Genomic DNA, 40,873 nt, shown 5'->3' with positions numbered 1-40,873 from the left:
GTCCCGATTAGGCTATGTTCACCTACTTCTGTTTCTTCTCTAAGCATTACGTTATGACCCAATTTAGTATAATCTCCGATCTTCACACTGCAGTAAATAACAACCCCAGAACGGATTATGACGTTTTTTCCGATCTGAACTTTTTCCCCCATAACACGATGGAAAACTTCACTTGATCTCATAATCAAATCTAGCTGTGCTACGTCAGGATGACCGATGACGACGTTATCGCCAATATAAGTGGCATCTCCAATTTCGGTTTTTTCATAAATCACAACATTCTGACATAGGCGAACCTTTTTGTTTAACTTGATTTTGCCTATGAGAACACAAAAAGGACCAATGGTTACTTCATCATCGTATTTTACCTTCTTATCAACAAATGCTGTATAGTGGATTTTTGCCGATTGCTCACCCATTTGGTCACCAACATCAGTGTATGGTTGCTAAGGTGATACCGCACCCTTAATCAAATGAAAAACGTTTTGGATCAACTCTCAAACTCTTATGGGGTTTTTCAATATAAGCACGAATAATAGTAAGGTGGTATTAAATATTGATGTTTATTAATAAGAAAATTGTTAACGCGTATGAGTAATAGAGTGAGGATGTTTATAATCCATTCGCAAGAAGACCCCCAACACATGAGGGATAGTTTGCGATGAATTGCTTCACTTTTACAAGGGTCTCCCTCTTGCTTAAATAACTAAGCGCTGCTATTTATCTATTGTTAATATTAATTTTAGTGCACGATGAACTTTTGGTCGGAAAGTGTAAGCCGCATATTCCTGTTTTGGCGATGCAATCCAGCAAGGTACAATATTATGAACGTAAACTTCGAAAAAAGGGATATCAATATGACCTTTAACACTTCTGTTCCACGTTTTTTTAATGCGCAGGGGACTAAAATCTGTGATCAGCGTGCCGATTTCATATTCTGACACAAAATTGGGGATTTCTTCTTCTGGAGACCCTGTAAGCATGTAAAAGGGGATATTTTTTTCTTTCAAGTTTTTCTCTACTTCTTGCAGACCTTTAAGCATGAAATCATCCTGCCTAATAGTCGTTCCTAGAAATTGAGGCACTAAGCAAAAAACAACTGCCAAGGGGTGTTTTAATGCTAACTCTTGAGAGAATAATAGCGCCCAGTTATCATTTACACGTTGGTCTCGGCACATCCAATAAACAACTGGACCTGTCTTCTTTATACCCTTTCGTAAAATGTGAATTCTTTCTTGGTTCATGCTATGACTCCAGATTTCCTCAGAAATTTATTATCAGTTAAAAGGTGGCGGTTTAAATTATCTTTTTACAAAATCGTTCTGATTGCAATATCATAAGAAGTATTTGCAAGTTTTTCTAAAAAATCCCGCTGATTGTTTTTGAATATCACATTCTCGATGGGGCAACAATTCCCATCAATTTCAAGGCATTTCTTAACACGATTCGCACACTATTAACAATTAATAAACGTAAATTCCTTAATTCATCGGTTTCAGCTGCTAATACCGGTATAGAAGCATAAAATGAGTTAAATATCGATGCTAGGTTGTTTGCGTACTCACATACAATGTCTGGACGTAATTCCTCAGCCACTTTCGATATAATTTCTGGAAATAGTGAAAGTTTTTGGACAAGAAGTTTTTCTAATTCTTCATCTACCAAATTGTAGTTGGCTGTTTTAGGAGTTTTTTTTGCTTTTTTAAGAATATTACATGCTCTTGCATGTGCATATTGAATGAAAGGCCCGCTATTCTGCTCAAAATCGAGTACTTTATTCCATGTGAATGTCACAATTTTGGTCGGCACGGCGTTTAAGATAGAATACTTTACAGCACCAATCCCAACTACTTCAGCAATACTTCTTTTCTCATCTTCGGATAAATGCGGTGAACGGGTGTTAACTTCCTCTAGAGCTCTCGTTGTCGCCTCATCTATTAGATCATCAAAACCAATATAACGTCCCCTTCGACTTGACATTTTGAATTCTGGAAGTTTAACAAGTTCATAGGCATAATGAATCTGTCTGCTACCATCTTCACCTAATACATACAAAGCTATTCTTATCTGAAGTTGTGGAAGTGTCTGTTCCTTCCCTATAACATTTATTACGCGATCTGATTGATCAAGTTTCCATTTACTGTATGCTATATCCCGTGTTGTATAAAGAGTCGTGCCATCAGATCTCATTAAAGTCATAGGAGGAATTTCATGAGTTTCTTTAACCCCCAAACTCTCTTTAATATTAAATTCAGTTGCAGCTTTCTCACAATCGAAGACTAATGCACCATCGAGTTCTGTAACAAAAGGTGTCATTTTTAGTTCGTTTAAAATCTTTGTAACACTTCCATCCCAGATGAACGAACTTTCCCAATCATAGCTTTCGAAAGCTATATCAATTGTTTTGAAGGTCTCCTTAAATCCTCCAAGAACTAAATCAACAAGACTTCTGAAAAGTTGAACAGTTTGTTCATCTTGATTTTCATAAAGAGATATGAGGGTCGATATTTCCGCATCTAAGTCGATATTTTCTGAGTTATTACTAATCTGGTCGAAAATACTAGGCTGTGCTTTTTTTAATTCTTCTGCGATTGATTCCCATTCAGCTAAGTCATTTTGTTCCTTTTTTGCCTTCTGAATTTCAGTAAGTGCATTTGTTATTGTGTAAATTGTTCCTACAAATTGGTCTGACTTCATGTCTGAAGGCTGAGTGTCTCTATCTACCATCCGTAGACCTTGTACACATATCGCAACCTGTCGACCAACATCATCGATATATATGTGAGAACAAACATCATGAGATTGTGTTTGCAAAACTTTGACTAGTGAACTGCCTAGAATTGCATTTCGTGCATGACCGATATGCAAAGGAGAATTTGGATTTGGACTCAAGTATTCTACTATAATTTTTTCCTTTTTCTTCGCTTCACTTTTTCCATAACTTGTATCCAGGGTTCTTATTGAGTTTATAACGAGATTTGCAAAGGAATCATAATTTGCAAAGAAATTTAGATAGCCTGCTCCACCTATTACTACTTCTTTTATGAAGCGTGAATTTGAAGGGTTGATATTTTCAATGAGAATTTCTGCAAGATCTTTGGGTTTTTTGTTTATTTTCTTTGCGATATGAAAAACAGGAACTGCCAACTCTCCAAACTCTAATTTAGCCGGAATTTCATGATTGAGTGTTACTGATAGTTCTGGAAAGACAGCTTGAAGGGTTTTCTGTGTAAGTATAATGCATTCCTCTGCGAATTGCCTGTAGGGGGACATGGTCATTACCTCTTAATATGACCTTTTCAATGTTTCTTGAAAAATGATAGTATAGAGAATAAAAATATTCATTAAAAAGAAGAAAGTGGTGGGTCCGGCGGGCTTTTCGAAATGAGCGATTTGCTCAAGACATTCGAACCCGCGATCTTCGGCTGCCGGTAATAGCAAGAAACAGGCAGTCTCCGGCTATCTTAGGCCTGCTTTGTATGGGACGAGGTCATATAAGGCCGGCGCCCCTCGGTCAGCACATTGAAGCGCTGCTAACCTGGCTAGGCCACGGACCCTCATGTAACGAAATATTAGGTGTTTTATTTAATATCTTTCGATCACTCGCCATTTCCATTATTTGAAGTTCTTCCACACCTTTGTCATTTAGAAGAAAGGGAAGTTTTTTTCATATATATTTTGACTTTGGCATTCTCATACTGCAATTCACTGAATATGGGGTAGTGATCTTTAAAATCTTCTTCTATATCGTTCTTTTGTGCCTCATAGTTTTGCGCTCCGACTTTTGCGATGATTTCTTCTCGCCACTCTGTTAAATACTGTCTGATTTTGTCATCTTGAGTTACTACAATGAGGTCAACACGATCACTTACATTAAGTCTGTTTTTCTTTCGAGTAAATTGTACTTGGCGCATGAATTCTCTTACAAGTCTTTCTGAGGCAATTTCATCAGTGATTTCTAAATCGAGGTAGAGGTCAAATGAATCGCTTACCATACCAACTAAATGTTCTGTTGAACTAGGTAACGTTTCAGTTACAAGCACATCTTTTACATTTGCCTCGTGAACGATTGCGGGAATTACTTCTGATATATCACCAAAACCTTCTTTCGATATCACAACGAGTCTCTTACAAGGCCATCTTAATTTGATATTATGCTCATCTCGAAGCGCTAGAGTAAGTTCTACAATTTTTCGTGCGTCTTTCATAGCATTTTCTAGTTTTTCATCACGGAATGATTCGTTAACTTCAGACCAATCGCACATATGGATAGACTCAGGCAAATCAGGATATTGTTCACGAATGAAATTTTGATAGACTGATTCTGCTATTATTGGGAGAACAGGAGCAAACATCTTGGCAGTTTCTGTGAGGACAGTTACAAGGGTAGTAAGTGCAGTTGCTTTGCTTGATCCCGACTCAGAAATCCATGTGCGTTCTCGGATTAGGCGAATATACCATCTACTTATGTCTTCAACAATTAATTCCTGCATAATGGGAATTGTATCTCCCGGGCGCATTGCTTCGAAGGCGCGGGTCATCTTGTTAAGTGCAGAGTGGAAACGCGAAATAAGCCAATTATCTTCTATCTGAAGTTCAGCAGTATCGAGAGAATGGTCCTGTACATTAAAGTTGGACTCTTTGACTCGTGATATTGCGAACATGTAAGTGTTCCAAAGAATATTCAGAATTTTGAAGTAATCCTGTTGAGTTTTAAAATCGAATTTCATATCTTCGCCTGGAGGTGTAGCTAAAGAATAGAATCTAAACGCTTCGGAGCCATACTTCTCAATAACGGCACTGGGTTCAATTGCATTTCCTAAAGATTTGCTCATTTTCCGTCCCTCGGTATCTGCAACAAAACCATGCATATAAACTGCCTCGTAAGGTCTCCTATCGTTTGCTACAACACTTAGACAGATTTGTGAGTTGAACCAGCCTCTAACTTGATCTTTACCTTCTAAAATGAAGTCGGCAGGCCACCAGTAATCGTAGGTTTTAGGATCTTCAGGATAGGGCAAGATAGCCCATGTTGCTGCGCCACTGTCCAGCCAAACGTCTAATACATCGGGTACCCTTCGAAAGGTACCACCACAGGCACAAACCCATGTTACCTCATCAATCCAAGGTCGGTGAAAATCATCAACAGGTTTTCCATACATACCTAATAGTTCTTTTCTTGATCCTATAACCTCAATAGATTCACATGCATCGCAAATCCAGAGCGGTAGAGGTATACCCCAATATCTTTGTCGACTAATGCACCAATCTTGCAGGTTTTCTAACCAGCTCCTAAAACTCTGACTACCTGCCCAATCTGGAGACCATTTAACTTTGTCATTTTCTGCAAGAATCTTTTCTTTTTCTTTCGTTAAATTCAACATCCATTGGCTTGTAGCTTGAAATATCAAAGGGCTCTTGCATCTCCAGCAATGAGCATACTCGTGTTCAACTCGATGAGTCGCAAGAAGCAGACCTTTTCTCCTTAAATCCTCAATTATGATAGGATCTGCATCTTTAACAAATAATCCAGCGTATTTTCCAGCCTCTTCAGTAAAACGTCCAGCTTCATCAAGTGGCGAAAAAGGAGGAAGTCCATATCTTGTTCCTACCTCAAAGTCCTCAGGTCCAGCCCCAGGAGAGCTATGAACGATACCAGTACCTTGCAGTTTCGTTACAAACTCACTGCTCAATAATACAGAATGTGCTTCCGGATATTTTTCATAAAATTCCTGCATAATAGGAACTTCTTCAATGAGCGGATGAATATAACGGAGTCCTCTTTCCCGCAGTATTTCACCTGTGACTTCTTCGATTACCTTGAATTTTTTTTCAAGCATTGCTGAAATAATACCTACTGAGACAAACTTTCCAATGATCCAGATTTCATCTTCAACCTGAGCACGAACGTATTCGAACTCTGGGTGTACCATAACTGCTAAGTCGCTAGGGAGAGTCCAAGGTGTCGTTGTCCAAACTATGAAATATTCATTTGGCGTGTCTCTTAGTTGAAATTTTACAAAAATTGAAGGATCTCCAACTGTCTTATACTCATACTCATGCTTAGCGAGAACAGTTTCACATCTAGGGCAAGAATTCAATACTCTCGTGCCTTTGTATAGAAGATCCTTTTCATACGCTTTCTTAAGTGCCCACCAAGCACCCTCGATATAAGAATCTTTGATTGTCATGTACGGATCTTCCCAATCCATCCACACAGCTAACCTTTTAAATTGTTCTGTCATCTTATTGAGGTTTTCAATCGCAAATGCTCTACATTCTTCAATAAAGCGTTCCACGCCAAATGAAACGATTTGCTTTTTCGTTTCGATGCCCAGTTTCTTCTCAATAGCGACTTCAATGGGTAATCCGTGCATATCATACCCTGGGCGATCATAGACGTCATAACCTCTCATGCGCCTGTATCTGAGGAAGAAATCTTTGATGATTTTATTCCATGCAGTGCCTAAATGAATGCTCCCAGTCGTATAAGGGGGACCATCGCAGAAGTAAAACTTTTCTTTGCCCTTTCGATAATCTTTCGTTTTTTGATAGATCTTATTATCCTCCCAAAATTTCAAAATCGTTTCTTCAATAGATACTGGCGTAAATTTTCTTGACATTTTCAATATACTCTTTCCTCCTAATGACCTTAACAAGTAATTGCTAATTCTTTTTCTTAGAGTGCAGCCTACTTGCCAGTTTTTGAGTTCAATAATCAATAAAATGATTGGGTTCTTGAAATGGGATTAGAGTCCTTTTGTTATTCTTACATGAAAAGGACAAAGTATCATCCATTAATTCATTTAAAATATTAACGCCTTATACAAATATTTCAGTAACTTAAAACGAATTTGAGGTTCACTATAAGCTTGTTTTCAAGCAAATGTCTCTTTTTGAGGGGTTAGACTTCTGTTAAATAATGAAAATATTCTATTAATGTTTACAAAACAACTTTCTCATTACAAGTTGGACAGCTTATAAAAACATCATTTTCGGAGGATCTCATCCCTTCTGCACAGTGTCGATGCATAATGGAGCTACAATGAGTGCAACGAACTTTGCAGTATGATAACGAGGATCCACAGGTAGGACATGATGTGGACCCACAAATCTTGCATTTCGGAGCATCCGGGATTAATATTTCTTTTTCTTCGATCTCTTCTTCATAAAATTCTTTGGTTTCGTCTATGATAGGCAGTTCAATCTCTTCTGTGCCGAATTCTCCCCCTTTTACAATGAATTCTTCGATTTCTTTTTCTCTAGAAGTTTCTTTTGTTTCACTGACGGCACTCTCTTCAATAAGCCCATCTTCTTCAGGTGATGCAAGAAGGTTCTCAGAAAGAGCTATAGATTCAGGCGTATCAATTAGCTCTTCAACTTCTGGTTCTCTAGGAGGTGTGTATGGCTCTTCGGTAGTAATCATCTCTTCAGTAGGACCATAGTATTCGATTATCTTATCTTCGGGCTCTATAATAAATTGTTCTTTTAGAATTCCGAGTTCCTTATTTAGTTGTTCAATTACGGTGTCTTTTTCATTCAACTGGTTATCGGCGCTACTAAGTCGTCGTTTGAGTTGATTAATCTTCGATTCGCGCTCGACAAGTGCTTCTTGAAGTTGTTCAATATGCGGTTTGAGTTCATCTTCTATCTGCTGCGATAATTGTGTTATCACACGCTTTAGTTCGCGTTGTTTTACTTGAAGTTGGTCACGTTCGTTCTTTATTTTCATGATTTCTTCCGTTTTTTCATCGAGATGGTCATTTAATTCTTTTCGAGTCTCTTCGAGAGCTATTACTTTTGCTGCTTGTTCTGATGCAAGTAACTCTAATTCTTCAGTTTTTGTTTTTAACAAAGCAATTTGTTTTTCAGTTTTTGATTTGTGCTCTGATAGTTTCTCAATTTCATCTTTTTGCTGTTTTAATTCCTTATCCTTTTCATCAAGTTCTGTCCTCAAATTTGCGTTAATTCCCTCTTGTTGATTGATTTTTTTGCCACGCTCTGAAAATTTGGTTTCAAATTCACTTAGACGAGGGGTAATGTCCTCTAAAGTTCTCTCAAGGTCATTTATATTTGCACGATATTTTCCGATAGCATCGTCTAAACGAGTGTTTTCATTTTTCAAGATCATTATTTCTTCTTCTCGATTTTTTAGATCTTCTTCTTTGAGCTTTAGGTCTCTTGTTTGCTTCTTAAGTTGATCTTCTAGGGAGACAATTTTTCGAGTATATTCCGAAATCTTGTCTGTTAACATTTCTGTTTTATCTTCTGATAAAATATTGTTTGTTGGTGTATCTTCAGGTTCCAACAGTAATTCACTTGTCTCCACTTGTTCTTCAGGTTCCAACAGTAATTCGCTTGTCCCCACTTGTTCTTCAATTAGCGTATCAAAACTCTCTATCTCAGGAGGAGATAGTTCGTCAACTTCTTCAGCAGCCACGATTCTGGTTTCTATTTCTACTAATTCAGTTTCTTCGGATAGAACAGTATGTGTTCCGTTCATTTTTGGAAATTCCTGCAATGACGTGGTCAAATTGCCATTTATATCAATTTTATGGTCTGCAATGATACTTAATTGATCAGAGGGGATTTCTTCGGGCCTCATTATCCTTATCAGGAGAGGCACAGTAGTAATAAGCAAACTTGTATCCTCTTTCTCAAATATAAACTCAAAAAAGAGTTCAAAATCACTAGGAACTTGACCACTCGGTGCGACGAAACTGACTTTCTGATGCGTTTCATCCCCTTCTTTGAATTTTCTTGGAAATTCTTCAACTTGTGCAAGTTTGAATACCTTTGGCAGATGCTGAAACCGTTTAAAACTGTGGGAAATATGAGATTCTATAGTAAAGAAGACGTTAAATAGTTCTCCGGGGCTAAGCGCGGTTTTTTCAACACTCATTTTCAAAGAAATGGCTTCTTCATGGGCTTCTTCGTTCAAGGAAATACACACTCATTCATTGACCTTATCTATTGCCAGATTCCTCTCGCTTAACTATGAAATTTAAGTTAAGTATAATTTAGTGCTTTCAACATGTTAAAGTATATGGTGATTTATTTGCGCGCGAATTTAAAACTGTTTTTCACCAAATTCGAAAATCTATGTTCAAACAACTAATTAAAGACCTGAATACTCGAAGTTTCTGATAAAGGCAAAACATATTTTAACCACCGTGCAGTTTCTTCTTATAAGAAGAATTCTCGTCTCTCGAATCAAAAAATAAAAGAATGAAAACGATCGGTGATGAATTATGGTAACAGTTCTCGCTCAATTTGCACCGGCTATTCTCATAGTTGCAGGACTTCTTGCTATTGCGTGGTTAAGTGAAAAAATCGCTGAACGTATGGGTAAAGTAGGAGAGGTTTTTGCTGTTTTTGTCAAAATCTTTGCTGCCCTTGGCTTCTTTATTGGTATCTTGTGTGTTGTGACTGGCGTTGTAGTTTGGGTAACTCCTGATACTGCGTTTCCCGCAGGCCAAGCCCCATCATGGCTCGGAGACACTATATTAATTGCCTTATTATTAGTAATCGGTATTGCAAACATTATGAAACCATGGACTGTTGTCCCATGGGCTGCTCTGCTAGGTTTAGTCGGTGGGCTTATCGCTGCTGGTGTCGCGGTCTTTATAATGGTCTCATTAGGCGTATCCTTAGCTAGTAACTGGCTGATCATTGCAATAGTCTTTATAATCTTTGGTGGGATTGTGTTCTTCCTGTTCAAATGGCTTGAGGAGTTGCTGGAGTTTATTGCAAAGGTTCTGACATTTCCCTTGATCTCAGTACCTCTTGGCTTCATTGCAATCGGATACGCGATTATTATTCTCCTCGCCTGATGCAGTCTTCTGTTGTCTAGTGACTCAACAAAACAAATGTGGTTCCTTTACATCCTTTTTTTCTTCTTATTTTGTAAGGAATGAACTGTAAGTAGTTCTCGCGTACGGAAGAGGCGTTTCTGCCGATAAAGTTAAAAACTCAAGATATACTATACTTCTGACAACGATTCCTCTATAAGTTACTAGTCTTAACAAGTCCTTAAAAATGGGTCCGTGGCCTAGCCTGGATGAGGCGCCGACCTTGACACATTGTGTCTAGGGCGTAAGCCTTCGAAGCCGGAAATGCTCTCCCTCAATTCGGAGGAGTGCGTCGACTCATGGGTTCGAATCCCATCGGACCCGCCATTTTGAAAAGGATTTTATGTGCTCCACAAATGCAATAATTTTTCTAAGTTGTTAGCGGAGAATCTTGAAAACATAACTTCAAAATAAGGGTCCGTGGCCTAGCCAGGATAGGGCACAGGCCTCCTAAGCCTGATTGCAACCATCATATCGATGTTGCTGGGCGATCGCGAGTTCAAATCTCGCCGGACCCGCCATTTCCCTTTTAGTTAAGATATTATTTATGAGAACGTCTATACTGCTTCAACATAGCCTTAAATTTTCTGCATCCCGCCCCATAATGCGATTTTTCTCGTAAATCGCCCGCTTGTTGTTCCAGAAAGCGTTCCAAGTGCCACTGAGGGTTAGTTTTTATTGAAGGTTCTGTATGAGCTCTGATCCCAAATATTTCTTCTGATTCAGAAAGCGAGAAAATCCTTAAATGCAATTGTCTATCGTTCCAATAGAAGTGGTATTCAGCCCTTGCATCACGAGAAATTTCTTCATATTCAACAAAACCCATCTTTTTTAACATCGAGTCGATTTTCTTGAGCGTTATGTTCCTCAGAGTGACACAGTACTTCTTTGCAGTCATTGCTAATCGCCTTTTTGCTTTTATCTTAAAAGGATGCTTTTTAATGCTTCAAAAATGTGCTTGTTAGCTAAGTTATAGAATATGAGATATTTTATTATTTTAGTTAAAAAAACATCATACTAATAATTTTTTGACGAATAAAAAATTTTAGAAAAAGGAAGTGGGGATACTAAAATCGATCCACATAAAAGTGAAGTGTAAGAGAGGTCGTCAATAAACCCGTATTCAAAGTCCTTTATATATTTTTTGTTTTGGTGTAAATCTTCCGATAGTTTTTTATTGAAAATTAACACGATCATGTATATATGCTCAATTTATACTCTGATTGATTAACTACTCCCTAACTTTGCATATGATCAGACGCGTTTTATTAAACAACCATTAAAATGCTGCGCTCTTGAGTATCTTAATTGATTAAGGTGTATTAAATTTTTTTTTAGTTCATTCTTAGACTCATTAAAAAAAATAGACAGTTCAAGCGTAGTTTGATACAATTCTTTGATATTAGATTTATCTAGATAGGAAATCCTATTCTAGATCCTTTCCAAAAGGCCAAATGCGCTCTACTAGTTTTCCTCCGCATTTTACACATACATATATCTTGCCTATTTGCCCCTGTCGATCATGTGTGAAGCGCATTCCGACACCTCTCTCGCATAGTATATCCATTTTGCAAAAGGGGCAATAATAATAAATGTTCATCGCTCCATGTTCCCCTTTCTTTTCTGGGCTCCATAAATAATCGCTGCACTGTATACACATCTTTTGTGCGTCGCAACGAAGGTGTTTCGCAATCACAGTCATAATGCTCTCACTTCATTCTAGTTATTGAATCGGTTCAATCTACTCTTATAAATGATCTAAACTGTCCTTAATGAAGGTTTTTATTAACGAAGGTTTTCTAGAGATTTTCTAGAGCGTCTAAAACAAGTTTTTTAAGTTTAACCATTATTTTTTCAAATTTTGAAGTATCAGGACCTCCGCCTATTACTAATCGCTCCTTTTTATTTCCTCCAGCTCCTCCTCCGGCCATAACGCAGGCTTCTTGTATAATTGGTATCAGATCGATCAGAATTGAATTTCCGGATGACCCAACTATAGTAACTTTCTGGTTTTTATTCACTAATATAGCTATAGTTGATGGGTTTTCGTCAGTAATCTTCTTACTTACTTTTATTAATTCTTCTCGCGTTCCTGGAATTTCAGCCAACACTAATGAAATATCATTAATGATAATGGCGTTTTCGATGAGTTTGGGTATCTTTTCAAGAATCAATTCGTCTGTCAATTTTTCAATAAGTTTTCCTCGTTCTTTCCATTCTTCAAAGAACTTAATAGCAGTTCTTGGTACTTGATCTATTGGTACTCGAAGGATTTGAGCGGTTTTTTCAAGTAGTTGGTCTCTTTGTTGCATATATCTTACTGCCGCTTCTCCTGCTGTAAATTCTAGCCTGACAACTCCATCTTGGATTCGTTCAGAACTAATTATTTTGATTACACCAGCCTCGCCGGTTAAACTAAGGTGAAGGCCTCCACAGGCCTCAGCATCCCAGTCTTCTATCTTGATAATCCTGAGTTCCCTACCTCCGCCTGCTGCCCCTCCTTGATAAATTGTAAAGCCATACTCTTGTTCCGCTTCATTTCTTAATTTCCATTCTGTATGAATCGGTTTATTTTGCATAACGGCAAAATTCGCCTTCGCCTCGATTTCTCTCAATTCATCGGCAGATAATGATTTAAAATGTGAAATGTCTAGTCTTGCTCTTTCTGGTGACTTCTCAGCACCCACTTGCCAGACATGAGATCCTAAAAGGGTTCTTGCAGCCGCATTAATTATATGCGTGGCAGTATGATGTCTCATAAGTTCAATTCGACGCCCCCAGTTAATACGCCCTTGTATTGTTCGTCCTTTGTACTCTTGAGGGATGATATCATCAATTTTATGCACTATCACTTTCCCTACGTTTAATACATCTATAACTTTGAACTTATCTAAGGTTCCTGTATCGAACAACTGTCCTCCGCTGGTAGGATAAAACATAGTCTTGTCAAGTACCAATTGATTGCCGTCTATAATCTTCAGTATTCGTGCATTAAACTCAGTTTTGTACGGACCATCGGAGTAATATAGTCTATCTGTGGCATCTAAAGTTTTTACTTTTTGTTCAAGATCCTCTTCAATTAGTTTGGGTTTGTCTATAATCTTTTTTTCACTAAGTTCCTTGAAGAAATCTGCGGGGATTTCCACGGTGGTTCCTAATTTTTGTGCTTCCTCAGAAACTATTTCAGGAAGAATTCCATTAGCTGTGTACCACTCTGTTAGAATCTTACGATCGATTTTTTTCTTCTTTTTGAGATGACGTTTTACTAAAGCACGTCCACTTTCAATGGTTTTATTGTATCGTTGTTTTTCTAAACTGAAGAGTTCATCAATTATTTCTGATGCGGTTTTTACACGCCGATAAGTTTTCTGTAGGTATTCTATATGTTTATGACACATCTCAATAAGATCTAAATTGAAATCAAAATGGCTATTGAAAGTTATTGCCCTTCTAAGAAGCATACGAAGGTTATAACCTCCACCAATGTTGCTGGGGATAGCGCCATCTGCAACTGCAAAAACTAAAGTTCTCATATGATCGACAATTGCATAGACTGCTTCGAGCGGTGCTATTTCTCGCTCCAATTCTACGGGGTCAACTTCCAGTTGATGAGCAATATGCTTTCTAACCGAATCGATATTTTTGACTTCATCAACATCTAATAGCCCTGCAAGTATCACATATTTACCTAGAAGTCGTTGATTTGTGGAAATGCCCACTTCTTTTTTCACAAACTCTAACACAGGTCCAAATGTAGCCTCATATATTGTCGGGGAACCTTGTGTGAAGAATGCAAGACGTTCAAGTCCCCATCCGACATCTATAACGCGGATATCAAGTTGTTTATGAGCACCATTTGTAAATTGGTACTGCATGAAAACATTATTAACGATTTCAAGTCCTTTTGAGAACGCTTCCAAACAGGGGCCGAAATTCCCTCCACCTGCCCACACATCTTCTTTATATGTGAGTTCTTCTTGAGGTATTCGCATTTCTTCTGTCAAAAATTTGAAATTTAGTTCTATACAACGATCCATCCAATATCCTTTAAGATGGTCTGAATTAAAGGCGTGTTGTCCTCCCATGATAAAAGAAGATAAATGACGACCAGTACGTCCGATATTATCTATATCAATAGTTCTTAAGCAGGGTTGTGGAATGACGAGTGGATTTGCTGGCGGATCTACTGTTCCATTAACCACCCAGGGTTGAAAACAGGCTATTGAAGCAATGGTAAATGGAATATCATCTCTCCATCTAGCTACTATAGGATATTCGGATATTTTTGCATGACCATGTCGCTCAAAAAAGTCATTCCAGCGAGCGATTGCTTCATGGAAATCCCAACCGCCATTTAGACTATCTCCAATAAACTGATAGCCCCCTACGCATTGAGTATCTCCACATGATGAGTTCTTTTCAGGATTTAGTGTCCAATAGAAACTTCCACAAACATTGCATTGTTTTCGTGTGAATTCCTTCTCCCGAAATATTTCGACTTCATAGTTATCTCTTGTAAACATTTTCCTGAGTTCTGCTTTCGAAATCGCCATTCTAAGCCACCAAAGGAATTCAGTGTAAAAAGTTTAATCCTACTAAGTTCTTAATATCAAGATTTAAATAAAGTTTCGCGAAGGATCATTCAAATAAATGAAAAACGTACAACTTAATGTTGAAGTAAGGAGTGTATATACAAAAAATGTCTAAATCACCAAGGAAAAAGAAGGAGACGGTATGCCCTGAGTGCGCTGGAACGATGAAATATGATAGATACGTTAGATTGATGGTATGCCAACGTTGTGGGCTAGCAGTCACTCGGGAAGAACTCGATAAGATGCGAGCTGAATTGCGTAAGTTTGCGCAGGTCGAAGATACAGAAGATGAAAAAAGACGCAGTAGGAAGGAATATCTAGACTGGTATTTGGGTCAAAAAGAATAGGATTCGTCCCTCTGTTAATGAAATAATCTGTAACTTTAAAAGCTATATTGTACTTGTTTTAAACGAATTTATGTTTTCGTTGACCTTTCAAATATAAGGTGATAATGATGGTTTGGAGACTTTTACGCCCTGATGCGAAAAAAGTATGGGATGATGATTCAGTTGTAAAAACATTGCTTAAGCGTTATTGGGATATAATAAATGAAAAAACAACTGCTAAATATCTTATTACAAAAAGAATTGATGCAAAAGTTGAGTTAAATGAAGACTTACCAAAACTATGGAATGCACATGAACGGATCAGAAAGAGTTTTAAAAACATGATTCAGAGAATTGACAGCGGAGAACTTGAATATGACTCGCTAGACAACCCCAAAGTATCCTATTTGGAATTGAAAGTAGAACTTGCTCAAAGAATGCTTGAAGAATGCATCTTCTGTGAAAGGCGATGCCGAGTTAATAGGCGAGAAGGAGAAAAGGGAACTTGGTGTAAGTTGGATGAACGTGCACGTATTAGCAGTGCTTTTTTACATCATGGCGAAGAAGCACCGCTTGTACCAAGTGGGACAATTTTCTTTACCAGCTGTAATTTTTGTTGTGTCTTCTGTCAGAATTATGATATATCACAAGTTTATCCAGAGAACGGCGTGGAGATCTCACCTGAAAAACTCGCATCAATATCAAGGAACTTAAGACGCGAAGGAGCACGAAATATAAATTATGTTGGGGGCGAGCCTACTCCAAATCTTCATGTAATTATCGAATCGTTGCAATACAGCGATATTAACGTAACACAGTTGTGGAACTCAAATCTCTATTGCTCGGAGGAGACGATGAAGCTGCTCGATATCATGGACGTGTGGCTGCCTGACCTAAAATACTATTCTGATGAGTGCGCTAAAGAATTTTCAATTGTCCCTAATTATTGGGCGGTCGTTTCAAGAAATCTAAAGATGGCATACGATTATGGTGGTCTAGATCATGGAGAAATAATAATCCGACATCTAGTAATGCCGAACCATGTCGATTGCTGTACACTTCCAATTCTAGAATGGATTGCTGAAAACTGCCCAAAGTCACTTGTGAATATAATGGCGCAATATCGCCCAACACACTTAGTTGGAAGCAATAAAAAATATAGTAGTATTAATCGAAGACCTACTTCAGCAGAAATGGATAAAGCTTACAAATATGCAGATGAATTAGGCATCACCTGGAAACCTGTGAGTTAAAAAATTAAAAAGTAATTGAGAGTTCTTTATAGAGCGAGATTTCTAAACCATTTTTACTATTTCAAACTTCTTAGTTCTAGGATAACTCCTCGGATGCATTTTTTCGCAGTCTTGACATTTAAGGCGTAAATCTACTTTCTTTGATGTTTTTGAAGCCATTTTCGCTTGTGTAATTGCTTTCTTTGAGTACTTACCTTTGTTTCCATATCCTTTTTTATGTCGTTCAGCTCGACGTTGTCCTTTAGAAAGGGTTCTTCTGGCCTTAGATTTCACTTCTGTGACGTCGTGTGTGGTGTGACGACGACAAAAAGGACAGTACGCACGTATAATTGACGGAAATTTAACCATTAGTTTCACCTGAATCGAATTATTTTCTTTTTCGCTCTTGCATCTAATCACGCATGTCTCTTTTTAAGTCTTTTTAAAAAGTAAAGAGACGAATGACTCGTCTCAGAACTACGACGGAACTGGCTGGTTGAAGTCAATTGAGAACTTTTTCTTTTCATCAGTGATTGCATTAGTACCGCCCACTACTTTTAAAAAATCCATTTCTTCCTCACTATCGAACATTAAAGCATGTTGAAGTACTTCCTCAATTCGTGTAACGGTCACAATTTCAATTTTATCCTTGTATTTTGCCTCAAGAATGACATCCTTCTTATTTGCAGTAGGGATAAGAACTTTTTTGAGTCCAGCCTCACATGCTGCTTCTATTTTCGGAGTTACGCCTCCAATAGGGAGTACTTCTCCACGTACGCTGAGGGATCCTGTCATGGCTACTGATTGATCCACAGGGATACCTCTTATCGAGGAAAAGACTGCGGTTGCTACGGAGATGGATGCGCTGTCGCCCTCCACGCCTTCGTGGGTTTGCAGGAATTGGATGTGGATATCATACTTAGACACATCGTCAGAATGCTTTTTAATTAATGCACTGACGTTCTGGACAGCCTCTTTTGCAATATCTCCCAATTTGCCTGTGGCAATAATTCTTCCTTCGTCTGAGCTTAGAGCAGGGACAACTTCTGCTTCTAATGGCAATACGATACCACTTGCACCTATTCGCGGATCACCAATGATCGCTAGCCCATTGACTCTTCCAACAACCTCTCCTTGAACTCTTATTACTTCATATTCTCGTTTCCGTTCGATGTATTTATCGCCAATTTGTTGTTCTAGACTTCGTGCCATTGTTTTCGCATTAATGATATGCTCCGCGGTAACGTGTATGGCGCCTTGCTCACTTGCAAGATCACCAGCCGCCCTGATCAAACCTCCAAGATCTCTTAACATTAACGTTAGATGACCCTTTCTTCCCGCTCTTCTTCTTCCTTCACGAATGATCTCAATGACTGCTTCTTTAGTGAAGTGTGGGATCTTTCCATCTTTTCTTACTTCTTGGGCGACAAATTGCGCGTATGCCCTCCGATTTTCTAAGGTGTCGGGTAACGTCTCGTTGATGTAAACTTCATATCCGTACCCACGGATTCTTGAGCGCAGCGCGGGATGCATTTTCTGGACGGTATCTAAATTACCTGCAGCTATTAGAATGAAATCACAAGGTACTGGCTCTGTTCGAACCATAGCACCACTACTCAATTCACTCTGACCCGTTATTTGGAATTTTTTCTCTTGCATTGCCGTTAAAAGGTCGTGTTGAGTTCTTAATTTGAGAGTTGCAATTTCGTCGATAAAGAGCACTCCTTTATGAGCCTTATGGATCAAACCTGCTTCAACGCGTTCATGCGCAGGGGTTCCAAGTCCCCCGCTTTGAAATGGGTCGTGCCTCACGTCACCTAACATTGCGCCCGAATGTGCTCCTGTTGCTTCGAGAAATGGGGCATACTCTTTTCTGCTATTATCTACAAGCAACTTTGGAACGAGTTGCTCAGATCTTATCTTTACCTGATTTATGATCAGAAATGCCACCAGGGCCACAAATATGCCCATAAGCCATTGTCCAGTCATGAACGCTAGAAGTATAATAACTGCTGGGAGGATTATCGAGATAAAATTGCGGAGACCTTTTGACTTATTTGCTCTTTGTAGGTGGTAATGCACTATTTGTTCTCCAGATCCCGCCGGCACGACGACTACCTTCGGAGTATTTGGATCTTTTCTATTTGGTATAGCTAGAATATCTTCAAGTTGTTCTTTTGGAATAAGTTGTGCCATTGCAGCTCCTAACATGCTTTTTCCTGTACCGGGGGGACCGATTAAAAGGACGTTTCTTTTCTTAGCTGCAGCTTTTCTAATGACAGAAACGCCTCTTTCTTGACCTATTACTTGAGCGATTAATAACTTATCTACAGGTAAATCTTTTGTAGTCTTAAAGTCAATATCAAGTTCTTCGTTAAATTCATCTCTTTCGTCCATGTAAAGTGACCTCTTTTTTTCTAGATTTAATGCGATACATAAGTAGGTTAACAGATAAAGAATCGCAAAGATATACACTTTAATAAAAACTGTCGAAGGTTATCAGAGAATTCCATTCAAGTATATTGAAAAACCACTATTATTTTTATATATTTGCGCAATGACAACCTTTCCTTTAGGGTTAGTAGTTGACAAACATCCTTCACAGAAAACTTGAAACTAAATGACGTAAACTAAAAAATCGGAAAAGAAACTATTTAAATTCCAGCCAACTAAGCGTAAAATTTACTGGGCATCCTCTGATGATCTCAATTCTTCCACTTTTAGTTTTTTCGGATTTGTAGCCTCGATAGTACTTATTCCAAGTGGGTCTTCTATAATTAGGTGAAAGGGGAGTTCGCCGGCTATTGCCTTCTCTATTTTTTGGAACACTTTCTCAATTTTTTCTTTTTCCTCTTTAGAATCAGCCCATGAATTTAACGTTTGCGTAGCAGCTTTAACCCTTTGAAGTACACCTTCAACATTTGTAATGAATGGATCAGATGACATTTTAGATTCCATGCTGAAACCGAGTTCTGGGATTTTTATCGATGCTGTGTTTGACTTAATTACCCGTGAAGTTAGATCAGAAGGATCCGAAACATATAACGTGTATCTATGAGGTGAACTTTCTTCAAGCGGATATGACCAACTTTGTCGAAATCCGCAGTTGCGACATAGACTCGAATATAGTAAGGTTTGCCCAAAATGTGGGACGTCGATCTCTCTTGCGGTAACTTTCATAGTTGGATTGTTACATACAGGACAGTTCTCTCCATCGGACACAGAGAGATATTTTTCACTCATACTTTTTCACCGTTTACTATTGAATATAGTGAACTACCTCACGTTAAAGCAGTGAGGCTTCCTGCTTCGACGACCGAACTTGCTGTGACATAGGGAATACTATTTAAGTATTCCAACGATACTATTTAAGTATTCCAACTAAAGAAATTCACTGAATTCATACTATATCTTTTGAGTTTGTTTGTAGTTAATCGATCCAAATGCTTTTTGCCAAAAATCAACGGAGAAAATACGACAACTAACTAATATACATGAGTTCAAACAAAAGACGAGGCTCGCAATATGGAAGGACAGTTACATCATACAAGGAATGTATCAAGGGTTGTGGGGTTGTACAAGGGGCTTTTCTCAGTCCCCTCAAGTATTAAGTTAGCCATAATTGCCATTATCTCAAGTTTTATCTATGGTTTAATCTTATTAGAATTCCCTGTTACCTCTCTTTTAGTTATAATAACTAATTTACTAGTATTTGGGTTAATAATTTTTCTTATCCCCATACTTGCCTCTAGCATCGTTTCATATTCACTTCTCGGCGAGTATCGCCAAGTTTTAACATATCGTCGTTTGATTGCGACAGGTGTCATTAGTAACGTCTTCTTAGGAATAATACTCCTTTTTGGAAGGCTTAGCATGGCAGTTTTCCAATCTGACAGAATTCTTCTTACATCGGCTATTCTTGGAATGGCAACTGTAGCCATTTTGAGATACCTCGCATTTACGTTTCTCGCACCACAGACTATAAGTAATACGCTACTCCATACGTTTATTCATCCAATACTTAGCCTGGTAGCATTTACTTGGCTGAAGTTTGGAAATGATCCGATTCGCATTTTTTTGGCATTCTGTATAATTTCAGTTGCTTTAATGATTGGGATGTATCTCTACCTCAAGAAAGTTAGTAATTCTGTAAAAGAGATTGTTGGAGTTCAAGGAGATACCCTCTTTAGTGCATTTATTAAGGATTGGTTTGGAGGAAAAAGTGATGACTTAGAGGCACTCCTTGAAGATATAGGGGAAGTAACAAGTCTTCCAATCAATATACTTCTCTTTCGTCAAGAAAAAAAGCTAAAGTCTATATTTATTATCCCTTCCTTCCATCCTGGCCCATTTAAAGATGTTGGAAGTAGTATTTTACCGTTCTATTTATGTAAAAAATTGAAAGAACACTTCAATTGTGAAGTGTTAGTATTTCATGGCCCTTCAACGCACGCGCTGAACCTTGTAAGTCAAAGAGAAAATGAAAAAGCGCTATCACAAATACAGAATCTTCTCACGAAAACTATTTCGTTCGAATCGTCAGCGACCCCATTTGTAAGAATAATAGGTGAAGAATTCCAGATAGGCTGCCAGAAATTCAATGAGAAAATTATTTTGATAGCAACAAGGTCTCCTAAAACAATGGAGGACATTTCGCTTGAAGTTAGTTTATCTTTAATTGATGCTATAAAAAGTCGCTTCGGAACAGAGATAACTGTAATTGATGGCCATAATTGCTTGGGTGAAGATTCTCCCTTTATTGTCCCAGGATCCAAACTTGCCAGTCAATTACTGATAGACGGAGAAAAAGCAATAGAAGAAATACAAGAAAAAAAGAGTTCTGAACTGAAAATAGGAACTCATCGTTTATATCCTGACATTAAGAAAGAAGAAGGAATGGGAGAGTGTGGAATTGCAGTATCGCTTGTAGAAGTCGCTGGACAAAGGACCGCTTATGTTCTTTTCGATAGTAATAATATGATAACTGATCTCAGAGAAAAAATCATTCAAAACATACAAGAAGTGGACGAAATAGAGGTAATGACATCGGATACACACACTGTGAATGCATTAGGTCCAAGTAGGAGTGGCTATCATCCTATTGGAGAAGTAACTGATCATCAAAAAATTATCTCATATGTTCAGGAGGGCATTTCGCAAGCGAGCAAGAATATAGAAGAAGTCGAAGTAGGAGTCATTATAGGGAATTTAGAAAATGTAAAGGTAATTGGCGACAGAGGGTTTGAAAATCTTTTAGAAGGAGTTGCGAGAGCGGCTCATACTGCTAAAACGACTTTTCCGATCATTTTCGTAGTGCTCTATCTGTTTTCTATAATTTTTCTCATTTTCTTCTTCTAACAAAAAAAAGCGCGTACCAGTTGGAAAAGAAACATTATTAGGATAAAATTAATGAGAGTAGTGCCATTCTAACCAATAAACCGTAAGAACTTTGTTTAAAGTATCTTGCATGTTTTGTTGAGTCAACATCTGTTGAGATTTCGCCTACTCGTGGCAGTGGGTGGAGTACGATTAGATCGTCTTTTGCAGATTTTAAGGTACGTCGATTTATGCGGAAATAACCTTTAACCTTTTCGTATTCTGAAGGATCTGGGAATCTCTCTTCTTGTATTCGTGTTACATATAATACATCAAGATCTGATATTACCTCGTCGAGATCTGATACCTCCCGAATGGATTTTCCTTCTTCGCTTAAATCTTCTAAGACATCTCGGCGCATTCTCAGCTGTTCTGGTGCTACAAATACCAATTGCACATCATAATTTGCTAAACCATACGCAAGTGATTTCACGGTTCTTCCGTATTTTAAATCCCCCAATATACCAACCGTAAGTCCATCAATCGTATTTTTTTCCCTGAGAATCGCAAATAGATCCAGCATAGCTTGTGTGGGATGACCAAGTGTTCCAGAACCGGCATTGATGATCGGTACGTTTGAATATTCAGCTGCCAGCGTCACGCTACCTTCAATAGTATGCCTGATCACGATTGCATCTGCATAAGATTCGATGACACGGATGGTGTCAACAAGGGTTTCTCCTTTCGCCCTTGAACTCATCTTCGGGTCATCAAAGCCTAATACCTTTCCACCAAGGCGATACATCGCAGAAACGAACGACAACCTAGTTCTAGTTGATGGTTCAAAAAAAAGATTTGCTAGAATTTTGTTTTTGAGCATATCACTTCCTGTTTTGACAAACTTTTCCATATCACTTGCTATTTTGAAAATATGTTCAAGTTCGTCTCGTGAAAAGTCCTGAATGGACATAATATTGCGCCCTGAAAAATCCATATCTTTTCGCCTCTTCAAAAATATGTGATTCCAAATGATCTTTGTTATTATTCTGATAGTTTAATCTTTTTATTTTTAATTTCCTAGATTTTCAAATTCATATTCTTCGTAATCTGCTATATATTTTTAATTTGAAAAAGAGATGCGTGAACTACCCCACCCTGACGGATGGGACTTCCCGCCGATTAAGTTAAGAGCAATCAAATCATTAGAAAAAAACTCTGAATTAGTAAAACATTTTAAAGAATTAATTCGAACATTAATCAGTTTATAGAAACTGATAACTTGGGGGACTTTCCATAGAAGACGAATTAAGAGTTAGAAAAATACGCAATGGAACTGTAATAGATCATATCCGAGCTGGAAATGCCTTAACTGTTCTAAAGATTTTAGGGATATCCGGAGGAGAGGGTAACACCATATCAATTGCTATAAATGTACCAAGTGGAAAAGCTGGTCGAAAAGACATTGTAAAAATTGAAGATCGTGAATTAGAGCCACAGGAAGTTGATATTATTGCGTTAATCGCTCCTAATGCAACAATTAACATCATCCGAGACTTTAAAGTTGTAGAAAAAAATAGAGTGAAACTTCCTACGACCGTTAAAGGTTATCCACGTTGTATTAATCCCAACTGTGTCACCGCAGCTATTCCGAAGGAACCCGTGGAACCACATTTTATACTTAGAAGCAAGGAACCACTTCGCATACGCTGCCATTACTGCCATACCGTTATGGACAAGGATGACATCATCAAAAACCTTTAATCCATAACGTCAATAGATATCATGCATTATTTGATTATGTACTCTAGGTGAGATTAAATGTTCACATATGTAGTCTGTGTTGTCGGTCCAAAGAGAAACGTCGGTAAAACAACTGTAGTAGAAGGATTGGTTAAAAAAATAACAGAAAAGGGCTTTCGTATTGGAACAGTTAAACATATACATGGTACCTTTGATACCCCAAAAAAAGATACTTGGAAACATATTAAAGCTGGGGCAACTGCTACGGGTGTAATAACCGATTCTGAGCTACTTACTATTTGGAATTCATCAGAACTTCCTATAATTCCAGAAACCATATTAGACAAACTTCCAAAGAATTTAGATTATGTTATAGTTGAGGGATTCCGCCATTCGGAGTATCCGAAAATTATAGTTGCTGACGTTGCTGAAGATTTAGAAAGTATTAATCTAAGTAACACTGTCGCCATATCTGGAAGGATAGTTGAAAAGCCGGAGGAACTCAAGAAATTAGATCTTGATGCCCCAGTAGTTAAGATAAATGAAAGTGAAAAATTAGTAAATCTTCTTGAATCCCGTGCACAGACTATTTTTGTCAATCAGTTACCAGGCATAGACTGTAAATCTTGTGGTTATAATACTTGTGCAGATTTTGCTGAAGCTGTCCGTGCAGGTGAGGCAGACGTTAGACAATGTATAACAATGTTCACCAAAGTGGACTTGGCAATAGATGGAAAGACCATTGTGATGAAAGGGTTTGTTCAAGATTTGTTCAAAGCAGTAGTTATGGGAGTTGTTAAGGAATTAAAAGAAGTTCCCGAAAAAAGTCGAGAGATTAGTCTTCAAATTCGACTTGATTGAATTGCCTCGCTTGGTGTTTCTTAGTGGCTCGCTATGCACTTAGGGTCTTTTATATTGGTACGAATTACTTCGGATTTCAGCGGCAGACGACGAAGTTCAAAACAATTGAAGGCTGCCTTTTTAATGCATTTCAAGAGACGGAACTTATTGATGACTCCCGAACATTTCGGTATGGGGCTGCTGGGAGAACTGACAGAGGAGTTCATGCTTTAGGGCAGCTAATTGCCTTTTCGACTTCTAGACAAACAATATTAGGCCAATTGAATGCACATTTACCTGAAGATATACGCTGTTGGGCGATTGCACATGTCCCAGAGGAGTTTAATCCTAGATTTGATGCACTTTCTAAGCATTACATGTATTTCTTGCCTTATGAGGAGGCTCTAAATTTAGAAGAAATGAGAAATGCAGCAGACTACCTAATCGGTACTCATAATTTTAAAAACCTTTCAAAAGTCAATCACCATGTTAATCCGATAAGAGAATTAACTCTACTAAAATTCAAAAAGGTAAATGAGGTTCTTCATTTTGAGTTCATAGGAAAGAGTTTCCTTTGGCAACAGATACGCAAGATTGTTACTGTATTAACCTTAGTTGGTAGAAGTTTAATGACCTTGAATGAATTCAAAAAACTTCTAGATCCGAGTAGTAGTCCTAAAAAGGGAATCCCTCCAGCACCTGCCTGGGGATTATTACTTTATAATGTTCAATATTCGGAACTTAATTTCACAAATGATTACAAGATTATTAACGAAATTACCTCTCACTTGAAAGATGAAGTCTCTCGATTATCGTGCTTGAAAAAAGTCTTTAATGAAATTTGCAAGGGTATCTATTAATTTCTACAACCTTTAACATCTCTATGAGCCCATAAGTTATGGTTTCAATCGTTCCATAACGATTGCGGGACACACTCTCTCTACTCCTTTAAGAGTGCTTATTTCTTCAAGATATTCAGATAATTTTTTTTCTTTTGCCCAAATTTCGCATATTATATGATGATCTCCTGTACTAAGTTGTACGGAGCGTATTTCTTTAAATGCTGTTAACTTTTCTGCAACTTTGAGTAGCTTGGCAGAATCTGTATCGATTCCGACAATAGCGACTGTATAACCCATAGCAACAGGATCCAACTGCACAGAAAAACTCGAAATGATTCCATTCTGTATCATTTCCTTGATTCTTTTTCTTACGGTTGATTCCGCAACACCGATTTTTTCTGCTATGGCAGTATTTTTTTGCCGAGCATCTTTTTGTAATTGTTCAATAATTTTCTGATTAATGTCATCAAGCATTTGATGTCCTCGGAAATATTATATTATACTTCATTCGTGGTGTTCTACATCTTGTATTTATACGAATCGTCAGAATATCATGCATTAACGGAAATCGATATAAAAGTATGAACATATATTATTGCAAGGCGATATATAACGAATATCGTGAGATTAAAAACGAATAACGCAAAAAGTTTTTCTAAATGCGAGAGACTTTGCACTTTTGGTCTTATTCAGGTTTGATTTAAAGGAGGTCTTTTCCTGATCTCTGCTGAAGAAGCAATACGAGCTCTGGGAAATAATATTTGCGCAAAGGTGTTATATCGACTCTACAAACATGGATCCACGGATATCGATACCATTATGAAAACTGTAGATTACGCTCCTCGATACCGAAGCAAATTTTTGTCAAGATATCTTTTAAGACTTCAAGGACGAGATTTGGTCGAAATAACAGGCGATTCATGTGTACCGACACCAGTAGGCGTTTTAGCAGTAGATTTTTTAGGTAAATTAAAAATTTCGGAAGTCAATGGTAAAATACAGTGCATTAAAGCTCTTCAAGAACCAAAAACTAACAAACAGTTGCAAAAAATCTTAGATGTTTCACGTACATTTGCATCTATATTGTTACGACAACTGAAAGAAGCAGGAATAGTACAAACTGAAAGAATAAGATACAAAATTAGAGAGATCACAACAGCAGCGGAATTAGAAAAACTACCTACATACTATTCGGAAATTATAAAAGCCCTTAATAAAGGAAATCCAGAAAGATTCAAACTGACATCCGAAGAAATCGCCGACATAACTGGTTTAGCCGAAAAAAGCGTTCAAGCTCGCCTCTCAGAACTTTCTAGACGTGGCGTCATAGTAAAGGCAGGACCAAACCCTTTACCGGAAGCTTTTTTTGTCCTCTATTATCAGCTTACAGGGAAAGGCGAAAGGATATTGAAAACCTTAGATAAATTTGAACGTCTTACGCGATTTGTTCAAATAATTGAAAACTCCTCAGTAGGCGAAAATATAGCAGTATCAGAAGAAGAACTTTGGAAATATATCTCCAACCAAGTAGGCTTTCCAGCAAATACTTTTGAGGTCAGATCCGTAATTAATATACTAAAACGGTTAATGCGTTTGAAAGGAGATACAATTGAGGGATACTACAAAAAGGATAAAAAGGCTCACTCACGAAAATCCGATTGGCATACTGACCGATTTGCATCAACTTTGAGTGAGCAAGGATAATGCATCTAGTAATCTTTTGATTTCTTCTTCAGTATTATAAAAGTTACAAGAAATTCGCAGTCCTCCTGCACGCGAGGAAATTATGATATGTTGTTCTTGAAGTTTTGTTATTATTTCCTCTGGATCGATATCTGAATTTTCTATCTTCACTTTGATAATACCGCTTCTGTGTTCTGGCGTAAGGGAAGAAATTACTTTTAACTCTCTTATTTCTTCTATACCTGCTAAAAGATAATCCATCAAAACGCGAATTCGGTTTTCAATATTATGAATACCTATTTTTTCAAGCAATGCTATTGCCACTCGCATTCCAGCTATTCCTGGGAAATTTAATTGACCATGCTCAAATCGGCGAGCACTCTTTGAGGGACTTATTTCTCGAAAATGAAACTCATGTTCCAACTCATCACTACGATAACCTACAAAGGTTGGATCAATTTCTTCAAGCAATTCTCGCTTTAAAAACAGAAACCCTGTAGCAACTGGTGATAAAAGCCACTTGTATCCACTGCTGGTGTAGAAATCAACGTCTATTTGCTTCACATCTACAGGTATTTGACCAACACCCTGAACGCCATCTATTATTATATATGCATTATTCTCGTGAGCCAGGTGGGATAGGCGCTTCAAATCTATTTTGAATCCGTTGCTAAATTGTACGTGGCTAATTGCAACTACTTTTGTATTTCTATCGATTTTGTCTTCAAAATCCTCCAAAAATAGAGCTTCATTCCGATTACGGACAATCCTTAATTCAAGTCCATGTTTTTTTGCTTGGATTTGCCAAGGAAACGCAACAGAAGGGAATTCTAAGTCATTTGTCACGATATTATCGTTTTTATTCCACTTTAATCCATTTGCAATAATGGATAAGCCTTCGGAGGTATTCGGGACGAAGGCAATTTCTTCTGGCGTTGCATTAATAAGTCCTGCAATTGCATTTCGGGTTTTTTCCGCTTCTTCCTCCCAATCCATCCAGTGGAGACCTCCACTGTCGCCTTTCTCTTGAGTTACCTCATAAACTGCGTTAATTACGCTTTGTGGGAGGGGTGCTACAGCTGCATGGTTTAGGTATGTATAATGCTTTGTAACCGGAAATTGAGCTCTAAGTTCATCTATATTCATTATATTCACCCTATTCTTTCAGTTCAAAAAATACCATTTTATTGTCTAAATTGGCAAGATGTGTGACATCCTCCCCACCCTTTTGGATGGGGCTTCCAGCTTTCCATTGTAGTTCTCGCTCCCTCACGGGGGGCGACGCTTCGCCACCTTCACTACAGTTATGGGCTTACGGAAGCTTACCAGGTTGCACACGCTGCTCACCCTTATCCTGCCCCTTGATTATTTGCTTGCAGAAGGCTATTAATCTGTTACCTGCCTGGCTGGCAGGTTAGCAAACTGCACACCAGAAGGGGACTCTCTTGCCACGCTGGATAAGACCTCATGCACGGGCTTCCTCACGTTTAGCCCTGTCACCTGCTGACTGGTCGCTTACAGGAGGATATACCTCCACCCAGTCGGGCATTACGGGTACACTCGCGGTACCACGTATAGGTTTCCACGAAACTATAAAAAGCCATCGGCTTTCATCCCCCTCCTTTCGGAAGGGGACTTCTCGCCGATAGAGTTTAAAAGAATATCATAATAGAGAAAAATAAATTCTAAAAAGGTGATTAGACATGCCGATTTTACAAATTACCCTCTTCGAGCGCCCATTGGAAAAAAAACGCAAATTAGTTGAAATGGTCACACAAGCGGTTGTAGACGCACTTGATTGTCCAAAAGACGCTGTACGTATTATAATCAATGATATGCCTAAAGAAAATTATTCGATTGCAGGCCAGCTTTATATAGACAAATAACGAAGATTTTCTCGTCAGGCTATGCTATTTTTTATATTCCTTTTTTTGTTGATAGTGAACTACCTCACGCTGAAGCTGTGTTGCTTTCTGGCTTAGTCATAGTAAAAGAATTTGAATATTGACAAAAAAGAGATACTGGAAGCAGAGAATAGAATTATTGTACCAAATCGTATTCTGTTAGTTTGTTTTTACATTTTGGACAAAATCCTTTTATTTTAACCCATTCTTGTAGATGATCCTTGTGCGCAACGCCTGAGCAATGGGGACATTTGGCAATCTCACTTCCAGGTGCCATAGGTAATAGACAAACCATGCATTTTTCACGTTCAGATCCACAGCTGGGACAAAATGGTGCATCACTAGAGTATGGAGCTCCACAAGAAGAACATGCGACTTCTTCTGTTGTGGGAGGTATTATCTCACCTTCATCTTCGCCTTCGCTTATTCCCGCGGCAGAAAGTTTATTGTTGATTTGAATCCATTCGGACCTGTACTTTGTGTAAGCATCCATGTAAGCTGCAGGTGATAGTAACCCTGAACTCAATTGAGTTTCAATTTTTCTTAGCCCTTCTTCTAGGACTTCTCTTCGTCCTAATAGTTCGTCATAATTCATTCTGTCAATTTGTGATGAACTCATAGATGGAATTGTAGTATCTTCATACCGAGGTTTCCTTCTACTAACAATAATACCCATTACTATTACTATGAGAATAAGAACAATCAATCCAGGCAAGAATCGACTTATGCCTCCAAATGTTAGATTACCTCCTGTTTGAGTATTTCCTTCACTGGGATCAGCAGGGCTTGGGCTTTCTCCTACAGTAAAAACATTTAGATTAGCGTTTATAGATGGCTTTTCATCAGTTAGTTTTTTACTACCATCACGATAAACATCATGTCTAAATTCTACATTAAATGTTGCATTACCTGAGTACTCATCAGAAATTGATTTCACATTAAAATCAAATTCGTAAGAATCACCTACTGCACTTAGTAGCACATCTAAGTCTTCTTCACCTGAAATAATGCCTTCATCAGTATTAATTTCCCATGAATATCTTTTTAATTTTATTTCAACATTTGAAGTTGTGTCAAGACTCTGAACAGTGAATCTTGCTGTATATGTTTCCTTTCGGTTTTCGATAGTTGGAAATCCTGTTAAACTAACTCGTATGGTGGTAAGAAAGCCATTTGAGTCGGAATAATCATAGTATTCGCTCTGAGTTTCAGTTTGTCTTTGAGCGACAGCCGGGGATATATAAAGGAACAAAATTATAAATGAAACAGTTACCAATAGAATTTTCTTCCATTTATACATAAATTTCGCCTCTTAAAGCGAGTTTTATTTGCCATAACGATAATCTGAGGGCGTTAAAACTCGTAGTTTACAACTCTTAAAACCCTTATTTGTATTTTATGGATATTTTTTTAACAAAAAGGAAAGTCAATTTTCATTATTGCGGGTAATTTAAGTTTTTTCTGTTTATTTAACGGTGATAAATGCGTTTTAAAGTCGCTTCTTTATTTTATAACAAAGGAAATGGAATTTTACATATCATCTTAATTTAAGAAGGATATCGAAGTACTCATTAGTTGAAGGGGCAAACTGAAATCCTTAATAATTAGTATGCATTTTTTATAGTCAGTGAAAAGAGTATATCTAGGTGAATTGTGGTATTTTCTTATTATAGTGGAAAGATTATTATAAACAGTAGATTATACGCACGATTACCTTCTGATTAAAGATGAAAGATGACGGACAATCTCAAAGTCACGTGTCAATTATGGAGGCGTGGATATGAAAAATGACCTCAAAGTAACATGTCCAAAGTGTTCTAAAACTGAAACCATCGAGATTTCAGATGACGAATTTTCAAATTTACCTCCAGGTATGTTCATTTTAAGTAAGACAATTGTACATGATGATCATATTCTGACGATAGATGTTGATCCTGATCATAACATAAGGAGAGCATACACAAGTCAAATAGATAAGGTATCCACTACTACCACCTCCATAACCGAAGAGGTTCCATCTTCAGAACTCTTCACAATTGAAACACGAATTCCATTTTTAATTGAAAAATTCCCATATTTAGAACAAAAAGAACAAAAGTATACGGAAGTAGATCTTAACACTGAGCTTGCAACGATATTCATTCTATGTGAAGACGATAGAAAGAAAAGAGAAACTCTTGAATCTCTTTTAGTATTTCATGTTCCAATATGGGTATTACCTTATAGGACTGGCGCGTTGCTGGTGGACACGTTCACAGTCCCAACAACCGTAACGACCACAACTTCACTTATTTTAACTGATTTTGAAAGTATGTTATCGGTTTCCGAAACTTCAGACTACCTTAGTGCATTTACACGTGTTGAAAATTTCTTAGCAGATCTGAGTGCTGAGAAACATCTTGTATATACCCTTAGCACTCTCAAGTATTTGGAGGATATTACAGAACTTTACTGGCTTAGTAAACCACGTTCAATACCACAATTTACAGAGTTACCATTCGAACTCTCAAAAGATGAACTATCTCAGGTCACTGTAACCTTTGATGAGGCCTTTCATACAATTGAGGAAAATATGAAGACTTTACCCACTATCCAAGCGCTCATTTCGAGAAAAAGAAGCGAATTCACAAATAAAATTGAGCAAGAGATCGAAAAACTGAACAATAAGTACGGTGCTATACTTCAGAGGACAAAAGAAAACACAGACATGAAAATTGGTGCTAAGAAGCAGGAATGGGATGAAAAAATTATAGAAGTTAGATCAAGCACGACCCGTCATTTAGATGAAACTAGAATTGAATATAAAGAAACCATCAGGCGATTAAGAGAGGATACTGACAGACAAATTACTGTCGTTTTGGAACAAAAAGAAAAAAAGATCGCTGATACAAATACTGCAAGGAATCTAAATGCAAATAATTTCCTAAAAACTAGTATTGGCAGTACGTTAGAGACTTTATTAAACCGCTTTAGCGATATGACCAGTTCAGTTCAGGGACAACTCGATGATATAAAAACTAAAAACTTTCAATTTGCCGACGTAAAGGACATCCTCGAAATTCAGATAAGTGGTCTCGCTAATTCAATGGAGTCTCATATGAAAGATGCTAGCAGAAACGAGATAAAAGAATTAAAATCCCGCATAAAGGAAGGCAATAAAGAATTATCTTCTATTGAGAATGACGCCCAATCGAAGATAAACGCAATCGAACACGAGGCAAAAAATAAGATAAATGATTTGAATGAAAATGTTGAGCGTGTAACAAAGGAACAAAATGAAAATATAGAACGTCTAATGAAAGAACAAAGAGAAGTTATAGAAAAAACAGAAGTCGATAGAAACAAGACAATAACAAAACTGATGAGCGAACAACAAAAACAACTCTCTGAGATAGAGACTGAAAGAGATAGCCTAATTGTCGAGTTGGTCGATATTACAAAAAAGATTGCAGAGAAATCTAATCAACTTATCGAGTTTATTAACAGCAAAAAAGAACGTCTTCTTGAAGAAGAAGAACAATTTAAGAAATTTGTTCTCTCTAATCTTTTAAAATTTAAACAGGCACAGAAGGTTGACGTTCCAATTTATCTTGCACAATTCTTAGATCCTACTCAGGATACATCACGCCTTCTGGTCTATCCACCTATGCAGTTTATTTCAATGGCCACCGGAACCTCTGAAAAGTTAATCAACAAAAACTTGAAAGTTTATGCAACGGATTCTTTTCATGCTCTGAAAGAGAAATTTGAAAAATTAATCGTTTCAAAGAAACAATTAAACGAGTTTACAAAAAAAGCGGTAAGCACGCAGAACTTGCTTTCAAAAGAAGAATTTGTACCAGAATTAAAAAAAGGTCTAGAGGCATTACACCAAAACGGTCGTATTAAAGATAAAGATCTAAGAAAAGTTACTGAAATTGCCGAAAATCTAACTGGAGAACACGCATAGAAAATCTGTGGCGTTCACTTATTTCTCTTTTTTAAACGAGAACATATTAATTTCTTTTCTATGTTTGCCCTATTTTTAATATGTCACTGTCGTAATCCTTTTATTCCTGATTTTCCCGGTAGATAACTGGTAAGTCAATCAAAAAAAAAGAAATTTTCTTTATACAAAGTGTAGAGGCTTAGAAGAGTATTTGGAGGCAAGATTCATGACTAAAAGAGCTGGAATGCAAAGAATTCTGGCGAGACGCCCGACAAATTATGTTTGTAAGAAGTGTGGCCAACAAGCGATTGAAGAGGTAGAAACCAAAAAATCAACTTTTTACCAATGTTCTCATTGCACTGAAGTGTATAACGAGGCAGAAGAACTTGAATGAACAATTCCAATAATATTGTTTGATTTGTCTCAATTGGAAAACCATTTCTCAAAGTATTGAACTCATTGCTATCACATACACTTCTTGAAACAAAAACACCTATTAAATCCATGATTATGGAATATTCGGAATTACGGAGGTAAAACTCTTGAGAATCTACGTCCTTCACAGTTATGGAGAATACGTAAATCGTTTCGTAGAAAACCTAGCAACTCATTCACCTTCTCTAGCAGCATCTATTATTGGCATAGAAGAATTATCAAAAGATCTGCCTTCATTTATAGAAGACGCCTCTCCATATCTCCCTGATATGCCTAATTCAGACCTTTTAATTGTCATAGGTGTTCATCAAGATATTCTTGCGTCTTTACCGCAAATTGTAGAAAAAATAGGTGCAACAGCGGTTATAGTCCCTCTAGAAGATCCAACTTGGTGTCCGCTTGGTCTGCAGAAACAAATAGAACAAGGCTTACAACAGATGAATGTTGAATATACTTTCCCAAAGCCTTTTTGTAGTTTGAAGCCAAATGATGCTACACCAACAATTAATGAATTTATAGAGCTTTCCAAGATGGGCATGCCCCTTGTAGAAGTAGATATCGATAATGAATTTTTTACAGAGGATTGCAGAGTTCTTCGAAGTGCTCCTTGTGGGTCAACATACCACGTGATAGACAATCTAAAAGCAAAACATATTTCTGATGTTGAAATGGAAATTTCCAAGTATCATCATGCGTATCCATGTACAGCTAGTATGGCAATCGATAATGTTCTTGGAGATACTATACTCCATAAAGCAGGCTATATGATAAAAGCAGCCGTAAAAAACGCCATTCATCAAGTTAAAAAGTCTTGATGAGCCTTTTTCTTCTGCAAGGCTTTTTTGTGTCATTATGTAATTATATTCATTATTACAAAACTCATCTTATTTTATTTAAAAATCGGGAAAAAACGTAAGACCAACCACCTTCTCTGACTAAATCTCCGATTCTTCTTGATATTTGAGATAATCGGGAGAATTTATCGTGCATTTTCTGTCCAACTTTTTCAAACTGAAATTCAAGCCTATACAGCCTGTACACGTCTGCGGGGATGAACGAAAAGGGTATTGGCGTTATGTTGTCTCCAAGAAGTTTTATATTGTCAATATTACCAAGTCGGTTTCTGGCTGCAAATTGGAGATGAGGAACAGAATATGGATTAAAGCCCATTATTTTCGCTGCAACTGAATCCGTTGCAACTGGATCTTTTCCACAAATAATGAGATTTGTTTTCTTGGGTGTGCCTTTCGTTGGGCCAAGTCCTTCCATTCCCACAATTCCATCAATCAAACATACATCAGGTTTTATAATTCTGTTTAACTCTGTTAGGGTTGCTGACATGTAAGGGTGATATCCTGATTTGATTTTTGAAGGAAGACAGCCGAATTGATTTTTTAAGACACAAGAGATCTTTTCCTCAGCATGAGTTTTGAGTTTGGCTATTGAGATGAAGTAATCGCAGAGAATAAGACTTTTTGGAATTCTCAATTTTCTCGGTATGTTATTAACTTCCATAGCGAAGGTTTCGTCTTTACTAAGATTTATACAGGTGATATCATACTTCTCCTCTAAATCTCTATATCCATTTCGGTTAAAAACTTCCTCTGCAGTTCTGTGATGGGTATCTGATTCAACTATGCGTATATTGGTTATGCCTCTGGTATGTAGATGCTTGATAACATCTTCAACAAGTGTGGTGTCAGTCGTCGCACCTGTTTCAGATGCCATGGCTCGACATAAGTTCGGTTTAATAACGACTTTTACCTCATCGCCATCCTCGAACTTGTCGAAATATCTGAAACATTTTTCCATCACTTGTGCTCGACTTCTATTTTTCAAACTAAATGTTGAGACAACTGACTGTTTCATCTTTGTCATCCACTACATTCTGGGATTCGGATGACTTATATGCTTTGAGATATATCACGAATTGGGATAACGATAGAAGTTATGTGGCGATCAAATGGGAAAGATAGGTGTCGGTGTGATTGGCTGTGGCGCAATCGCAAATAGGGCTCACTTGCCAACTTACAGATCTCTTCCAGATACTCAGTTGATTGCGGTATCGGATATTGATGAAAAAAAAGTAAAGCAGATAGCACAACAATTTAATGCGAAACCATACACGGATTATAACCTTTTGCTGGAGCGGGACGATATTGATGCCGTCAGTATATGTACACCACCTTCTTTTCATGCAGAGATAGCTGCTAAAGCGGCTGAACGGAATATCCATATCCTTTGTGAAAAGCCCATCTCAATAACATTAGATGATGCAAACCAAATGATTCAAGTCGTGAAAAAAAACAATAAGATCCTTATGATAGGGCACCATCTCCGCTTTCAAGATAATTTAATTAAATTAAAAGAACATGTCGACGATAAGAGCCTTGGAGAAATAGTAATGGTTAAAAGCCACTGGCTAGGTAAAAGTGCACTATTTGGTGGTTGGAAAACCCAATCAGACTATTATAAAGAAAGGCAACTTGGTGGAGATGTGTTACTTAACTATGGAACTCATGTCACTGACTTGGTACAATGGTTAAGTGGTGACGTTGATGAAGTTTTCGCAAATACTGGTATATATGGCGCTAAGCCAGACATTCAAGTTCACGACAGGGCTAATATTCTCCTTAAATTTGAAAATGGGGTCATAGGTGACCTTTCATTCGGTTACTTTCCCTATGAGGAGCATTGGATTGAAGTTATTGGTAAAAGAGGGCGCATTATATGTGATCTATTTAAGAACACTATGGATGTCCGCTATGGATCAAGATCTGTTAAAACAAACTTCAAACAAATGAAGAACGGCTGGATCAGAGAAATTGAGCATTTCGTTGAATGTATACAAAAAAACAAGCAACCACAAGTAACTGGTGAAGATGGAAAAAAGGCGTTGGAGATGGTGCTTGCAGCCTATGAATCACAGGAAACAAGAAAACCGGTAAAACTCCCGCTTTGATTTATTACGCTTTATTTTAGTTAAGTTATATACCCACACCAATCCAAAATGGCTAGTGCGATCACCTTCGTGGCGGCAATAAGTTTATCGAGTTCAATATACTCGTTTGGGAAGTGTATGACTCTCATGTCGCCCGGTCCAAAAATGACTACTGGTGTATCTCCGTGGTGAACTAAAAGACCGCCATCTGCACCCCAAGGCGTACCTGCAAGTTCAGGTTCTTGATTAAAGACTTTTGAATAAGAATTGATAACTATTTTGACAAATGGGTGGTCAAGAGGTAGTTCTGTAGGTATCCACGTCCCACCAAAAAATTCCACTTTCGGTGGATGGTCAACTAACCACGAGTCAAGTTCTGCAAATTTTTGTACATAATCTTTAACTTGTGTTCTTACAGATTCTATACTCTCCCCAGGCGCCACTCCGATACGACATTGGATTGTTGCTTCTTCTGGGACTGAGGACGGCCATACGCCTGAGTTCAAAATCCCGATATTTAGTGGGAGTGGTATTTCGTATCTCTGATAGAGTGGATGTTTGAGTTTCGCGTTTCGGAACTTCTCTAGATCCCAAAGTGCATTACATATTTTAAACGCTTTCTCAACAGCAGATATCCCTTCATAACGTAATCCTGCGTGAGCCGATTTTCCTTGCACGTGCACTTTAAACCACATCGAGCCTCCTTGAGCAGGGCATACCATCGGCACACCACCTTCTTCTACTACTGTAGGCTCCGTTATAAGTGCAGCATCAGCTTTGTATCCCCTTACTACGCAAGCCAGCGTACCTACGCCTCCCGCTTCTTCCTCAATGACGCTTTCTATGATTACATCACCTTTCAGTTGAACTCCTGCTTTTTTAATGCAATCCACAGCCATTGTCATCGCTGCGACTCCACCCTTCATATCCGAGCTGCCACGCCCATACATCCGATTGCCTACAATGGCTGCCGACCACGGAGCTTGTTCCCAAAGGCTTTCATCGTAGGGACTAACAACATCCATATGACCATTTAATATGAGCGATCTACCTCCTCCTGTGCCCTTTAATACTCCCACCACATTCGGGCGATTTTCAAATGTAGTATTTGGAGATGCGAATCCAGGATGCGTCTTCAGTTCATCGTAATCCGGAACCCATTTATCAACCGTGAGCCCCATTTCCTCAAATTTCTTTGCCATGAATTCTTGGACTGCCTTCTCGTCTCCAACAACACTAGGGATCTGTACCATGTTTCTTAATAAATCGATTATATTTTCTTTTTCTTCATTAATCTTAACAAGAATCTTTTGTTTAACATCAGGTAACTCTGTCAATAGATTTCCTCCATCTTTAGATGTCAAAAATTAATAATATGTTTCAAATTGATTGTATCTTGTTAATTTGTTTTTCTTTTTAAAGTTTAAAATATTTAAAACTTCTTTTCTTTATTAAATATCTGTGCTTTTTTTAAAGATCGAAATAGAAGCAGTATTTGAGTATTTTTTAACCGTATTTTTAAATTTCCTCAGAAAAGAAAAAATAGAAGGTGCAGAGCAGTTTGACTGAATAGTTTTCACTTATCTCTCCGTGGCAAGTTTACCGCCAATGCCCCAGTTTTCTTTTGGAATTTCGTATAGTATCACTCGAATATTATCCTTTGGATAGTCAAGTGCTCTGGATATCGCTTCAGTAACTTCCTCTACTACTTTACGTTTCTCATCTAAGGACCGACCTGCCCATAAGGAAATTTGTGCTAAAGGCAAAATCTATACACCACCTGTTTTTTTTCTTTAACTACTATATCCGTGCTTTTTATAAAGGATTACCACTAAAACTTATATTAGATGACGAGAATGTGACGGTTCTGATAGTCTCATCAACTAGATGATTGAACATTTCTTGCTGATCTTAGCTGCTTTTTGAGCAGCTGTATTTTTTTTGGTAATTATATGCCCTCATAAGACGAGAATGGTGCATTAAATGAAAAATGAAATCTTAATCGCTGATTCATGTGCTATAAGTAATGAATCCATTGCACTAATGAAATCTGTTACTGGCGTTCTTCAAGGAAATGCACGCAACGAGGAAGAACTGATAAAAGTATTACAGGAGGTCATCGACAAAGATTCCATAAAAGCTATAGTTAGTGACGCCGTGTCCATAACAGCAAAGGTCATGGATATGACACCTAATTTACGAGGCATTTTAGTTCATGGTGTCGGTGTTAATCACATAGATGTTGTGGCTGCTACTGAACGAAAGATCTTTGTGATAAATCAGCCAGGAGCAAATGCACGATCAGTTGCGGAATTAACTATAGCCCTTTTATTAGCCGTGACGAAAAAGATCTCACAAGCAGATTTCGACACGAGAAATGGCAACTGGAGACCTCTGAATTTTATAGGGTTAGAACTTTTTCGCAAAGTTCTAGGCGTGATTGGGCTTGGGAATATTGGCAGAATTGTAGCAGAAATAGCTAAAGGCTTTGGCATGAAGATATTGTACACAGATATCGTACGATTTGAGAACCTAGAAAAAGATTTAGGAGTCGAATATGTGGATAAAGAAACACTTCTCAGAAAAAGCGACTTTGTAACAATTCATGTTCCATTAATCCCTGCAACAAAGCATTATGTTGGTGCAAAAGAGTTTGAAATGATGAAGGAAACCGCGTATTTGATTAACGCAGCAAGAGGAGCAGTAATAGATGAAAAAGCGCTAATTAGAGCATTGCAAGATAAAAAGATCGCTGGTGCAGCAATGGATGTGTTTACGAATGAACCTGTTGAGCCTGAAAACCCCTTACTTCAGATGAAAAATGTAGTTACAACGCCGCATATTGCATTCTTAACCGATCAGGCAATCTACAATGTATCTATGGGTATTGCAAAAGAAGCGGTTCAGGTAATTAAAAATAAACGTCCTCAAAATGCCGTAAATACGTTCTAAAAGATATTTTCATCTCCACTAGATTTTGAGGCTAATATGGCAAAAGCGCCTTGATATATTCGCTGTACTCCCTAAAACGATCCAGAGAAAATTCTACATGAACTACATGATCTAAACTGAAAATCATTCTGAAATGTATCTTCAGTATAATTTTTAAAAAAGCATAGAGGTATTACTTCTTTATTCATTCAAATAATGATTTCTATTTCTTAATCTGATTATTTCCTTTAACCTTCTAAGAGGGACCTAAAATGAGCGAATGGATGACACCTAAGCGTAGGTTTCTGTCCGGCTTATTTGGCGGACGCGTAGACAGACTGCCCGTTGGAAGTGTCACAAGCGTCGTGACCATAGAATGCATGCAGGCAACAGGCATATACTTCCCTGAGGCACACTACGATGCAGAAAAAATGGCAAAACTAGCTGCTACTGCTTTTACGGAGCTTGGTTACGATTGTATTTTACCATATTTCAGTGTTTGGGTCGAAGGCGCTGCTTTCATAGAAAATGGCGATCCACTGCCTGGGGTGATGGACTGGGGGGACGCAGATCGCATGCCAGATGGCAAAAACATCAAATTCTGGGAAGAACCTGACCAAGTGACCATCCCCGATAATTTTCTCGAAAGAGAGGCACCAAGGGCTTTGCTCGATGCAATTGATATCCTACATCATGAATATGGCGACAGAGTTGCTATTGTCGGCAAGGTGATGGGTCCTTGGACCCTCGGATATCATGTTGCGAGCGTAAAAAATATTCTCATGTCAGTGCGTCTAAATCCCGACCGCTTACATGGCTTTATGGAGGTTCTAAAAGAGTTGACCGTAGAATTTGCAAAGGCACAGGTAGATGCAGGGGCAGATGTTATAATGCTAGCCGATCATGCGACTGGAGATCTCGTCTCTGGAGAAACATATCGTAAGTTCTTACTGCATGTCCATCAAGAAGTCACAAAACGCATCGGAGCCCCAATAGTTTTACATATTTGTGGTGATACGACTGATCGACTTCATCATATAGCGCAAGCTGGTTTTGATTGTTTCCATATTGATAGCAAAGTAGACCCTTTCAAGGCGAAAGAAATCGTTGGTAACCGCATCTCATTGATGGGGAACATCAATAATCCATCTACCCTTTTGTTTAAAACCCCTGGAGATGTGAAAAGAGAGGCTCGGAACGCTGTTAAAGCAGGCTTCGAGATTCTTGCCCCCGAATGTGCAATTCCAACGAGAGTGCCGAATGAGAATTTAAAAGCTATAACAGAAGTGGCTCAAGAGGATTTAAAAGAGGACACTTAGGAGGACAATTACATGGAAAAGAAAAATCCCGAATTATGTGAAAAGATAAAACAGGCGATCATTGATGTAGATCCCGAGCCTGCCAAAAAAATCGTTGAGGAAGCACTTAAATCAATGGATCCACTGGAAATTATTAACTGTATGACAGAAGGTATGGCGGAGGTAGGACGATTATATGAAGAGCGATATTATTTTGTTACGGAGTTGTTGATAGCTGGAGAGATTATGAGCCAGAATATAGACGTCATTAAACCATATCTTGCGGAAGGTGAAACTCCAACGGCACACGGTAAGATCGTGTTTGGCACAGTCAAAGACGATATTCACGATATAGGCAAAAGCATCATGATCTCTCTTTTAAAGGTAGCAGGATTTGAAGTTGTTGATCTTGGTGTAGATGTTCCTGCGTCTAAATTTATTGAAACCTTGAAGGAAACAAACGCTGATATTTTAGCAATGTCATCTCTGTTGACGTCCACAGTGGATCAAATTAAAAATGTAATCGCAGAATTAAAAAAGGAAGGACTCAGAGATCAGGTAAAAGTGATAATCGGAGGAGCTGCTATAACAGAAGATTTTGCTAAAGAAGTTGAGGTAGACGGCTATGCTGTCGATGCTACGCAAGGTGTTAATAAGTGTAAGGCACTGCTTCAATGAAATCCTTACTGAAACACTTATATGCCCACCGTTCCTTTCATAATAGACATCTATTACAGGGAATAGTGTCTATCCACCCACGATAACCGGAGTGGAGTCCCCGCTAGGACGGTTGAGCGGGATACCTGCCGCCATATAGGGTGCAGGCTTTGTGTGAACGAAACGATAGCAGGCTGTCAGCCTTCCCGCAGAATCGACAGCGTATAGAAGTGCTGGGCTGAAGGTCGTGAGTGGGTCCTGGGGCGAATTATTAAACCGCCAGGTACCATAGTGTACCATCGATTCTCATTTATATTGCAGAGGAGTTACTTTATAAACACCACGCCTCACACATAC

General features: G+C 38.0%; 34 protein-coding genes, 3 tRNA genes and 1 pseudogene. 19 read left to right on the top strand and 19 right to left on the bottom strand.

The window, feature by feature from the left end:
- The 6 genes and pseudogenes from QVB70_RS14450 to QVB70_RS14425 all read right to left on the bottom strand — a co-directional run.
- A pseudogene (locus tag QVB70_RS14450) lies at nucleotides 1–419 on the bottom strand (hypothetical protein); the annotation flags it as partial.
- 297 nt (nucleotides 420–716) lie between these two features.
- The gene (locus tag QVB70_RS14445; RefSeq protein WP_287587643.1) at nucleotides 717–1,244 is read right to left on the bottom strand and encodes a deoxyribodipyrimidine photo-lyase; all 528 of its coding nucleotides are present in this window, start codon (nucleotides 1,242–1,244) and stop codon (nucleotides 717–719) included.
- 145 nt (nucleotides 1,245–1,389) lie between these two features.
- The gene (locus QVB70_RS14440) at nucleotides 1,390–3,273 is read right to left on the bottom strand and encodes an arginine--tRNA ligase (protein ID WP_287587640.1); all 1,884 of its coding nucleotides are present in this window, start codon (nucleotides 3,271–3,273) and stop codon (nucleotides 1,390–1,392) included.
- Nucleotides 3,274–3,359: 86 nt separating this feature from the next.
- Nucleotides 3,360–3,557 (bottom strand) — tRNA-Ile (locus QVB70_RS14435).
- 84 nt (nucleotides 3,558–3,641) lie between these two features.
- The gene (gene ileS, locus QVB70_RS14430; protein ID WP_287587647.1) at nucleotides 3,642–6,623 is read right to left on the bottom strand and encodes an isoleucine--tRNA ligase; all 2,982 of its coding nucleotides are present in this window, start codon (nucleotides 6,621–6,623) and stop codon (nucleotides 3,642–3,644) included.
- Between the two features lie 320 nt (nucleotides 6,624–6,943).
- Nucleotides 6,944–8,941 (bottom strand): hypothetical protein, encoded by a 1,998-nt coding sequence (locus tag QVB70_RS14425; protein ID WP_287587637.1) that lies wholly within the window; start codon nucleotides 8,939–8,941, stop codon nucleotides 6,944–6,946.
- A 310-nt stretch (nucleotides 8,942–9,251) separates the two neighbouring features.
- On the opposite strand from QVB70_RS14425, the gene QVB70_RS14420 reads away from it, so the two are divergent.
- The 3 genes from QVB70_RS14420 (at nucleotide 9,252) to QVB70_RS14410 (ending at nucleotide 10,372) form a co-directional block, all read left to right on the top strand.
- On the top strand, nucleotides 9,252–9,833 hold the full coding sequence (locus QVB70_RS14420; RefSeq protein WP_287587636.1) for a hypothetical protein: 582 nt from the start codon (nucleotides 9,252–9,254) through the stop codon (nucleotides 9,831–9,833).
- Nucleotides 9,834–10,040: 207 nt separating this feature from the next.
- A tRNA-Arg gene (locus QVB70_RS14415) sits at nucleotides 10,041–10,178 on the top strand.
- A gap of 87 nt (nucleotides 10,179–10,265) precedes the next feature.
- A tRNA-Arg gene (locus tag QVB70_RS14410) sits at nucleotides 10,266–10,372 on the top strand.
- 20 nt (nucleotides 10,373–10,392) lie between these two features.
- Here the strand turns inward: QVB70_RS14410 and QVB70_RS14405 are convergent.
- From QVB70_RS14405 to alaS, 3 genes are all read right to left on the bottom strand, one after another.
- Nucleotides 10,393–10,749 (bottom strand): hypothetical protein, encoded by a 357-nt coding sequence (locus QVB70_RS14405; protein ID WP_287587633.1) that lies wholly within the window; start codon nucleotides 10,747–10,749, stop codon nucleotides 10,393–10,395.
- Nucleotides 10,750–11,277: 528 nt separating this feature from the next.
- A complete protein-coding gene (locus QVB70_RS14400; protein ID WP_287587632.1) occupies nucleotides 11,278–11,553 on the bottom strand; it encodes a hypothetical protein in 276 nt (91 codons plus the stop codon).
- A gap of 97 nt (nucleotides 11,554–11,650) precedes the next feature.
- A complete protein-coding gene (gene alaS, locus QVB70_RS14395; protein ID WP_287587631.1) occupies nucleotides 11,651–14,404 on the bottom strand; it encodes an alanine--tRNA ligase in 2,754 nt (917 codons plus the stop codon).
- Between the two features lie 146 nt (nucleotides 14,405–14,550).
- On the opposite strand from alaS, the gene QVB70_RS14390 reads away from it, so the two are divergent.
- A complete protein-coding gene (locus tag QVB70_RS14390) occupies nucleotides 14,551–14,790 on the top strand; it encodes a hypothetical protein (RefSeq protein ID WP_287587629.1) in 240 nt (79 codons plus the stop codon).
- Nucleotides 14,791–14,897: 107 nt separating this feature from the next.
- Complete coding sequence (locus tag QVB70_RS14385) at nucleotides 14,898–16,022, top strand: radical SAM protein (RefSeq protein ID WP_287587626.1); 1,125 nt, start codon at nucleotides 14,898–14,900, stop codon at nucleotides 16,020–16,022.
- Between the two features lie 42 nt (nucleotides 16,023–16,064).
- Here QVB70_RS14385 and QVB70_RS14380 read toward each other — a convergent pair whose 3' ends face one another.
- From QVB70_RS14380 to QVB70_RS14370, 3 genes are all read right to left on the bottom strand, one after another.
- On the bottom strand, nucleotides 16,065–16,370 hold the full coding sequence (locus QVB70_RS14380; RefSeq protein WP_287587623.1) for a 50S ribosomal protein L44e: 306 nt from the start codon (nucleotides 16,368–16,370) through the stop codon (nucleotides 16,065–16,067).
- 108 nt (nucleotides 16,371–16,478) lie between these two features.
- On the bottom strand, nucleotides 16,479–18,398 hold the full coding sequence (lonB, locus tag QVB70_RS14375) for an ATP-dependent protease LonB (protein WP_287587622.1): 1,920 nt from the start codon (nucleotides 18,396–18,398) through the stop codon (nucleotides 16,479–16,481).
- A gap of 285 nt (nucleotides 18,399–18,683) precedes the next feature.
- Complete coding sequence (locus QVB70_RS14370) at nucleotides 18,684–19,244, bottom strand: ZPR1 zinc finger domain-containing protein (RefSeq protein WP_287587620.1); 561 nt, start codon at nucleotides 19,242–19,244, stop codon at nucleotides 18,684–18,686.
- A 282-nt stretch (nucleotides 19,245–19,526) separates the two neighbouring features.
- Between QVB70_RS14370 and QVB70_RS14365 the strand changes: the two genes are divergently transcribed.
- Complete coding sequence (locus QVB70_RS14365; RefSeq protein WP_287587619.1) at nucleotides 19,527–21,359, top strand: DUF2070 family protein; 1,833 nt, start codon at nucleotides 19,527–19,529, stop codon at nucleotides 21,357–21,359.
- 37 nt (nucleotides 21,360–21,396) lie between these two features.
- Here the strand turns inward: QVB70_RS14365 and pyrB are convergent, their stop codons facing one another.
- Nucleotides 21,397–22,311: an aspartate carbamoyltransferase gene (gene pyrB, locus QVB70_RS14360; protein ID WP_287587618.1), complete on the bottom strand. Its 915-nt coding sequence runs from the start codon at nucleotides 22,309–22,311 to the stop codon at nucleotides 21,397–21,399.
- A 299-nt stretch (nucleotides 22,312–22,610) separates the two neighbouring features.
- Here pyrB and pyrI point away from each other — a divergent pair, with 299 nt between their 5' ends.
- The 3 genes from pyrI to truA are packed head-to-tail and all read left to right on the top strand — an operon-like array spanning nucleotide 22,611 to nucleotide 24,757.
- A complete protein-coding gene (gene pyrI / locus QVB70_RS18490; protein ID WP_342766576.1) occupies nucleotides 22,611–23,078 on the top strand; it encodes an aspartate carbamoyltransferase regulatory subunit in 468 nt (155 codons plus the stop codon).
- Between the two features lie 57 nt (nucleotides 23,079–23,135).
- On the top strand, nucleotides 23,136–23,918 hold the full coding sequence (mobB, locus tag QVB70_RS14350) for a molybdopterin-guanine dinucleotide biosynthesis protein B (RefSeq protein WP_287587614.1): 783 nt from the start codon (nucleotides 23,136–23,138) through the stop codon (nucleotides 23,916–23,918).
- 23 nt (nucleotides 23,919–23,941) lie between these two features.
- A complete protein-coding gene (gene truA / locus QVB70_RS14345) occupies nucleotides 23,942–24,757 on the top strand; it encodes a tRNA pseudouridine(38-40) synthase TruA (RefSeq protein WP_287587613.1) in 816 nt (271 codons plus the stop codon).
- Nucleotides 24,758–24,793: 36 nt separating this feature from the next.
- Here truA and QVB70_RS14340 read toward each other — a convergent pair whose 3' ends face one another.
- Nucleotides 24,794–25,213, bottom strand: coding sequence for an Lrp/AsnC family transcriptional regulator (locus QVB70_RS14340; RefSeq protein WP_287587610.1), 420 nt, complete (start codon nucleotides 25,211–25,213; stop codon nucleotides 24,794–24,796).
- 345 nt (nucleotides 25,214–25,558) lie between these two features.
- Between QVB70_RS14340 and QVB70_RS14335 the strand changes: the two genes are divergently transcribed.
- Nucleotides 25,559–26,443, top strand: a complete 885-nt coding sequence (locus tag QVB70_RS14335) for a helix-turn-helix domain-containing protein (protein WP_287587607.1) — start codon at nucleotides 25,559–25,561, stop codon at nucleotides 26,441–26,443.
- Here QVB70_RS14335 and QVB70_RS14330 read toward each other — a convergent pair.
- Nucleotides 26,420–27,568 carry an aminotransferase class V-fold PLP-dependent enzyme gene (locus QVB70_RS14330; protein WP_287587605.1) on the bottom strand — a complete coding sequence of 383 codons (1,149 nt, stop codon included), beginning with the start codon at nucleotides 27,566–27,568 and terminating at the stop codon, nucleotides 26,420–26,422. The genes QVB70_RS14335 and QVB70_RS14330 overlap by 24 nt on opposite strands.
- 299 nt (nucleotides 27,569–27,867) lie before the next feature.
- On the opposite strand from QVB70_RS14330, the gene QVB70_RS14325 reads away from it, so the two are divergent.
- Nucleotides 27,868–28,071, top strand: a complete 204-nt coding sequence (locus QVB70_RS14325; RefSeq protein ID WP_287587603.1) for a hypothetical protein — start codon at nucleotides 27,868–27,870, stop codon at nucleotides 28,069–28,071.
- Between the two features lie 54 nt (nucleotides 28,072–28,125).
- Nucleotides 28,126–28,308 carry a 2-hydroxymuconate tautomerase family protein gene (locus QVB70_RS14320; protein ID WP_287587600.1) on the top strand — a complete coding sequence of 61 codons (183 nt, stop codon included), beginning with the start codon at nucleotides 28,126–28,128 and terminating at the stop codon, nucleotides 28,306–28,308.
- Nucleotides 28,309–28,462: 154 nt separating this feature from the next.
- Here QVB70_RS14320 and QVB70_RS14315 read toward each other — a convergent pair whose 3' ends face one another.
- On the bottom strand, nucleotides 28,463–29,626 hold the full coding sequence (locus tag QVB70_RS14315; RefSeq protein ID WP_287587597.1) for a zinc ribbon domain-containing protein: 1,164 nt from the start codon (nucleotides 29,624–29,626) through the stop codon (nucleotides 28,463–28,465).
- 480 nt (nucleotides 29,627–30,106) lie between these two features.
- Here QVB70_RS14315 and QVB70_RS14310 point away from each other — a divergent pair, with 480 nt between their 5' ends.
- The 3 genes from QVB70_RS14310 to QVB70_RS14300 all read left to right on the top strand — a co-directional run bounded on the left by QVB70_RS14310 (nucleotide 30,107) and on the right by QVB70_RS14300 (nucleotide 33,504).
- Nucleotides 30,107–32,275: a hypothetical protein gene (locus QVB70_RS14310; protein ID WP_287587595.1), complete on the top strand. Its 2,169-nt coding sequence runs from the start codon at nucleotides 30,107–30,109 to the stop codon at nucleotides 32,273–32,275.
- Between the two features lie 205 nt (nucleotides 32,276–32,480).
- Entirely contained in the window at nucleotides 32,481–32,648 is a 168-nt protein-coding gene (locus tag QVB70_RS14305) for a hypothetical protein (RefSeq protein WP_287587593.1), read from the top strand.
- 148 nt (nucleotides 32,649–32,796) lie between these two features.
- Nucleotides 32,797–33,504 carry a DUF166 domain-containing protein gene (locus QVB70_RS14300; RefSeq protein ID WP_287587592.1) on the top strand — a complete coding sequence of 236 codons (708 nt, stop codon included), beginning with the start codon at nucleotides 32,797–32,799 and terminating at the stop codon, nucleotides 33,502–33,504.
- Nucleotides 33,505–33,568: 64 nt separating this feature from the next.
- Here the strand turns inward: QVB70_RS14300 and QVB70_RS14295 are convergent, their stop codons facing one another.
- Nucleotides 33,569–34,558, bottom strand: coding sequence for a DUF362 domain-containing protein (locus tag QVB70_RS14295; protein WP_287587588.1), 990 nt, complete (start codon nucleotides 34,556–34,558; stop codon nucleotides 33,569–33,571).
- A 94-nt stretch (nucleotides 34,559–34,652) separates the two neighbouring features.
- Between QVB70_RS14295 and QVB70_RS14290 the strand changes: the two genes are divergently transcribed.
- Complete coding sequence (locus tag QVB70_RS14290; protein ID WP_287587585.1) at nucleotides 34,653–35,651, top strand: Gfo/Idh/MocA family oxidoreductase; 999 nt, start codon at nucleotides 34,653–34,655, stop codon at nucleotides 35,649–35,651.
- Nucleotides 35,652–35,671: 20 nt separating this feature from the next.
- Here QVB70_RS14290 and QVB70_RS14285 read toward each other — a convergent pair whose 3' ends face one another.
- Both QVB70_RS14285 and QVB70_RS14280 read right to left on the bottom strand, forming a co-directional pair.
- Complete coding sequence (locus tag QVB70_RS14285) at nucleotides 35,672–36,967, bottom strand: peptidase (protein ID WP_287587582.1); 1,296 nt, start codon at nucleotides 36,965–36,967, stop codon at nucleotides 35,672–35,674.
- Nucleotides 36,968–37,210: 243 nt separating this feature from the next.
- On the bottom strand, nucleotides 37,211–37,396 hold the full coding sequence (locus QVB70_RS14280) for a 2-hydroxymuconate tautomerase family protein (protein WP_287587580.1): 186 nt from the start codon (nucleotides 37,394–37,396) through the stop codon (nucleotides 37,211–37,213).
- A 217-nt stretch (nucleotides 37,397–37,613) separates the two neighbouring features.
- Between QVB70_RS14280 and QVB70_RS14275 the strand changes: the two genes are divergently transcribed.
- The 3 genes from QVB70_RS14275 (at nucleotide 37,614) to QVB70_RS14265 (ending at nucleotide 40,537) form a co-directional block, all read left to right on the top strand.
- The gene (locus QVB70_RS14275) at nucleotides 37,614–38,582 is read left to right on the top strand and encodes a hydroxyacid dehydrogenase (RefSeq protein ID WP_287587577.1); all 969 of its coding nucleotides are present in this window, start codon (nucleotides 37,614–37,616) and stop codon (nucleotides 38,580–38,582) included.
- Between the two features lie 251 nt (nucleotides 38,583–38,833).
- Nucleotides 38,834–39,880: an MtaA/CmuA family methyltransferase gene (locus QVB70_RS14270; protein ID WP_287587574.1), complete on the top strand. Its 1,047-nt coding sequence runs from the start codon at nucleotides 38,834–38,836 to the stop codon at nucleotides 39,878–39,880.
- 12 nt (nucleotides 39,881–39,892) lie between these two features.
- The gene (locus tag QVB70_RS14265; RefSeq protein ID WP_287587571.1) at nucleotides 39,893–40,537 is read left to right on the top strand and encodes a corrinoid protein; all 645 of its coding nucleotides are present in this window, start codon (nucleotides 39,893–39,895) and stop codon (nucleotides 40,535–40,537) included.
- Nucleotides 40,538–40,873 lie beyond the last annotated feature (336 nt).

The organism is Candidatus Borrarchaeum sp. (assembly GCF_019058535.1).
Classification (GTDB): Archaea; Asgardarchaeota; Sifarchaeia; order Borrarchaeales; family Borrarchaeaceae; genus Borrarchaeum; species Borrarchaeum weybense.
The sequence above is the reverse complement of the archived record's forward strand: the minus strand, read 5'-3'. Positions and strand labels throughout refer to the sequence as shown.

Bases quoted from the DNA above. Each gene is read 5' to 3' on its own strand.
- QVB70_RS14445 (WP_287587643.1), bottom strand. From the start codon at position 1,244: ATGAACCAAGAAAGAATTCACATTTTACGAAAGGGTATAAAGAAGACA.
- QVB70_RS14440 (WP_287587640.1), bottom strand. From the start codon at position 3,273: ATGTCCCCCTACAGGCAATTCGCAGAGGAATGCATTATACTTACACAG.
- ileS (WP_287587647.1), bottom strand. From the start codon at position 6,623: ATGTCAAGAAAATTTACGCCAGTATCTATTGAAGAAACGATTTTGAAA.
- QVB70_RS14420 (WP_287587636.1), top strand. From the start codon at position 9,252: ATGGTAACAGTTCTCGCTCAATTTGCACCGGCTATTCTCATAGTTGCA.
- QVB70_RS14405 (WP_287587633.1), bottom strand. From the start codon at position 10,749: ATGACTGCAAAGAAGTACTGTGTCACTCTGAGGAACATAACGCTCAAG.
- QVB70_RS14400 (WP_287587632.1), bottom strand. From the start codon at position 11,553: ATGACTGTGATTGCGAAACACCTTCGTTGCGACGCACAAAAGATGTGT.
- alaS (WP_287587631.1), bottom strand. From the start codon at position 14,404: ATGGCGATTTCGAAAGCAGAACTCAGGAAAATGTTTACAAGAGATAAC.
- QVB70_RS14390 (WP_287587629.1), top strand. From the start codon at position 14,551: ATGTCTAAATCACCAAGGAAAAAGAAGGAGACGGTATGCCCTGAGTGC.
- QVB70_RS14385 (WP_287587626.1), top strand. From the start codon at position 14,898: ATGGTTTGGAGACTTTTACGCCCTGATGCGAAAAAAGTATGGGATGAT.
- QVB70_RS14380 (WP_287587623.1), bottom strand. From the start codon at position 16,370: ATGGTTAAATTTCCGTCAATTATACGTGCGTACTGTCCTTTTTGTCGT.
- lonB (WP_287587622.1), bottom strand. From the start codon at position 18,398: ATGGACGAAAGAGATGAATTTAACGAAGAACTTGATATTGACTTTAAG.
- QVB70_RS14370 (WP_287587620.1), bottom strand. From the start codon at position 19,244: ATGAGTGAAAAATATCTCTCTGTGTCCGATGGAGAGAACTGTCCTGTA.
- QVB70_RS14365 (WP_287587619.1), top strand. From the start codon at position 19,527: ATGGAAGGACAGTTACATCATACAAGGAATGTATCAAGGGTTGTGGGG.
- pyrB (WP_287587618.1), bottom strand. From the start codon at position 22,311: ATGGATTTTTCAGGGCGCAATATTATGTCCATTCAGGACTTTTCACGA.
- mobB (WP_287587614.1), top strand. From the start codon at position 23,136: ATGTTCACATATGTAGTCTGTGTTGTCGGTCCAAAGAGAAACGTCGGT.
- QVB70_RS14340 (WP_287587610.1), bottom strand. From the start codon at position 25,213: ATGCTTGATGACATTAATCAGAAAATTATTGAACAATTACAAAAAGAT.
- QVB70_RS14335 (WP_287587607.1), top strand. From the start codon at position 25,559: ATGAAAACTGTAGATTACGCTCCTCGATACCGAAGCAAATTTTTGTCA.
- QVB70_RS14330 (WP_287587605.1), bottom strand. From the start codon at position 27,568: ATGAATATAGATGAACTTAGAGCTCAATTTCCGGTTACAAAGCATTAT.
- QVB70_RS14320 (WP_287587600.1), top strand. From the start codon at position 28,126: ATGCCGATTTTACAAATTACCCTCTTCGAGCGCCCATTGGAAAAAAAA.
- QVB70_RS14315 (WP_287587597.1), bottom strand. From the start codon at position 29,626: ATGTATAAATGGAAGAAAATTCTATTGGTAACTGTTTCATTTATAATT.
- QVB70_RS14310 (WP_287587595.1), top strand. From the start codon at position 30,107: ATGAAAAATGACCTCAAAGTAACATGTCCAAAGTGTTCTAAAACTGAA.
- QVB70_RS14305 (WP_287587593.1), top strand. From the start codon at position 32,481: ATGACTAAAAGAGCTGGAATGCAAAGAATTCTGGCGAGACGCCCGACA.
- QVB70_RS14295 (WP_287587588.1), bottom strand. From the start codon at position 34,558: ATGAAACAGTCAGTTGTCTCAACATTTAGTTTGAAAAATAGAAGTCGA.
- QVB70_RS14290 (WP_287587585.1), top strand. From the start codon at position 34,653: ATGGGAAAGATAGGTGTCGGTGTGATTGGCTGTGGCGCAATCGCAAAT.
- QVB70_RS14275 (WP_287587577.1), top strand. From the start codon at position 37,614: ATGAAAAATGAAATCTTAATCGCTGATTCATGTGCTATAAGTAATGAA.
- QVB70_RS14270 (WP_287587574.1), top strand. From the start codon at position 38,834: ATGAGCGAATGGATGACACCTAAGCGTAGGTTTCTGTCCGGCTTATTT.
- QVB70_RS14265 (WP_287587571.1), top strand. From the start codon at position 39,893: ATGGAAAAGAAAAATCCCGAATTATGTGAAAAGATAAAACAGGCGATC.